This window comes from Mucilaginibacter rubeus (genome assembly GCF_003286415.2).
In the GTDB taxonomy this organism is placed as follows: domain Bacteria; phylum Bacteroidota; class Bacteroidia; order Sphingobacteriales; family Sphingobacteriaceae; genus Mucilaginibacter; species Mucilaginibacter rubeus_A.
In genome coordinates this window covers 2,768,231-2,825,901 of sequence record NZ_CP043450.1, presented here as the reverse complement: position 1 = coordinate 2,825,901, position 57,671 = coordinate 2,768,231, and the positions used below count along the sequence as shown (strand labels likewise).

Sequence of the window (57,671 nt, the reverse complement as noted above, 5' to 3'; positions counted from 1 at the left end):
CGATTAACCTCTGTCGGAACGGTATCCGGAAGCAAAAAGGTGAGAATGCCGGCATTCGGGTATATTAATTAAGCTATTGTTGAAAATAAAACATACAACTTTTAGCCCGACCTATGACACAGATACTACCTGAAGATATTTGTACTAACCTAAACGATACCTAAATATAACGCGGGGAACAGATTACATTCCTGAGTTGGGGTTTCTAAGATTAATTTACCTTATAATCATAATTTAATGGATTTAAACGGATTATCATCAATCACCAATCAGTCTGAAATGCAGGACTGGTTAGCGGAAAATCTTGTAACACCGGTTACGCCTGCTATTACTGCATCTGACCTTGGGCTTATTATGCAGCGGATGGTAGAGGTATCTGGCGGCGGGGATCAGGGCCTGTTATTATTCGATCTTAAAAATAGTAACTATTCGCTTCAGCTCAGCGATAAGGCCATTGAAATCTTAACAGCAGCTCCAAATACGGTTACTGTGCCACAAAATGCTGATGTGGCGTTCCCTATTGGTAAGCAAATTGTAATTACCCAGTCCGGCCCGGGACAAACAACGATCGTGCCGGCATCGGGCGTAACTATAAATTCGGCGGATGCGAGGTTTAGTTTAAGAACACGATTCAGCGGCGCGACACTGGTTAAGAAAAGCGCTGATTCCTGGTGGCTGTGGGGCGATTTGGGAGGGGCGGCTGATGTCATCAAAACTGCATATATTAATTTAACGAATACGGGGTCTGATGCTACGACATCGGGATGGTCAAACAATGTTTATTTTTCAGCAATCGGCTCTCAGTTGGCCTTGTCCTCCTCTCAAGGAGAAGCGTTAGGGTGGTCCATGACGGCGGCGGTTGGAACGGCTAATACACTTCATTTCGAAAAACTGCCGGAAAGAGCGCTAAGTGATGTTAATTATCCTGATGATGTACTGCAGACTTTGTGGTACCTGGATGGCGGAACAAGCTTTACCTTAAAACTCTCCGGACTTAACCCACAGAAAACTTACACGGTAAAAACCGCGGCAACAGATAACGCAGCCGGTGATGGTCCGACGAGGGTAACTGTTGGCGGCATTTCACAAGTAGGGGCGAGCCCTGATTTTGTTGTAGTTAAACTTACATTTTTGGGTGTTAGCCCGGACACAAACGGGAATTTATCGATCATAGCAGACAACACCGCCGGCGCTGCCTATCCGCTTTTAAATGCTCTCATAATTAGCGAAGATTGATCTTCGGCAGTTGTAAATTGTTTCTTTAGAAATATTAATTAAAAAAAAATGGCACAAATCCCACCAATTGAAGATGCATATATTGATGATGTTATCAACGCATCAAGTGGTTATAATCCTCTTCTTAAAAAAACTCAGGGCGTTAAATTAAGAGAATTGGTCAAGTTACTTCGGGACAGGTTGGAACAGGAAGCAGATGATCTTTCAACCGGAAAGGTAGATAAGCTTACCGGTTATCAATTAAGTCAGGAGAACTTTACATTTGAGGAAAAGAATAAACTGGCGGTTTTGCGTGAGCACTTCAGGGGATATTTTATATCCTTGGAGACTTTACAATCATCGGTACCTACGGGCGTGGCTGGAGATTACGCATTTGTGGATCAGGGGCCTACTACCGACGCACAGATGTATATCTGGAATACTGATAATAATCAATGGGCTGCCAGTGCAGGAGGGCAGAACTTATTAGATACGGTGCTTGCTGGTATAAACTTCAATGTGACTGTTCCGGTTGTTTCGACAGACAATGTATTAACGGCGTTTGGAAAATTACAGGGGCAAATCAACCATATACTTGAAAGTCAAACGGGGGGATCAAAAGGCCAACTACTGGCTAAAGCGAGTGATGAAAATTTTGATTACGAATGGATAACACCTTCAAATGATAGTACGGCTTTAAAACCGGCGATCTCCCATACCTATGCAGAATTGAAAGCTCTTGTTGATAGTGAAAACCTGGTACCAGGGCAGCTTTATGTCGTTACCGACTATGCTACACAGTACCTACAACCGGTTTCAAACGCTGTAAAAAAAGACGCCGCCATTGAACCCCTGCTGATAACCGCTATCAGTAAGACTGGGTTCGCTTCTGAGGCTATATCCCCCGAGCACCCTGATGATAAGATAGCCTATGATTTTACCAGGAATATTTTAAAGCCTGGATACGCAGGAGATTTTCATGTGCACTTTCAACAAACGGAAGATATTCCGGGTTTGGATGGTTCTGCAGGTAAAAGGATAATCGTGGATATCCAGGCCCAGTATTCAAGCCTTAACGGAGGCTACGAATTACATGCTTCTGCCGCTGATACCCAAATCTCCGAAGATGATTTTTACCGCCATGCCAATTATCCATTTGTTAATGTTGTTGTTTATTCACTAATTGAGGCGGGCGGCCAGTATGATGGCCCCGATTTTAAAATAAAGATCAACGGTACCAATTTTACAATCCAGGCCGCGCAGGTACCTGTAGTTAACTATGATGAAGTCCTGACCGGCGGCTTAGTATTGCAGCAAAATATAACAGGGAACTGCGCTGTACAGGTTTATTTGAACACAGAACCTGCTGAGCCTGTATTGACACCGGCAGGCCCCGCTACCCCGGCTATAACCCGGCCAGGCTGGATAACCAGGCGGGTTGACGACCATAACAACGATGCCCCCTATGACCATCGTAAGGTTTTAACCTGGGGCGAGGTTACTCATGGCAGCTATGGCTACAGCCAATTTAAAGTTTTTGCGGAACAGCAAAGCTCGGAAAATACCAATGATTACTCGCAGGTGAATATTGTGATCAGGTCATTCCGTGCAAACCTCTTGAAAGCCCCGATTGTCCAGCCTTATCCGACGGAGGCATGGATTTATAAAAATTTCTCAGATTTTGGCTTCGAAGTTTATGCAGTGGGTAAATGTGATGTAGAAAGCTATTGCCTCGTAAACGGTGTAAGTTATACCATTCCGCCGTTTGATAATACCGAAGCTGTTACTGCCAGCGAGCTACATAGTGGCTTCGCTTCTTTAGCACCTGGAACTGGTGGCAACGTAATTGTTCAGTTTTATCCGGACGCAGACAATGTACCTGCGCCCTACATTTTAGATCAGGATATGCAGAACCCCGTGCCTGCAATTATGGGAGAAGTTCCAACTTTTGGCCAAAACTGTTTTGAAAATTATATCGCAGGAAATACCAATGTCAATGCTGCAGACATTCCGCAAATTGCGCTGGGAGATAATTGTAGCCATAATCTTATAAATGAGAATTCCAATCTTGTGTTTCTTCCTGCTTATTCCAGCAGAAACACAATTACAAACAGCCGTGTAAGTCCGCTGACCGATAACGGGGGAGAACGAGCCTTACTTAGAAATGTCATAATCGATTCTCAGGTATCAGCCGCAACTTTGGGAAATACCACTATAATACAAAGTTCAATATTATATATTGACGGAGCAAATAATGACATTTATAACTCCCAATTATCTATAATTGTAGGGAGTTTCAATAAATTATTATCTAGTAGTGATTTCACTTATACGAATGGGGACAACAACGTTGTTGGTTCAACCCGTGGTACGGGTGGAGAATTTGGCTTTGTAATCGGCAGTGGAAATATCCGACCCGGATTTGTTGAATATTCATGTATCAGGGGTAATAACAACGTTTTTCCTACGATTTCTTCAATTTATAATTCAAGCGGGAATTTTGTAGTAGGAGATTATAATAACATTGGCGATACTAATATTAGGGTTTTTGGCAATAATAATACCATTGTTGCCCGGCCCGGGATACTCGGTGGGCTTATCGAAGCTGATAATAACGTAATTACAGGTTCTTGTTCCGGGCTCTTTAATATAGGAAAAGGCTCCGACAACAACCGGTTTGAAAATATCAACGCGCTTACTTATGGTAAGAATTGCAAGAATAATTATGAAATTTCCGGTACTAACATCGTTCGCGAAGATGGTTATTCAGATCATAAGCCGTGGAACACAACAACAACAAATACAGATTAAATGTTCTCCTTAATAATTGTTTAATAAGCAGGTGGTTGTTTCAACCTGTTTAAAACCGTCAACTGCATTGGTGATTTACGTTTGCTATTGGTGACTAAAGAGCCGGAAAGGGTATCTCCGTTGATAAGGTGAACTGTAATATGTACGATCTCGATAATTGAAAAACCTCCCCGTTTCTACCGGGAAGGTTTTTGTTTTTTTAGTGAGTTGAAAATTAGATAATTATATATCTATACTGTGTTGAAAGGAAACGTCAAAAGCTGTTGTTATTTGTCACAAGTTGCTTAAAACACCATGTTTACCGCCGTGCACTGCCTAAAGACGCTCAAACGCGAGTTTGGCATTCAAATGGAAAAGATCATTGCCGGCAACGGACCCGATTTCTTTTCTTTTAATTAAATAAAAAAAACAGACTGTTAGGATTATATAAGTGGCTTGATGAGTGGTTTTCTATCGGTTTTCCTTGCTAACCTCAAAAAGAAAGTCTAAATTTCTAAGTAGTTGATTGGGCACGTATTGTAGGTTTTAAGGGGGGGGGGGCCAGGCTCTATATAAACAATTTGAAAAATCCTATTTTGTAATTGTCTTATTTTTAATTCTTTACGCAAGCGTTTGCGCTGGTGATTTATGAGTGCCTCTTGCGTCTCTACAGGTATTTTTCCTTTCTGAATAAATCTGCTGTCAGGTAGTCATTTTTACGGCACTTGCTGACGATACTTCCTGTTATTTCTTTAAAAATCAGCTGAATTAAAGCAAACGTTTGCGCTATGTTAAAGTAAACTGATGGTAGTTTTCGATATATATTCACTACATGGAAATGAACAATTTTGTTTTTTAACATGTTGCAGAGTAGCTCAATAGATACTGATAAAATGCTTATGCATAGGATTGCTTCCGGTGATCAGAAGTCATTTACGGTTCTTTTTGAGCATTATTCTAAAATGATTTATCCATTTGCGCTTAAGCTTACACGGTCAGAAGAGCTCGCTGAAGAAATTTTACAGGAGGTTTTCCTGAAAATTTGGCTTAACCGACAAAATCTTCCGGAGATTGAAAACCTGGGGGCTTATCTCAATCGCATATGTCGCAATTACGCATACAACACATTAAGGCGCATTGCTCATGAAAACCTGCTTGCTTCAGAACTGAGCAAACAAATGACCGGGGAAGTAAATAATACAGAAGAGGATGTTATTTATCGGGACATGGAGCGGTCACTTAACCAGGCTATAAATGGTCTTACGCCCCAGCAAAAACTTATCTATACATTATGCCATCAGGAAGGATTAAAATATAGCGAAGTGGCTGGCCGTTTAAATATCTCCTCCTCAACAGTTCACACTCATATGAAACTGGCCCTGAAATTTATCAGGACCCATTTTGTCCGTATTAATAGCCTTATCCTGTTTTGTTGGCTTTTTAAATAATGAAATTTATATACTTGACTATTAGTTAGTTATTGTAAATATCATAAAAAAGTTATTTTCAACTCACCCTCGCTTTCTTACTGTGTGTCAGTGTATATAAAGGGCCACATACGCGATCTGCTTTCCCGTAACCAATCCCTTTCATTATCATGGATAATAAACAACTCGGTAATTTACTGGACAGGTATATGAACAAAGAGACATCGGAGCAAGAAACTCAGGAGCTTTTTTTATATATCAATGATCCGCAGAACGAGCAACAGGTAACAGAATTGTTTGGCGATTTTTTAAATAAAGAAAGCGAAGAACGCATATTACCTGCTTACAGGCAGCAAGAGATCCTCAACCGCATCTTTGTGCATCAATCATCATCTGGAAAAAAGTTTAAACATAGCATATTAACCTGGACTAAATTGGCGGCTGCCATACTCTTGTTCATATTATGCGGGGTGTATCTTCTTAAAAATAATAAACCGAAGCCCGCAGTGTTAACGGCTATAAATAAGCCAAAGGCTTTTGATAAAAAACCGGGGGGCAATAAGGCCATATTAACACTTGGCAATGGCTCACAAATAGTTTTAGACTCAGCCCGGAACGGACTGCTTGTGCAGCAGGGTAATACGAAAATTATAAAATCGGCAAATGGCCATATTGTCTATAACAAAACACTTGCCGGCACTACTATCCCTATATACAATACTATGACAACGCCCCGCGGCGGCAAATATGATCTGGAATTATCCGATGGTACCAGGGTATGGCTCAATGCTTCCTCATCTATCACATATCCCATCGCTTTTTCCGGAACCGAACGCAGGGTGACCGTTACAGGCGAAGCCTATTTTGAAGTGGCAAAAAATAAAAATATGCCATTTAAAATTAATGTAAATGATAAAGAAGAAGTGCAGGTTTTAGGCACACACTTTAACATTATGGCCTACAGTGATGAGCCCCTGATCAAAACAACGTTGCTGGAGGGATCGGTAAGAATTGTAAAAAACAAAATAACGGGAATGTTAAAGCCGGGCCAACAGGCGCAACTTAATACAGACGGGAAATTATCTGTTACAAATGACGCGGATATCAACGAAGTTATGGCCTGGAAAAACGGGCAAACCCTGTTTGTAAATGAAGATTTAAAAACCATTATGCGGCAGGTATCCAGGTGGTATGATGTAGATGTGGAGTACCAGGGAGATATACCTGCACGCTTATTTACAGGAGGTATATCCCGCGAATCAAACTTGTCTGTTTTGTTGAAAGTGCTGGAAATAAATAAAATACATTTTAGGGCAGCCGGAAAAAAATTAATAGTAACCCCCTAAACCTTATCAAATTAACCGAATAGTCACCTTAAACAATAACACATGGCATAAAAGATACTTACCACCCCATCATGCGGTTACAAAAAAAATCCGGCAGTGCTACGAACACCGCCGGGGTAGTATTTGGTTAACCCTTTCCTGATTTTATCAGGATAAAAAATCCAGTTTCAGATAATCTATCCAGTTAACCTAACTCCTAAAGTATGAATTTTTATACGCTTTTCAGGCCTTTGTTTTTTAAACACAGGCAACTCATTAAAACTTTCATGGTTATGAAATTTGTAGTTTTTTTTATGACATTGGCCTGTTTGCAGGCATCAGCTACAGGATATGCGCAGCAAGTAACACTTTCAGAAAAGAACATTTCCCTAAAAAAGGTTTTTACTGCCATACAAAACCAAACCAAATATATTATCTGGTACGAAGACCAGGTATTGCATGGTACCCATAACATTGATATTTCATTAAGTCATGCTACGCTGCAACAGACACTTACAGAATGCTTTAAAGATCAGCCATTAACTTATACTATTGTTGACAAAACAATCGTAGTTCAAAGAAAGAACCCGCAGGTATCGGTTGTAGAGGCTGCGAATGTAATAGTTAAGGGACAGTTAACCGACGAAAACGGAATACCCCTGCCCGGTGTAACTGTTAATTTAAAAGGATCATCTGTTTCAATGGCAACCGACAACAAAGGTAATTATGCCTTATCACTACCTCAAGCCAGCGGCGTACTCGTTTTTAGCTTTTTGGGCTATGAAACACAGGAAGTTGCTATTAATGGTAGGGTAGAAATTAATGTCCAGCTAATACCACATAAAAGTGATCTTAACGAAGTTGTGGTTGTGGGCTTCGGTACTCAGAAAAAGGTTGACCTTACGGGTGCAGTTGATCAAATAAAAGGCAAAGATTTGCAAAGCAGACCGGTAACTAACGTAGGCGACGCTTTGCAGGGCATGATGGCCAATCTGAATATCACTACCAACTATGGCGGTGGTTCTCCCGATGCAAAAAAAAGTATCAACGTGCGTGGTTTTACCGGTTACGGTGGCCAGCTTGCCAGTCCGCTGGTATTGGTTGACGGTGTAGAAACGGATATCAACTCCATCAATGTTAATGATATTGACAATATCAGTTTATTAAAGGATGCGGCTTCTTCGGCCGTTTATGGTTCAAGGGCACCAAACGGGGTTTTGCTGATCAGCACTAAACAGGGCAAAAAGAACCAGGCGCCACGTTTAAGTTATTCCAACAACTTCTCTTATTCGCAACCATTAAATGAGCCCACGATGTCTAATTCACTGACATGGGCAAATACTTATAATGAAGCTTATACTAACGCGGGTTTACCGCCGCTGGTAACGGATGACGCTATAACAAGGATAAAAGCGTATTTGGCCGATCCGAAAAACGTACCTGCTACTATTCCGGTACCGGGAAGCAACAGTTGGGCTACTTATGATCCGGTATTTGGAAACGCAAATAACGATTGGTTTAAGATCTACCTTAAAAAATGGTCGGCCAGCCAACAGCACAATATGAGCCTTGATGGAGGCAGTGATAAAATAACCTATTTTATCGGATTAGGGTCGACCAAAAAAAATGGGTTATTTAATTATGCTGATGACAACTATCTGCGTAATAATATCAGGGCAAACGTTACTGCCGATCTTAATAAGTATGTAACTTTTAGCTTAAAAACATCTTTTTCGCAGGAAAATGACCATTATCCCTACAATGGCGGGGCCAATACCGGCGGTAACTTTTTTCACCAGATAGCAAGGTTATGGCCTATTGTTGCATTAACTGATCCTAACGGCGGCTATGATTCCAATTCATACATAGCACAGCTGCAGCAAGGTGGCGCAAACAACAGCCGTACAAACAATAGCCGTATCAGTGGTGACATTACCATTAAACCAATATCTGGTTGGGATATTACCGGTCATTATAGTTATGACTATAACAGTTATAACATTACATCAACCGTTTTGCCGTATTACTATTCTACTCCAAATAATTCGCATACACTAAGTAACACCATATCTTCCATCAATGAAAATTATGGCTTAACCAGTTATTATAACTACAATGTTTTCACCAGCTATGAAAAACGCATAGGTGGTCACTTTTTTAAAGTATTGGTAGGTGAGCAAACCGAACAAAAAACCTATTCAAACCTGAGTGGATATAATCAATACTTATATAGCACTAATCAGCCATCGCTCGCGCTTACCAGCGGCACAACGCCATCTACAACAGATGCCGGCGGATATAGCTGGGCTACTAACAGTACCATTGGCCGTATTAATTATAATTATAAAGAGAAGTACCTGGTTGAGGCTAATGCAAGCTATATGGGCACTTCGCTTTTCCCACAAAGCTCAAGATATCATTTATTCAGTTCGGGATCTGTGGGATGGAACATGTCAAAAGAAGCTTTTTTTAAACCAATTGAAAAATGGGTAAGCAACCTCAAATTAAGAGCATCTTATGGCGGTTTGGGCGATATTTCATACTTCCTGAATGCCTCTCCGGCGGTTTATTATCCGGCTCTTAGTAGTTTACAAACCAACCCTGCAACTAATAGCCAATGGATTTTTAACCCGGGAAGCGGAGGGCGTTTGCCTTATGTTTCTAATCCAGGAAATTTGATTAGTCCTACCTTAACCTGGGCAAAACCATCAATGCTTGATATCGGGATTGATGTAGATTTCCTAACAGATTTCAGTATCACAGCCGATTGGTACAATAAAAAGATAACTGATCAGTTTGCTCCGTCTACCACGCCTCCGGGAACATTGGGCATTGCTGCTCCAACAGTAAACAACGCTTCTTCGAGCACCAAGGGCTGGGATCTTACTGCTTCGTGGAAGCATCAGTTTGGCGAATTTGGTGTGATAGCAAGAGCCAATATAGGCCACTATAAGGGAAAGATAACCAAATATGACGCTAATCCGCAGCAATTTATTAATCAGCCTTATGTTGGCCAGCAATTGGGCGCTATATGGGGTTTCAAAACTGTAGGCAAATTTCAAACGCAAGCGCAGGTTAGCGCCGCGCCAAACCAGGATGCCATTAACGCCAGCGGTTATAAGCCCGGAGATATACAATATGCAGACCTGAATAAGGATGGCAAAATTACCTATGGAAGCAATACAGTTGGTGATCCGGGAGACCGAACCATTATTGGTAACACTACACCGAAATATTTGTACGGCTTTTCGACGGGAGTAAATTGGCGAGGAATAGAGCTTTATGTATTTATCCAGGGACAGGGACACACAGATTACGCCCCTGGCAATAACTACTTCTGGGGACTTACTTCAGAATATCAAAGTACTATAACACCTAAATTGGACGACAGGTGGACACCTACTAACACGAATGGCTATTTCCCAAGATTGGATATCAACAACGGCAGCAGTAAAAATCAAATCACCCAATCTGGTTATTTGTTAAATGCCGCGTACATGCGTTTAAAGAATGTGCAATTGGGTTATACCTTTCCTAATAGCCTTACTCAAAAATTCCATGTTTATCAGCTAAAACTATATGGCAGTGTTGATAATGCACTCACATTTACCGGCGCTCTGAAACACCAATACGTTGATCCTGAACTGCTGCAGTCGGATGAAAAGATCTATCCGCTGCAACGCAGCTTTTCTTTCGGCCTACAAATGAATATTAAATAACATTTAACGATCTGAGTTTATGAAACCGATAAAAATCACATATCTCTATATAGCAATTGTCTTGATGGCCATTGTTTCCTGCAAAAAGGATACATTGTTAAATCAAACTCCACCTACCAAACTTACCGAATCATCGTACTGGAATACTGCTAATGATCTGCAGAACTATATGAATAACCTTTATGGCATTGACGGAATATTTCCGCATTATCGGGGTTATAGCAGCTTAGGTATATACAGCGTTGACGAAAACAGCGACAATATGGTTCCGCAGGGCGAAAATGCCAGACTGAACGGAGAATTAACTGTTGCCGGCAGCGGTGGTTATGCCGATTGGAGCAGCATCCGTAATGTGAATTATTTTTTGGCTAACTATCAGAAAGTAAACGCATCGGCAAGTGATATTGCTCCCTATGTGGGCGAGGCTTATTTTTTCAGGGCTATGCTATATTATAAGGCAGTTAAAAGTTATGGCGATATGCCTTGGGTGAATAAACCCCTGAACATTGACGATAAAGATCTGTTGAATGCCCCCAGGCTGCCGCGCAATGTAGTGATAGATTCTATAGTTAACGATTTGGATAAGGCAATTGCAAAACTCCCCGCTAAAAGCAAAGCCCAATCGCAGCGTTTATATAAGGAATATGCCCAGGGTTTTAAAGCACGGGTATGCTTGTTTGAAGGCACATGGGAAAAATATCATGCCAATGATGTGTTTGGTGTAAGCGGTCAAAATGGTAGTAAATATCTGCAATTAGCGTCTGATGCTGCCAATCAGGTTATCACCTCAGGTACATATCAACTTGATAATGCAGGCATACCTAACGGATATTTTAATTTGTTTAACCAAACAGATTATACAAGCAGCAAAGAGATCATGTTTTGGGGGGCCTATAACCAACAGGCAGGCATCACCACCTACTGGCAAAATTATTACCAGTTTGGTTCCGATGGATCTGAATCTACAGGTATTTCAAAAAGTTTGGTAGATGATTATTTATGTACAGATGGCCAACCAGCCAGTATAAGCCCGCAATATAAAGGCGATGATTCGCTTAGTCATGTTGTTAAAAACCGCGATCCGCGATTAAGGCAAAGTGTGTTTTTGTATGGCGATACGGTGATATCAAACGTGCCAGGCGGAACACCAATTAAACTGTTCACTTACCCCGCACTGATAGCAGGCGACAATTGTACAACGGGTTTCCAGATTAGAAAAGGGTTGAATACCGACTTTTTCCAGGATAGCCATAACGGACCCGGAGGTACAGATGGGGTTATTTACATGCGTTATGCCGAAATTTTATTGATTTACGCGGAAGCGCGTGCCGAATTAGGCGTACTGACCCAGGCCGATGCAGATAATACCATCAATAAATTAAGGGATAGGGTGAAAATGCCTCATTTAAATATCAGCAGTATCGGTACAGATCCTAAATGGGCTTTCCCGGAACTGTCGCCCGTTATCAATGAGGTTAGGCGGGAGCGCCGGGTTGAATTAGCCTGCGAGGGTTATCGTTTTGATGATATATGCCGCTGGGCTGCAGCATCTGCACTTGTTGTGCATAAACAACCATTAGGAACAATGGCCAAACAATTCCTGACTGTTTTGCCAACTATTGTTATTGGGAAAAACCTGTTTGTTAATGCACAGGGATATATACAGCCTTATGCACAGGTGAGCAGCATGGCCAATGGCTACAACTTTAATCCGGGCCGGGATTATCTTTTACCTATTTCCTTACAGGAAACTACCGTAAATCCTAAAATAAAACAAAATCCGGGTTGGTAAATGACTAACAGCTTTAGCCGGGGTGGTAACGGCATTGTTGTTAAAAAGAGCCCTTCTCCGGAAGGGTTCTTTATGATACACCAGGTTGCAATATAGCTGTCAACAGCCTGTGATTAACAGATTACGCAACCTATTATAGCACAAATATGAAAAGAAGAGATCTAATAAAAAGGGTAGGGTTGGCTGCCGGAACAATAGCCTTGAATAAGCCGATGGCAGCCATGTCTGCTGTTAACGCCCATAAAAAGCAGAAGGTTTTGCGGATAGCACATATTACAGATGTTCATATCCGGCCTGAATATAATGCGGTAGCGCGGTTTAAAAAATGCCTGGAGATGATCCGCAAGGATAATGTAGACCTGATCCTGAACGGTGGCGACTCGATTTACGCGGCAGACTACAACGATATAAAAAAGGAGAGGGTGCTGGAATTATGGTCATGCTGGAAAGATAGCATGGCCCTGGTAAAAGATATTCCAATGTACAGTGTATTGGGTAACCATGATATGTGGTGGCAGGGAAAAGGCGACGAGTTATTTGGTAAACCTGGTGTGCTTAAAATGCTGGGGTTGCAAAATAACTATTATAGTTTTGACAAAAACGGCTGGCATTTTATTATGCTTGACAGTAATCATCCCAAAACGCCGGGTATGCTTGATGATGAACAATGGAACTGGTTTGTGCACGATGTACAAAGCCACCAGGATAAACCAACACTCATCATGTCGCATTACCCCTTGCTGAGTTGCACAGGCATTACCGATAACAAACCCGGGGCTATAGGGCCGTTTAAGGTAGAAGGCAGCTACAATCACCTGGATATTATGAAATTTATAGAGGTGTTTAACCATAATAAAAACATCAGGATATGCCTGAGCGGGCATGTTCATTTACTGGATAAGGTTTGGTATAACGGTGTAAGTTATTTGTGTAATGGGGCCACAAGTGGTTTTTGGTGGGAACCCGGCGATGACGGTAAAAGTTCGTATAAACAAACAGAACCTGGATACTCGTTATTAAACCTCTATAATGATGGTAGCTTTGATGATGAATATATTAAATACGAAACGTTAATTAAGTAAATGAAAAATCTATTATTGGTATTAGCGATAAGCTTTTGCTCTGTAGCTCATGCGCAAAATTACACAGCCGTTGTTCCCGAGCCGGTATCTTTGGTTCAGGGTAAAGGTACATTTGTAATTGACAACCATACCTCCTTGATCATTCCGTCAGGTAGCCCCGAGCTTACCGCCCAGGGCAACCGTGCTAATGAATGGATCAACACGCTGCTGGGTTTTCCATTGCCTGTAAAAAACAAAACAACTGCTTCGGAACGCTCTATTAAGCTATTGTTGAACCCCGCATTAAACAATCCAATTAATGACGAAGGTTACGAGCTATCCATTACGGAGCATGAAGTAAAACTGCAGGCACGTAAAACAGCAGGTATATTTTATGGCTTACAAACCATGCGGCAACTGCTTTCTCTTTCAAGCGAAGCCAATAAGCAGCAACATAGCCTGCCTGCTGTAGAAATCATTGATTATCCCCGGTTAAAATGGCGCGGGTTGATGCTTGATGTAAGCCGGCACTTTTTTTCAAAAGACTTTGTGAAAAAATATATTGATGATATGGCCCGCTATAAATTCAATATATTTCACTGGCACTTAACAGACGATCAGGGATGGCGCATTGAAATAAAATCACTGCCCCGCTTAACGGAAGTGGGTGCCTGGCGCGTGCCCAGAACAGGGCAGTGGTGGTCTTATGATCCGCCTCAAAAAAACGAAAAGGCTACTTATGGCGGGTATTATACGCAGCAGGATATAAAAGAAGTTATTGCCTACGCAGCCGAAAGAAATATAACCATTGTGCCCGAAATTGATGTCCCAGGTCATTCGTTGGCAGCCATTGCAGCCTATCCTTATTTGTCTGCAACAGGCTACATTTACCCCGTAAACCCCGGAAGTAAATTTTATAATATTGACGATAATACCTTAAACCCCGCAGACGAACGCGTGTATACCTTTCTGGATAAAGTTTTTATTGAAGTAGCTGCTTTATTTCCGGGAGATTACATCCATATCGGCGGCGACGAAGCCACAAAGTACTTCTGGCAGCAGTCGGCAGTTGTGCAGGATTTTATGAAACAACAGGGGATAAAGACGGCGCATGAATTACAAAGCTATTTTATAAAAAGAGTAGAAAAAATCCTGAAGAAAAAGAAGAAAAAATTAATTGGCTGGAATGAAATTCTGGAAGGTGGGCTGGCTCCTGAAGCAACAGTGATGAGCTGGCAAGGTATGCAGGGGGGGATAGATGCCGCCAAACAAGGGCATCAGGTTATTTTTACTCCGAGCAGTAATACATACCTGGATCTTTACCAGGGAGATCCGCTGTTAGAACCTGACACATACGACATGTTGCGTTTACAAACAGCGTATCAATGGAACCCTGTTCCAACAGGAATAGACAGCACATTGGTTTTGGGAGGACAGGGCAATTTATGGTCGGAGGCTGTGCCTAACGGGCGGCATGCCGAATACATGACATGGCCGCGATCACTGGCATTATCCGAAGTTTTTTGGTCGCCACAGGCAAAACAAAATTGGATTGGTTTTCAAAAAAAATTAGAGCCTCAATTTAAAATTTTGGATGCTGCGCAAATCAATTATTCCAAAGCAGCCTTTGATGTGCTTGCAACTGCAAAACTTGATGAGCAAAAACAGTTATTGGTTTCGCTTAGTACCGATATCGACAGTCTGAATATTTACTACACCCTTGATAATACCAACCCTGATACATCTTGCGCCCGTTATAACGGCACTCCAATAGTTATTCCCAAAGGTATCTACCAAATAAGGGCACAAGCATTTAAAGGAAATGCTGCCGCAGGAAAATTGTTGATTGCCCCGCGCGAAGAATTAGAAAAAAGGGCCAGGTAATAAATTGTCCGGTTTCTAAAATGAAAACTAAGTAAATGAAAAATCTATTATCTATAATAGCTATGGGCTTTTGCTCTACAGCTTATGCACAAAATTATACAGCCATTAGCTCAAGCGATTCCAAACAGGAAATTGTAAATAAAGCCGCGCACATTACTCCTTCACCAAGGCAATTACGCTGGCAGCAGTTGGAGTTCACCGCGTTTTTCCATTTTGGCATGAACACCTTTACCAACCAGGAGTGGGGCAGTGGCAAAGAAGACACTAAACTGTTTAATCCAACTCAGCTGGATGCCGCCCAATGGGTACGTACCAGTAAACAGGCGGGGATAAAACAGGTGATCATTACGGCCAAACATCATGACGGCTTTTGTCTGTGGCCCAGTAAGTACACTGAACATTCTGTAAAAAATAGTCCCTGGAAAAACGGGCAGGGTGATGTAGTAAAAGAAGTTGCCGAGGCCTGCCATGCTCAGGGTGTTGGTTTTGGTATTTATCTTTCACCATGGGACAGGAATAATCCTGATTATGGCGATTCCGAAAAATATAACGCCTATTTCATGAACCAGCTAACCGAATTATTAAGTAATTACGGCCGGGTTGATGAGGTTTGGTTTGATGGTGCTAATGGTGAGGGCCCTAACGGCAAAAAACCAGTATATCATTTTGAAGAATGGTATAGCCTGATCCGTAAGCTGCAACCGGGCGCGGTTATAGCCATCATGGGTCCTGATGTACGCTGGGTTGGTACCGAAAGCGGTTATGGCCGTTTATCGGAGTGGAGTGTTGTTCCAATTGACAAGCAAACCAATGCCAGTACCGCTCAAAATTCGCAAAAGGATATCGCCTTTGCGCCAAAGGGAGATATGACGGGTGATGACCTCGGTAGCCGGGATAAGATTGGCAACGCGCAGGCCCTTGCCTGGTATCCCGCCGAAACAGATGTATCCATCAGGCCGGGATGGTTTTATCATGAGGCGGAGGACAATAAAGTAAAATCTCCCGAAAAGCTATTGGATATCTATTATAGTTCTGTAGGCCGTAATTCGGTTTTACTGCTCAATATCCCGCCTGATAAAAGAGGCCTGATCAATGAGCACGATCAGAAAAATCTTTTGGAATGGAAAAATATCATCGACAAAACTTTTAAAAACAACCTTATAAAAGGAGCACTGATCAGCTCAAAAAATGGCATCAATACCGCTGCCCTGGCAAAAGGCGGTCTGGACAATTACTGGACTACAAAAGGGCGGGATACATCGTCGGTAATACAGATCATCCTGAGCAAACCACAAACATTTGATGTGCTGTGCCTTCAGGAAAACATCACCGTTGGCCAGCGTATTGAAAAGTTTAGCCTTGAATATTTTAATGGAACAACCTGGGAGCAAGCTACCGAAGGCACCACCGTTGGCGCGAAACGATTGATCCGGTTTAACGCCATAACCGCGCAAAAGGTAAGATTAAAAATACTGGCGTCCAGATTAAACCCAACTTTAACAACCCTGGGCTTATTTAAACAATTTACAGGGAACTAAAACCAGTAATAAAGACTATTTAAAAGATGAAGGGCCTGCCCGGCAGATCGAAAGCATCTTATATAAAATACCATAACTCATAAAATGAAAAAAATATTAGTTTTAATCCTATTTGCATTTTTTAGTGCAGGATCTGTTTCTGCTCAAAATACTGCTAAATCCGGGAACATTATAGTTATATCTATAGATGGCCTCCGGTGGAAAGAAATTTTTCACGGGGCAGAAAAACAGCTCATTACCGGTAAAAAATTTAACTCACAGGATTCCGCTCAACGTATCAATAAATATTGGGCCGAAGATCAGCAGGACCGCCGGGCCAAACTCATGCCTTTTGTTTGGAGCACAATTGAAAAAAATGGTCAGTTATATGGTAACCGCGATCTGGGAAGCCTGGTAAATGTTAAAAATACCTATTGGTTCTCATACCCGGGCCGCAGCGAAAATTTAACAGGCTATGCCGATCCTAAAGTAAATTCAAATGATTACCCGGATAATCCTAACAAAAATGTGCTGGAATTTATTAATCAGCAAAAGGGATATACTAAAAAAGTGGTGGCTTTTGCCTCATGGGATGCCGTTGCCAGGATTATTAACCGTAACCGGAACGGTATGCTGGTAAATAATCCGTTTGAAGACCTGAAAGGAAGCGATTTGACAGAAGCCGAGAAATTGGCTAACGAAATACAGCATTATGAACCTAAAATATGGGGTAATGGCGAACGCCTGGATGCTACAACCTACGCGCTGGCAAAATCATACATCATGGCCAAACACCCCAAAGTGGTTTACCTTGACCTGGCAGATACCGACGACCAGGCGCATGAAGGTAGATATGACTTTTACCTGGATGCTATACATAGTATAGACGCCATGATAGGTAAACTGTGGACGTATGTACAAAACGATCCGTTTTATAAAAACAATACTACCATTATGATTATGCCTGATCATGGCAGGGGCGATGGAAACCAATGGACGAGCCATGGCGCCAGCATTCCGCATGCAAATGATACCTGGCTAATGGTTTTGGGCCCTAAAGTAAAACGTTTGGGGGAGGTAAAGGATAACGGACAGATATACCAGGATCAATATGCAAAAACCATCGCTGGGTTATTAGGGTTCAATTTTACTTCCGTAAATCCTATCGGCGATCCCATTCCAAGTGTTGTAAATTGAGCATTTGATCGTTAATGAATAATGATCCGGAGCAAGAAGTCATTTGATGAGATGAAAAAGGGAGGTGCTTCTAATTTAGTATCTCCCTTAGGTGCCGGAGTGACCCAGTGCGACAATTAACATCATTGTTTTTTCAATAAACTGGAGAACAAATAATTAAAATATCCATATGAACTCTTTTGATTGTATTAATAGTTGAAAGTGATATCTTGTCTTCGATGGTTAGACGATGCCGTGCCTTGATAAAGCCGTTATAGAAAAAACGTTAGCAGGTATGATGCTAATTTCACCCTCAATATTTTTAAAGAATTATTTACCTGTTTTCTAACGGTTAATGGGCTTATATCTAATATTTCGGCAATTTCGTTGTGGGACAAGTTCGAATCCCTGCTTAATTCAAATACCTGTTTCATTTTTGGAGGTAAAGAGTTTACCTCGGCCTTAACCAAGGCAATAAGCTCTTTATTCCTTAACTTTTCGTCTGTGGTGCACTTACCGGTTTCCTCAAAGTGAATCAACGAGGCGATGTAGTTAGATTTAACTTTCTCGTGCTTGAAAAAATTTAAAACTTTGTTTCGGACAGCTGTGCACAAATAAGCCTCTAAACTACCTTTAACGTCAATTGATCCCCTTTGGGCCCATATAGAGATAAATAGGTCCTGAAGGATATCTTTAACAGTATCCCTGTCTGGTAGTCTTTTATAAGCATGCTGATATAACGCTTTATAATAGCGCGAATGAATCGCCGTAAAAGCAGATATGTCATCTTGCCTTAACAGCGTTATCAAATCGTCATCACTATAGTTACCGTACAAAGCCATTAAGGTTTACATTGATTATAAATTTGCAAGCGATATTTATTGATTGCTGACCATTGAGGCCCGGGATACACTAATCGCCTGAAATCGGGCCTCGCTTATCTGTCGTATAATTGTTGTTACAAATTAATAGGACTGGAGTGATTTTAAGTGCTAAAGTTCTACGCAACCGTTTGCGTTAATTCTGGGAAATAGGCTTTAGTAAAGAGCTCTTAATTCTCAACGTAAGTATCTTATATCTTCAACCGCCTGATTTATAACGATTTTTTTAACTGATTCGTAAACAATTTCCTATCGGGATAATTAATATGGGCTTTCAATAATTATGCTGAGTAGTTATAAGGTTCAAAAAATGCAATTATGTGCCTTGTTATCAGAAACAAACGTTTGCGTTGAGCTTGTTTACGATGAAGTTTTATATGTAATTGCATTGACCTTTTAAATCTGGCAGCCCGGATTAACTAATGTAAGATCAATATGCTATAAGCATTCTCAAAGCAATAGTGTGTGTTACCATCCCTAATCTATCATCTTGAAAATTATTTTCAGTTTTTTTAAATTTTATCTACTCCCTCCCCACTACAGTAGTTGTATATCGGATAATAAGGATAACATATCCTTTAAAGATTATGCAACCACAAGACATTGAAGATTTAATAGAACGGTACAACAAGGGAATGACTACCCAGGCAGAGAATGCTTTGGTTGAAAGCTGGTATGCAAAATATAAACATGATAATCCTTATTTGTCACAGCGGCAATTGGAAGAGGATCAAAAAGAGAGCCTCGATAAGCTGTTGAATGAAATACATGGCGGCTCAAGAAGGATCCAATTATCGCGTTGGGCAGTGGCTGCTTCAATACTTTTTTTCCTGGCTGTGGGTGGATATTTTTTTAGCATTAATAATAATTCCCGCCGGCAAATAGCTACAGTTAAACCTCAGAAACAGGACGTAACTCCGGGAGGAAACAAAGCCATATTAACTTTAGGAGATGGGAGTACTATTGTATTAAATAGCGCAAAGATTGGAAAACTTGCCAGCCAGGGTAATATCATTATAAAGAAGGCTGCTGATGGGCAAATTAGCTACAATGATGTAAGCAGCAGCCACACTTCAAAAACTGATGTATACAACACCGCCGCTACTCCACAAGGGGGGCAGTATCAATTTATTTTGGCTGATGGCACCAAAGTATGGTTAAACGCTTCTTCTTCAATAAAATATCCGGTAGTTTTTAATGGCAGTGAGCGCAGGGTTGAACTTACCGGGGAGGCATATTTTGAAGTTGCACACAATGCCAGAAAGCCGTTTAAAGTAATTTCAAACGGACAAACGGTAGAAGTATTAGGTACCCATTTTAATATCAATGCATACAATGATGAGCAGGCTGTTAAAACTACCTTATTGGAAGGCAGTGTAAAAGTATCAGCCGGGAGAGTGAGTAATATCATTAAACCCGGCCAACAGGCAAGGTTTGACCACGGCTTGATCAATGTAATGACTGTAGATCCGGACGAGGTTGTTGCCTGGAAAAACGGCTTTTTCTTTTTTGAAGATAATAATATTCAGGAAGTAATGCGGCAGCTTTCGCGCTGGTATGGTGTGGAGATAAAATATGAAGGACAATTACCATCCCGCAGGTTTTCGGGCGAAATTTCCCGGAATGTCAATTTATCCCAGATACTGGATATTCTGAACTTCAAGCAGATCCATTGCAAAATAGATGGGAAAACAATTATTGTAATGAATTAACACCTGTAATTAATCAATTATTCACCTAAAACAAGGAGAACCATATGGAAAAATAAATACACATCCGGCCTTTAAAATTCAGGCCCATCTCCCATAAGGTTAGCTCAAAAAAAAAACGCATCCCGAGGGCAATCGGAATGCGGATAAATATTGAGTTAACCCTCCCCGCAAAACGGGAATATGTTTAGTGTCTCTAACTATCTGTTAACCCAACTCAACAAAAGTATGAAATTAAATGCTTTTTTAATGGCCATGCATTGTCCGTGGCCGCGCAAAATGTTATTAGTTATGAAATTGACTACCTTGATCATGTTAGTTGCCCTTCTTGAATGTAGTGCAAAAGTGTATAGTCAAAAAATTAACCTGGATGAAACAAATTCCTCACTAAAAAAAGTACTTAATCAGATAAATAAACAAACAGGATTCGTGTTTTTTTATGATTCAAAAGATGTACTGAATAAAAGTGTAACCATTCATCTGAAAGATGCCTCAATAGATGAGGCTTTAAAAGAATGCCTTAAAAATCAGCCCTTAACTTATAAAAAGGTTAATAACAACATTGTTCTTCAGCAAATTGAAAAGGCTGTTGATAATGTGGTTACCAGCTTAAATGTAAGTCCGGTTAAGATAAGCGGGCAGGTATTTGATAACAAAAATATACCCCTGGCCGGCGTTACCATTGTAGTAAAGGGAAGTCAAACCGTCGCTATATCTGACGTTAATGGTAAATTCAGCATTGAGGTTCCGGATGGGAACGCAACACTTGTTTTTTCATTCGTGGGCTATGTAAAAAAAGAATTGCAGGCTACCCCTGGTACACCTATGCTGGTAAAGATGGAAGCCGATGTAAGCGGGCTTAGTGAAATAGTTGTGGTTGCTTATGGTACGCAGAAAAAAGAAAACCTGACAGGTGCAATAGGGGTAATTAAATCATCTGCCCTTGAAAACCGCCCTACATCTTCCCCAGCCAATTTGTTGCAAGGCCTGTCACCGGGCGTTACTGTTACTACGCAAGGCAGCTACCCCGGCGCAAGCGCTAATATTAAAATCAGGGAATCCTCCACCTGGCAGGGCGGAACAGATCCATTGTACGTGATAGATGGTTTTGTAAGGGATGCAACAACATTCTCCACCATTAATCCGGCCGATATCGATAATATCAGTATTCTGAAAGATGCCGCGTCAACCGCAATTTATGGTATCAGAGGTGGTAACGGCGTTGTTTTGGTTACAACAAAACACGGCGTAGCCAATAAAACATTTATATCCTACAACGCATCATATACAATGAATAACCGTGAAATTACGCCACGGAGAATGAATGCGTTTGATGCTTATACTTTTGCCAACGAAGCTTTTGCACAAAAAGGTTTGCCGGCAAGCGATCCAAGCTATTATACGCCTGATGAGTTAGATTATTTCAAAACACATTCATACGATTGGTTAAAGGATACCTGGCGTAATCCATGGAATACTTCACATAACTTAGCCGTAAGCGGTGGTTCGCAAGCAGCCAGGTACTACATCTCGGCAGGTTATTTCCAGCAGGAAGGGGCAACCTCAAATTCCTTCCGTAAATATAATTTAACAGCAAAAGTGGATGGGCAAATTTCCGAGCGATGGAGTTATAATTTAAATATCCAAAGCGAATGGAATAATGGCAGTCGCCCGTTCTGGGCCTATGATTATGGGGATTTCAATTTGTCGAACATGTACAACAGGCTGTTGATGGTAAATCCCGGTCGCCCGTCTTTTATTAATGGTCTTCCTGTTGGCAACTTTGATAACACCAATACCGCCAACCTGGCAAATGGAAATGGTGGCTACACCAAGCCATCGGGTAACAATATTACCCCGGTTTTTCAATTGAAATATGATATCCCAGGCATCACCGGATTGTCGGCAAAAGGTACTTTCGCTTACAATACCACTAATAATTATACCAAAGCGTGGCGTAATGCACCTTACATTTATTATTTCCAAACCGGGGGCGACCACAACCACATCGTTACCGATAAATTGGATTTAACACGATCAGGAGGGTACCAGATATTAGATCAGGCCCAGATTTCGGGCGTAGGCGCACCTACTGAATTGGAAGAGTCATATTCGCAGTCATCTAATTACCAATTGGATTTGATGTTGAATTATGAGCGCTCTTTTGGCCTTCATAACATAAGCGCATTTGCCGGGTATGAACAATCGGCATACCGGGGCCATTACACAAACATCTGGGACGATAATTATAGCAACCCTAACTATCAGCAAATTAACGGTGGCTCAACCAATAGCACCGACTGGTACATTAGGGGCGATCAGAACCAGCCTACAGGCTTTGCTTCTTATTTTGGCAGGGTCGACTACAATTACGCCTCCAAATATTTGCTTGGCTTTACCATGCGGGCCGATGGCTCTTATATTTTCCCGGCAAATAAACGTTGGGGATATTTCCCTGCCGTTTCAGCGGGCTGGAATATCGCCAATGAAAATTTCTTTGCAAAATATACTAAAGTCCTTGATGTCTTGAAGCTCCGTTTCTCTTACGGTATAACCGGTACAGATAATACCGCTCCATGGCAATGGCAACAAACCTACAACTTTAACGCAAACTCAGGTATTTATATAGGAGCCGGGCTTCCGCCTTCAACAACGTTGGGATCTACTATCAACCCCAATATCACATGGGAAAAAAATCATAACTACAACCTGGGTTTAGACTTTGGCATGCCAAAAAGAATCCTTACAGGAACTGTTGATTTATGGTACAAAAAAACCACCGATATTCTTGGCGCACGTGTGGCATCAGTTCCCAGCACGGTTGGAGCAAGCTTGCCTGCAGTTAATTATGGGATAGCATCGGCACGAGGTATTGAGCTGTCTCTTAGCCATGAACGGCACATCAATGACTTTTTCTATCGTGTGTCCGGCAACTGGTCATATGCCGATAATAAATATCTGAAGGTTGACCAGGCTGCATCAGTACGTGGTTACCAGAACCTGATCGGACAGCCCATCAACGGGGTTATATGGGGTTATGTATCTGAAGGGATTATCAGAACGCAGCAGGACGTGGATAATATTTTAAAGGCAAACGGCCCTAATTTTACCATATTTGGCAGCAAGCCACAGCCCGGAATGTTGATGTATAAGGACGTCAGGGGGGCGTTGGGCACTGATTTGCCTGACGGAAAAATTGATGGAAATGACCAGCAAATCATTTCAAAAAATGGGATACCGCGTGTTAATTATGGCTTCAACTTTACATTTGGCTGGAAAGGGCTTAACCTCACCGCAGTATTTGCCGGTTTGGGTCGCTACGATATTATGCCTACCGACGTCTACTACAGACGGCCTTTGCCTGGTAATGATAATTTAACCATCTGGAAAAATGCATGGACTCCGCAAACAGCCTCTACGGCCACTATGCCAAGCCCTATTATGACTGACTGGCAAGGCACAAGCAATAGCGAGGTGTCTTCTACATTCTGGTTAAAGAATGGCGCTTTCCTACGGTTAAAGTCTTTAATTGTTGACTACAGTTTGCCGGCAAGCTTGTTGGCGAAAATAAAAGTTAAAGCTGTAAAAATTTATTTCAGCGGCGAAAACCTGTATCAATGGAACCATGTAACCGATTGGGACCCTGAACTGGGCGGCGATTTCAGAATGTACCCGGTATTAAGAGGGTTTACCTGCGGACTTAATGTAACACTTTAAACATTCAATTATTAGATCATGAAACTTAAATTCAATATACTATTCGCTTTATTGGGGATGATTGCTTTAACAATATCCTGTAAAAAGGTATTTGATGTTGATCATCCGGGAGGCCCTATCACGCCAGAGCAGGAATGGGGAAGTCCTGATTTTGTAAAAGGATATGTAACCAATTTCTATAATATTTTACCTTCCTGGAACAGGAACGAAGAACTGGCCGGCGAGGCTTATTCTGGCGGCAGTGGCGGAAACGGCCTTAATTCTTTTCTTAAAGGCACTTATACAAGCCAAAGCGGTTACCCCGACAGGGTTTGGGATTGGGCAAGTGTAAGGTCTATAAATAACTTTTTTGCAAATATTGACAAAAGCAAATCTGCTTTATCTGATGCTGATTATAAAAGCTTGAAAGGTCAGGCATACTTTTTCCGCGCATATTTATACTACAGAATGGTAAAGGTATTAGGAGGGGTGCCGATTATTACCGCGGTTCAGGATCCAACAGCCGACATAAATACCTTACTGGTAAAAAGAAATTCATCACTTGAGTGTTTTGACTTTATTGGCAAACAGTTAGATAGCGCAATCAATTTATTGCCTGCTACCTGGGGTTCAAATGATATTGGCCGGGTTACCAAAGGCGCGGCTATGGCGGTAAAAGGCGAAGCCCTATTATTAAAAGCAAGCCCGTTGTTTTGCAAAACACCTAATGCCACTTATTGGAATGACGCTTATAGTGCTTTGTTGGCCGCAAAAACCGAGTTAGATGCCGATGGTTATGGTTTATATACCGATAATACTGCAAAACCAAATGAAAACATGTGGTATGATAAGGCCGGCGCTGCTAAGGAAATGGTTTTGAGCTTACGTTACCACTATCCCGAAAAAACAAATAGCTTTCAACAGGGGCAAAGGCCATTAACTGAAACATCTGGTGCTGCAGGCTCCTGCGATCCTACCTGGGAAATGGTGCAGGCTTATCCAATGAAAAATGGTATGCCAATTTCCGATCCGGCTTCGGGATATGACCCGACGGAGTTTTGGAAGGACAGAGATCCGCGTTTCTATCAAACAATTGTATACAATGGCGCCAGGTACGATTTTGCAGACATTACACCTCGTGTGCAGTGGATTTTTAACGCGATAGCCGGAGATGATGCCTACAAAGCCACACCCAATTATAATATCACGGGTTTTTATTGCCGTAAGGGGATTGATACAACATTGGGTTCAAGCGTTTGGAACCGCCAGGCTTTTGATTGGCCTATCATCAGGTATGCTGAGGTTTTACTTAACCTTGCCGAGGCCGCTAATGAAGTACAACATCCGGCCGAAGCGAGGACTTACATTATTCAAATCCGCCAAAGGGCTCATATCACAGCAGGTGCAGGAAATTATGGATTGGCTGCATCGGTTGGTTCTGATTATCAGGCAACATTGAACGCTGTTATGACAGAGCGGGCGATAGAGTTTGCTTATGAAGGAAAGCGATTTTGGGATTTGAGGCGCAGGCGGATGTTTAATGTACTAAATAACATGGGTACGCTACATGCTTACGGGCCTTACTTTAACAGCGCGGCTGCATCCTCTCAATATGGTGTTGATATTACGCAAAGTAATAGTGGTATAGCCGCACAGCTTTCTAACCTGATAGTAAATTCACCCGCATCGTTTGATCGTAACGCTTTTCTTAAGGCTATCACCAATTACAAATATGAACCGATAGATCCTGGTGCAACCAGCCAAATCAATATACCTGATGCTTATTATTTTGGCCCTATTGATCCGCAGTATATTTTACAAAACAAAAATTTGCAGCAAAATACAGGCTGGGATGGCGGAACCTTTAATCCGGTGATACAATAGGTGCCGAAGTGTTTGATTTTTTTAAGTGTACTTCCGGTATTGAGACTACCTGAGGTTTAGTTGAAGAGGCGTCCCTGTATGGTACAGGGCGCCCTCTTTTATCATTGATCAGAAAGCGGTGCTCAGAAATTGGAAATGGTTTTTAGTTGATTACATATGAGTTTTTATAATATGATAAATAAATTGAACACAGGTTTTTTATTTCTCCTGGCGTTCAGCATGATGCTGGTAATTCACCCTCGGGCAAATGCGCAAATAATAACTTTAAACACAACGTTTGTTACGCTTAGTATCAACAACCGTGGGTTCATTACCAGTATTAAAGACAAATCATCCCATAAAGAATATTGCCCTGCCGGTAAAATTTCGGCCTTACTTAGTCTGTATAAAGGCGAAAACTATATACTGCCGGTATCTGCTGCATTTAATACGCTCAATAAGCGGATTACACTACGCTATCCCAATGGCTCGGTGGCAACGGTGCAAACTGATGAAAAAGGAGAGTATGTACGATTGAAATTGTTGTCGCTTAAGCCGCGAAACGGGGTTGACAATATCGTTTGGGGGCCCTACAAATTAAATATCTCTAAAACAATAGGAGATATCCTGGGCGTTGTAAGAGATGATGATTTCGCATTTGGGATACTTGGTTTAAATGATAATACCACCAGCGGCCCGCCGACAGGAGGCGACATGTCTTTTATGTACTATTTTATCCATTCGCCGGATCCTCTGAAATATCCTTTGCCTGCGAACCTTAAGGAAGGCCAAACTTTCACAATCGGCGGAGATGGCATAAATGACGTGGCGTTTTATTCACATCCGGAAGAATATTACCGGATGAACTACGGAAACGGAGCAAGGCTTGAACCCGCTTTTGGTTCTACAGTTTGCATGCACTCAAGAGATCGCAGAAAGGAACAAATGATACGGTTCCCGGTATTACCCGATAACTTGGATGGGAAGGTAAATTCGGCCAGGTATCAGTTGGTACCTCCGGTTAATGCCGACTATATCGGATCGTCGGTTGCTTTGCTTGCCTGTCCCGACTCTGTTGGGCTTCGCACTATCGAACAAATAGTTTTAAAGGAAGGTTTGCCGCATCCGGAAATTGATGGTCAGTGGATCAAAGATCCTAAAGCATACCGCCCTGATATTGCCTGGCATGGCGCTCATGACAGCCTGATCACGTACGCTCATCAATTAGCCATCAAAGGGGTGCAGGATGAAGGATGGGGCGAATATTATCCCAACCCACAAAATCGCTGGACTAATAGAAAAATAAATTTCAATAACGCAGCTCCCATGAACATTCCGGAGTATGGCGCATTGATGAAAAAAAATGGGATCAGGTATGGATTACATACCCTGTGCGAGTTTCTGCAGCCCGATAACAACAGTGATGTAGCCCCGGTACCGAGCGATAGCCTGGCCATTATGCAGCGCACTTCAATAACCAAAGATCTTACCGGCCAGGACACTGTTATAACGGTGGCCGACAGGGCCTATTTCAACGAGTTTGGCGGATGGGAAGGTAACCATACCAATGTGCTGAAAATAGGGAAGGAACTGATAGAATACAATGGCATTACCGAGAGCAAGCCTTACACTTTTTTACATATAAAAAGGGGGCTTTACGGAACAAAAAGAGGAGCTTATAAAAAAGGTACTACAATCGTAAAACTACAGCCTAATTGCTATCGTGGTTTTGTTCCCGATATGAATTTGCAAAAAGTATACGCGGATTATTATGGCAAGTGGCTTACGGAAGGAGGGATGGATTATATTGATTTTGATGGTCTGGAGAGCTGTATATACCAGGGACAGGGGCAATACTCCTTTAAACAGTTTTTCAGGAAATTATTTGATACCTACGCAAAAAATGGAGGTGATTACCTCCGCGTAATGGGAAGCGCGGTATATGAAGGCAACTGGCATTATATGAGCGTTTGCAATGTTGGCGGCGGCAATAATATGTTTAACCCGGTATTGAACCAGTGGGGAATAGAGGGAAAAGATATGCGATATGTTTTTGAGAGCAGTTATTTACCCGCAACATTCGGAATAGTTGATTTGCACAGTGATTGGAGTTTATACGATGCAGAAAACCTGGAAGCCAAATCAATTGGATGGAATGCAACTTACATGCTTGGTTTGAGCCAGCACGCTGTTGAAAGTTGTCCTGAAAAGAATAATATTTTCAAAGCATACCGCGCCTGGGAAAATGCCAGAGCATTGAATGTTTTCACCAAAGCAGTAAAAGAGCGTTTAAAAGATTTAAACTATAAGTTTCACCTGGTGCAAAACGGCGAAAAGTCGTTCGTTTTATATCCTGTACGCGAAACCCGCTTTCCTGACCAGCAATACACTGTCGAAAGAAATACCTGCCGGTTAAATAATGAATTTGATGCGCAGCCGCTGGATTGTGCGATACGGATATCATCTGCCGAAAAAGACGGGTATGCTGATGGCATCAGGATCTCTTTTCAGGATGGTGCAGAACTTTCAATCGACAAAAAAATCACCAATGGTGAATTTATTATCCTGAAAGATAACACCTGCTATTTAGCGGATAAGAATAGAAAGAAGATCGCTGAAATTCCTGCTCAGGGCAATTTGACTCTTCCGCACGGGACATCGTCAATCCAGGTTAGCGCCCTGCATAACAGCAATCAAAAAGTAAATATGGAACTGCTTGTTTCATCTGTAGGACCGGGTATAGCACTTTGATGATTTAACATGAACTTTAATAAAAAAAGCTGCCTTTCTGCATTCATAATTTGTACATGTTTATTGGGCATTGTCCATGCGCAGGGAGTAAAAAAGCTTATAACTCCGGATTTTTTAAAAGCGGTACGTGGAAATATGCGTGTAAGCGCTATTCAATACGAGGGTACCAAAGCATTAAATAAATTTGAGTTCGGGAACAACGGCCTTACAACAGACAGTGCACAATGGTTGCTTGACTTAACCTCAAAACAAGGTACAGGCCCCGGAATGCTGGAGATCACCGCAGATATTACATTAAAAGAAGGCCATGCCGCTGCCACCGCCTTGGAGGTATCTTTTGACTTTAGTAGCTGGAGTAATAAGAATTATGTTATGGTGCCGGCAAGTATGTATAACGGGAACAGGTATCCTGCCATTGGCAACGGGTACAACCCTCCTTATACCAGGGATATGTATTACAATCCCAATGTACCGCTAACAATTTCAAACAACCCCAGGCTATCCGCAGAACCCAATAAAGCATCGTTGGTGCAGTTACAAACCGGCAATGCGGCCACTCCGGCAATGTGTTTTTTTTCGCCGTCACTAAGGAAGGGCTTTATCCTGTTGATCACCCAGCAGACTACGTTGGGCAACAGTGGCCTTACCATTGCAGAAAATGCAAAACAAGATAGCTGCTGCTTTCGCATTTCGGCACCATCGGTGCGCAGGTTGGCGCCAGGGTTTGGGGATTTTCATGAAAGCGGTGATAAAGCACCCGACTGGAAACCCGGCGACCATGTAACCATTACAATGAGGTTGTATGTATTTGATGCCGGTAGCATTCCTGATCTGCTTACGAAATTTATGCAGGTACGTAAGGATATAACGGGGGCAAATAATCCCCGCAATATATTACCTATGAGTGAATTGCTCGCTGTAAGTTCGGCAATATGCAGCGGTAATTTTATACATGTTCCTGCAGGCAGTTATTATAAGCCCGAAAATAATGACGATTTTCAGTTGGGTTGGGTGAGCGGTATGATGAATACTTACCCTATGCTGGCGCTTAATAATCCAAAAGAACGTGAGCGGGTGGCAGAGGAGATTGATTTTGTTGTTAATAAACTACAAGGAAAAAGCGGCTTTTTTTACGGCGGAATAGAAGCAAATGGCCGTCTCCTTTTTGAAAAAATGCACCCTGATTTTCCGGAGGGCCAGGCTATGGTACGTAAAAACAGCGATGCTTTACTGTGGTTGATGAAACATCTGTTACTGCTGAAAGCGCAGGGTTTTGGAAATACAATTAAGCCCGGGTGGGAATCGGCAGCGAAAAAGCTGGCCGAAGCTTTTGCTAAAGCCTGGAAAAAATACGGCGAATTTGGGCAGTACATTGTGCCCGAAACAGGGCAGATAGCCGTGTTTAACTCCACGGCCGGGGCAATAGCGCCCGGCGGACTGGCTATTGCGGCAAATTACTTTAATCACCCGGAGTGGCTTGTAGTAGCCAGGGAGGCTGCAAATTATTATTACCAACGCGATGTGGTAAAACAGGGCCTCACCGGTGGCGACTGTGGGGATATTAGTATGGATGCTAATTCAGAATCGGCATTTGGCTTTTTAGAATCATTGATGGCCTTATACAACGTTACCGGCGATAAAAGCTGGCTGCAAAAGGCTGGGGTAGAAGCGGCGCTTTGTTCAACCTGGGTATTGTCCTATGATCCAGTTTTTCCATCCGGCAGCCAGATCGCAAAGTTGAACTGCCACATGGCCGGGGCAGTTTGGGCCAGCATTCAAAATAAACATTCGGCTCCGGGTATTTGTGAAGCCTCTGGCGATTACCTGTTTAAATTATATCGTGCAACGGGTAATAAATTATATGCAGATTTAATAGGGGATATTCAACATGCGCACGCTGAGGCAGTAAACATGCCAGGCCATTATACTACCAACAACCTTATCGGATCAAGCATGGAACGAATTCAACCCAGTGACGCCGAAGGCAGGGGCAGTGTTGGCAATTTCATAAACACCCGGAATTCGTGGACGGAAACAAACGGTATGTTAATGGCCATTGAACTGCCCGGAATTTATCTTCAGACAGATAAAGGGAAACTCCTGGTTTTTGACCATGTGGAAGCTGCTGTTTTGAAGAAGGATAAGAAATCGACCACGCTGCTGGTGAGCAACACCACCGTGTATGATGCCAATGTAGCCGTTTTTGCAGAAAGCAGTGCTCAGGCTCGGGAGCCGCTTCCGTATACCGCGTTTTTACATTGGCCCAAAGTGATGGTAAAAGCGGGACAGAAAGTACAGATGCAAATCACAACCGGCAACAAAATTTTGACCATTAAAACACTCAACTAAAAATATGATCAACAAACCGCTTTTATCCGTATTCATTCCGATTGAACACGTTATCCGGTTAGTGTTACTTTTAAAATATCGAACAAATTGAAAAGAAATAAATGAAAAGAAAGCTGTTTTTTTCGACGATTGCTTTTTGGGGCATCATCAACATCGCCAGTTCACAAGAAGCGAATAATAAATTACCTGCCTGGAAGGAAAATGAAAAATCGGCCCTTTCTCAGGATTGGCTGGTAAACCCTGTTCAGCAAAAAGCTGACGTTTATGATGATGGTAAAAACATTATTCTGAGTAATGGTTTGATAAAAAGGACCTTTCGGATTCAGCAAAATGTGGCTTGCATTGATTATAGCAATATGAGCAACGGTCAGCAATTGCTGAGGGCTGTAAAGCCCGAAGCGAAGTTAACTATCGATGGCAAGCAATATAATATCGGGGGGCTTTACGGGCAAAAGGAGAATGCCTATCTGCTGCCCGAATGGGTAAGCGGATTCAAAGGCAATGAAAATGACTTTCAGTTTCAATCCTTTTCGGTAACGGATATTCCTCCTTACATCCGCTGGAAACCGCGAGGCTGGGCGCTTAATACCGTACCTGGCTCTGGTAAAATGCTGTCATTTACCTATAAATCAAATGTCGATGGTTTAAAAGATCTGCTTGTTACTGTACATTATGAATTGTACAATAACATTCCTCTTATTGTAAAATGGCTTTCGGTGCAGAATAAGGGTAATAAAGTGATAACGTTAAACAGGGTAATAAATGAGGTACTTGCAACGGTAGAGGAGGAAAGTGCTGTAGTTGGCTCGCCGGCTCAGATGGAAAAGCAGCATGGCCTTTATTTGGAAACTAACTATGCCTTTAATAATTCTATGCGATATGACATCAGCGACCAAACCACCCATTGGAAAGCCGATAGCAATTATACATCACAGGTAAATTATGACTATCAGACCCCGTGTTTATTAGAGGTATACCCGGAAAAGGCGACTGGTATAGAATTGGGAAAGGGGCAGGTTTTTAACTCCGTTCGCACTTACGAGTTACTGATGGATAGTTATGACCGCGAAAGGCGGGGATTGGCTATCAGGAAAATGTACAGCACTATAGCTCCATGGACAACTGAAAATCCCATCTTTATGCACCTCGTAAGTCGTAATGATGAAGACGTAAAAAAGGCTATAGATCAATGCGCGGCAACCGGGTATGAAGCCCTGATCCTCAGCTTTGGTAGCCATTGTAATATGGAGGATAGTTCGGCAGCCAATATACAGCGCTGGAAAACACTATCCGATTACGCGCACAGTAAACATATCCTGATAGGTGGCTATTCTTTATTTAGTTCAAGGCGGATCAGTGATGAAGATGATGTGATCGATCCGATAACAAAAAAGCCGGATGCGGCTGCTTTCTTTGGTCATGCCCCTTGCCTGGGCAGCAAATGGGGATTGGCCTATCTGGATAAGTTAAAATACTTTATTAGTAAAACCGGCTTCGATATTTTTGAAAATGACGGCCCTTATCCTGGCGATGTTTGTGCTTCAACTACACATCCCGGCCATAAAAACCTGGATGATAGCCAATGGCAGCAAATGGAGTTACAAAAAGGTTTATATCATTGGTGCAATGAACATGGCATTTATGTAAATGCTCCCGACTGGTATTTTCTGGATGGTACTAATAAAATTGCTTTAGGCTACAGGGAAGTTAATTTTTCTTTGCCGCGTGATCAGCAAATGATCCTAAACCGTCAGAATATTTTTGACGGTACCTGGGAAAAAACTCCTGCTATGGGCTGGGGATTTGTACCGCTTACCCGGTATCAGGGCGGTGGTCCCGAAGCCGTGTTGGAACCACTTTCGGATCATTTGAAGGATTATGAACAATTAATGATGCAATACTACGGGGCGGGAGTTCAGGCCTGTTACCGCGGCCCAAGATTGTACGATACTGAGGCTACCCGCAAGATGGTGGTAGGTGTCATTGATTGGTATAAAAAATATCGCAGTATCCTTAACTCTGAGATTATCCATCTTCGCCGGGCCGATGGCAGAGACTGGGATGGTTTGCTGCATGTGAATCCGAAACTGGATACAAAGGGAATGATCATGCTTTACAACCCGCTTAAAGTTGCGATTACAAGAACCATTAAAGTCCCTCTGTACTACACAGGTTTAACAAGTTCGGCATTGCTCAGGGAAAAGGGAGGGGTAGCTAAAAAGTACCCTGTTGACAGGAAATATGAGATCATGTTAACCTTCAATATAGCGCCCGAGAGTTATACCTGGTTTACTATTGAATAAAAAGGGCCGGTAATATTGCATTATACTTTGATTTTAAAAATGAAGAATTTTCTCTTAACAGGGATAGCACATCGAAATTAATTTGAATGATCTCAACAAAAAAAATAATCGTATACATTACCTTCTTTGTTTTAATACAATCGGGCCTGTACGCACAGGTGAATAATGTTGCGCCGAACATTATCCCGGCGGTTCATCAATGGCAGGCAGGTAGCGGTAGTTTTATTATTAACTATGCTACGGTATTTAAATTTAAGCCATCTGTCTCAACACAAAAAAACGTTGCGATATTCCTTGAAGACCTGGCTGCATTGCAAAGCAAGGAACGGCAATCTGGGTTACAGGCAAAAGGAGGGAAGAATGATATCATCATAAAAATCAAACCCCGGCGTCACCTAACTCAGCTCCAAAAGGAATCTTATCACCTGGAAATCAAACCGGATAAGATCACTATAAAGGCAGTGGATGAAGCCGGTGTTTTTTATGCTACCAGGACTTTGCTACAGTTAATTGAACAGAGTACTGATAAGCAAAGTATTCCTTGTTATACTATTTCAGATATCCCTGCCTATCCTTTTAGAGGATTTATGCTGGATGTTGGGCGCAAATTTTTCCCGGTATCGCAGCTGAAAGATTACATATGCCGCATGAGTTGGTATAAAATGAATCAATTACAATTGCATTTAAATGATCAGGCTTTTCACGGGCAGCACTACGCGGCTTTCAGGATCCAAAGTAAAACATATCCTCAGCTAACGGCTACAGATGGATTTTACACACAACAGGAAATCAGGGGTTTGATACAATATGCCGCAGATCGTGGTATAAATATTATCCCTGAAATTGATGCGCCCGCCCACGCCATGAGTATTTTGGATATTGCCCCCGATCTAAAAAATGAGAAGTTGCAGGACGGGCAATTGGATGTATTAAATCCCAAAACCACCGCCATGATGGAAAAAATCTTCGATGAATTTGTGCCCTTATTTCCATCGCCCTATTTCCATATCGGGACTGACGAATACAGATTTAAAAAGACGACTACAACAGAAGATCGTAAGGTTTTTGCAGCAGGCTTTTGCAACTATATCAATCATTTCAACAGATACATAGGTGCTAAAGGGAAAAAAGTGATGATATGGTCCGGATACAACGAAATGCCAGGATTTACCCCTATTGACAGCAATATAGTGATTGATATGTGGTTGGGTAATAACGCCAAAGAAGAGATTAAAGCGGGGCACCAGGTGGTACAATCAACTGATGGATGGTTGTATATTGTTCCGGGTACAAATTACTACGGCGTGGATAACAAGTTTTTATATGAAAAATGGGCTCCTAATGATTTCGGCCCAAACCAGCAGCTAAACCCGGGCGAGCCTGATTTGTTAGGGGCGAAACTGCATGTATGGAATGATCTCGGGCCAATGGGTTTTACCTATCATGAAACGGCAGAAGAGGTTGCGGTGGCTTTACCTGTAATGGCCGAAAAGCTATGGGGCAATAAAATGTCGCCCACTTTTGATGAATTTATAAAGAGAGTTGATGGCCTGAAAAACGTACCGCAAGTAAATGATACAAGGCTACTGGATACTTCCAAAAACAGTAATCCGATAATTAATGTTGACTTTAAAGAACATAGTTTACCCGATGCTGTAAATAAACAGTTAATAAAACCTTTAGCTGGTTATGAATCAAAATCTACATTATCGCTTGATCAACATGATTTTGTTAGGCTAAACTTACCAGCCGATGAGTTAGAACAACCCTGGACATTGAGCTTTTGGGTTAAAAAAACAGATGCCCGCGATACAACTACAGTGCTGTTCGAATCGCCGTATGGAACAATTTTTCTGAACCTTAAAGATAAAAAATCGGGAAAGACCGGCTTCGGTATTGCCCGGACTGTTGGCTACAAAGAATACGCAGGTGAAGGTGAAGATTTTTACCGTCAGGTGTTTAATAGCATTGTCCCAGCAAATAGATGGACGCAGATAACTTTGACGGGTGGGCATAATACCTGTACTTTTTATATTAATGGCAAACAAGCAGAATCAGTAGAAAAGCAATTTATTTGCCCGCTAAAAACAATAGGAAGCATTAGCGGCCATCTTTCAGCTTCAGCATTTTTAACTAATATAAAAGTGTTCAGCCGGATATTGGGAAAGGACGAAATACTGGCATTATATTTAAATTCTGAGCCTTTTAATTCAAACTTAGGGGACTGATTTTTACATCTAAAGTGTTGTAAATGTTTAATAACGATTTTAGATGTGATATCAGGTTGCAGAAAATGAGAATTATATAGTGGCTTAATGGTCATGCTTCCGGAGGGAGCCCCGTCGAACGATTGATTTCGCTGTTTTTTTTAGTAGATTGGAAGACAGATAGTTGTGTATTTGTACCATGTCAAATAGAAATTATTGGATAATTTAAATGTAGGGTTTTCATTCCAGAAACTCTCAGTTTGCAGACTAAGCAAGCTGAGAGATGGTCTCATATTTAATAGTGCCCAAAATTGGTTATTGATTCGAGCCAGTTAGGGGGGCACTCTCTGTATCGCAAATCAGCGGAATACTTAATTTTTCCGATCAGTCGGTTTTCGGAAAGTTTTTCCGGGCGGCAACCGGAATGTCGCCGGTTGAATACCGGAAAAAATTCGATTGATTCTTCAGTTCTTCTTTTTGACTTTTATGCGCAATTTCGACGAACATTGAAGCTGTTTGGCCTATTTTAACCGCTGCTTTAAGGGGAAATTTGTCTTGTCAAAACTTTAGGAGGGGTTTGAATTATGACAATTTTAAGAAATTACGGCTTATTAGTTTTCGTTTTAACGTTGACTCTTTTTATCCTGAATCCGATGATTGCCGGTGCCCAGGAGTGCAATAAAAGTAGCTACACACTTAGCTTGCCGAAGCTATGCAAATGGCTAAAAGTCAGAATAAATGGGCCTTATCATTTGAAAAAGCAGGTCGTTTACCGGGGATAAATGTAACAATGTCTCCTTTTGGAAAATCTTGTGCGCCCCCTGTTTCAACCAGTTCGCCCGCAAGCTCATGGCCAGAACGCGCGGGTAGCTGAAATATGGCTGGGTTCCCTCAAACGCGTGCAGATCGGTCCCGCAAATTCCTATTCTCCTAATCCTGATTTGTGCATAGCCTTCTTTAATTTCTGGCTCTTTTGCTCTTTAAAAGCCAGCCGCCCTGGTTCCTCGCAAACTATTAACTGCATATCATATCCTCTCTATTTTAAAGCTTAAAAATCTGTTTCATAAGTACCCATTTCTCGCCATCTTTTGCCCAGGGCAGGGGCTGCTGAAATAGCCACATTAGCTGTTCCCACTCCTGTACTTTGGGGTTAAGGGCATCCATCGCTTCTTTTGTTTTTGACTCAAAATGATCGCTTGTTTCCATGATCATAAATAGCCGGTTTCCGGTACGATAGATTTGCATATCGAGGATTTCTGCATCCAGTATGCTTTTGCGTATTTCCGGCCAGCTGTTTTCGGCTTTGTGCCAATGCTCATATTCTGCTATCAATTGCGGATCATCCTTTAAATCAAGGGCCAAACAGTATCTTTTCATAGTGGTATTTAATTTTTACAGGTAGATGGAAGCGTACGACTCGTCGATTAAACCACATGCTTTCATTTCCTTCCAAAATTGTGCAGGGATCGTTAAATAGGCTAAAGCAACATTTTGGGATACCCGTTCTGCATTGGTTGTATTCATGGCAATACTTTTGACACCTGGCGCCTTTAGCCCAAAGGCAACACACGCATCGGCAGGTTTTATTTTATAATCTGCACATAAGCCATAGAACAATTCCCGCCAGTGATACAAATGCTTGTCTTTTACCGGATCAGTTAACCGGTAGTTGTAATAAGCAGATCCTGTTAAAAAGCCTCCGTTAAAAACGGCGGAATTAATGATCTGAGTTCCTTGTTTTTCAAGGTCCTGCATAAATTCAATTAATTCCCGGGGGTGGCTGTGCACCGTCATGCTATTGGCTATCATTACCCAATCAAGCTTTACATCATCGGTTATTTTCCTGATGATTCGCCAATCCTTCGAACCTACGCCGACGCCCTTTACTTTACCATCCCGTTTCAACTCGTTTAGCGCACGGTAAGCTTCCAATATATCATGGTAACGTTGCGCTTGTTCCTGCTCATCTTTTGCCGCATTAAGATATTCATCCGGGTCATGTACAGACACCAGTTCTGCATGGTAATTGCCCAACAATTCGTTTCCCTGTTCATAGCACTCCAGGATGCCTTCATAACTTATTCGTTGAACGGCATCGTATTTCAGGTCACGCCAAACCCCAGGTTCAAAAGTAGGCTCCGGACTTGTTAATGCAGTACGCAGCCAACCTAATTTATTGCTAATGAGTACATCCGAAGGCTTTACATTCAATTGTGCCAGTGCACTTCCCAGCGATTCGAGCGCAAGTCCCGCGCCGTATTTGCCAGCGGAATCAAATACGGCCGGTTTAGGGGAATACCTGATGCTTTCGGCAACAATAGCACATTTAACTTCATCAGAAAGTGCTACGTATAAATTTCCTAATCCGCTGGTTCCAAAAATTATTTTAGGTAAATTAATTTCTTGCATATCGAAAATGGATATTGTTAAAGGATAGCTGAAACAGGTATATTTTCTTGTTTCACTTTTATCCGATGGCCTTTCAATCCAAAAAATGCTACCACCGCAAAGCATACCAATGGTACCACATAGCCATATTGAATATTACCGGTTACGTCGCTGATGTAACCAACCCCCCTTGGCAAAACAGCACCGCCGACGATGGACATAATGATCAGGCTGCTGCCAAATTCGGTATCGGCTTTCAAGTCCTTTATGCCCAGGGCAAAAATGGTTGGAAACATGATCGACATAAAGAAACATATAGTTATAACCGTATAAACGGTGATTATACCATGACTTAAAATGGCTATGGTGCAAAGCAAGATATTAATACTTCCATAGGCAGCAAGTAAGCTCGCTGAACTGAAATATCTCATCAGGAAAGTGCCAATAAATCTGCCGATCAGGAATGCAAAACCGAATAACCCCAAATAATCTGCCGCTTTAACTTCAGTGATGCCGGCAGATTTTGTTGCATAAAGGATAAATAAGCTAAATACACAAACCTGCGCACCTACATAAAAGAACTGAGCAGCTACGCCCCAGGCTAAATGACGGTGTTTTAAGGCATGAAAAATGTTTTTACTGGCTGTATGCCCGTCTTGCTACTGGAGCCGGGGCAGATGCGTAAATGCAAAAAGTATAGCGATAAGCACCAGTAGGCTACCTAAAATAAAATAAGGCATTTTAACGGAAGAAGCCTCTGCGGCCAGCGCCAGTTTTCGGCCTTCTTCTGTCATAACTCTTAATTGTGCAGCGGTATATCCTTTAGTGAGGATAATACGTGCACCAATTATCGGCGCCAGGGTGGCAGCCAGCCCATTAAATGATTGGGCAAAGTTAAGCCTTTGTGTAGACGTTGCCGGATCGCCCAATGATGAAGCATAGGGATTGGCGGCGGTTTCTAAAATGGTTAAGCCGCAGGCAATGATAAATAAGGCTACCAGGAAAAAGGTATACTGTTGGGTATTGGCTGCAGGTATAAATAAGTAAGAACCGATTGCAAAAACCAACAGGCCGGTTATGATACCTGTTTTGTAACCATATTTTTTCATGATGAAACCCGCCGGCAAAGCCATCAAAAAATAGGCAATAAAAACAGCCGAATCCACCAGTGTGGCCTGGACTGTTGTGAGCGTAAACGACTTTTTTAAGTGGGGTATCAATATAGGGTCGAGGTTATGGGCGAAACCCCATAAAAAGAATAAACTGGTTATTAATATAAACGGAAAGAGTGTTTTATTCTTTGTCATGATCGGATAATTGTGTTTTACGTTTCTGTTGCCAGATGAAAAGCCATGCTTAGTTATTGGCCGTGATTTTGGCTACCCATCCGCCGGATGTATCCAAATGGATATTCATAACTGAACTTGCCGATATCTTTCTTTCGGACCGGGTTAAACTTTGAGGTGAGGATAATACATCCGCCCATGACGACAATGTGTATTTACCCGCCGGTAAAAAATCCGTTTTTAATTGAATCGTCCTTTCCGAACCGTTGGTCATTGCGCCTACGTACCAGTTTTTTCCGCTTCTTTTGGCAATGATGACATACTCGCCCGGGTAACCGCCGAGCACCCTGGTGTCGTCCCAAACGGTAGGCATATTGTTTAGGAAATCGGCTCCTGGCTTACCCAAAATGTACTCCGGTGCATCGCAGTAAACCGTAAAGGGACTTTCGTAAATCACAAATTTTGCCAGTTCGGCGCAACGGCTGTTCATTACCTGGGTGGGGCTGCCTTTCCTGAACTCTTCTTTTTTTACATTTAAAAAACCGCCGGGAGTGTAATCCATTGGCCCGGCCAGCATACGGGTGAATGGGAGGGTAGTATTATGTCCTGCTGTTATCCTGGTCGAAAACTTGGAATATTCCTCTCCTAAAACTCCTTCCCGTGTTACCATGTTCGGATAGGTACGCTCAATGCCATCGGGTTTATAAGCGCCATGAAAATCTACCATCAGGTGATACTGCGCGGCAGTTTTAATGATGCGGCGGTACCAGTTTACCATTTGCTGATCATCCCGGTCCATAAAATCAATTTTGACCCCGGCAATGCCCCATTGCTGGTAAATTGGGAAAGCCTTTTCAAAATTGTCATTCCGGTTAACATCAGAGCTGTATAACCACAGCCAGCATTTAACCTTTTTTGCTTTGGCATAAGCTAAAATTTCGGGCATGTTCAATTGCGGGGCAGGTTTGGTAATATCAGCTTCCGGCTTGTTAAATGGGCCATACCATTGCCAGTCGATAAGCATGTAAGGCCAATGCTGTGCCGATGCCAGATCGATATACTTTTTGATGGTTGGCATATCCATCTTTACCTCGCCGCTCCACCAGTTATCCCAGGCGCTCATGCCTGGCTTGATCCAGCTTGCATCTTTCAGGGCGCAGGCAGGGTTCAGGTTCAGGATCAGTTCCGATTCAATTAATTTCCCCGGCGAAGCTGCCAGCATTACTACACGCCAGGGTGTAAGCAGGTTATTAGCGAAACGAGCCTTAACCCCGTTCTCATTTTCGCCGGGCAGAGGGGATAACTTGGTAACCAGATCAACTTTATCGGTTGCTCCGGTGTCTGTTTTTAACGAGCCTATATAAAACCCGGGGTAGTTATCAATATTAGCCTCTGTAATTGCCGTATAATGGCTCTGATCCAACTCCACCAGCAGGGGTAAGCCCGCTATTGTTTTTTCTGTGATATGGTTTAGGTTTTTGGGTTGAAATTCAGTTTCTTGAGACGAGGTATAACCACCATAGTCCGCCACCCAACTCTTTGCCTTTGCCGGTAAATTAAAACTGGTCAGTTCCCTTACAATCTCCCGGTCGCCGATTTTGTCGGCTCCGAATAACTGGTAGCGAAAGGCAATCCCATCGTTATAAGCCCTGAACCAGATTTTCATCCGGCGCATAGGCCCCGATTTTTCCATCAGTGACAGTTCCAGTTCATTGTAATGGTCGGTGATGGTACTATGTTTTGCTTTTACTACCGGCACCCAGGTTTGGTTAACAGAATGTTCAACATGACTGGTTACGGTCATATTGGCGCCGATAGCCGGTTCATTTTTAAACTCGAAGCCCAGTGAAGAAGGATGGATGATAGTTAAACCATTGCTGGTTACAGTATATTGCAGGCTATTGGTATTGTTTATCTCGATAATGTTTTTTTTATCGGGCGATACCAGCTTAAAAGTTTGGGCTAAAGAAGGAACTGCCAACGAAACAGCAGCAATCATTACATAAAAAGTTTTGCGGTTCATGATATTGATTAAATAGCCCCTTCTATTTTTAATACGAATGCATCTTTGCACGGAGCGTTTTCAGGCATCTTTACCTTAAGGCCTGCTTCTGTCTGTTCAAAGCTCAGCTTGTTGTTTCCAAGCAGGCTTACGCTACTTATATTACCTGCTTCATTGCCTTTTGCTAATTTTTTAATAAGTGCTTCATTCCCGGCAGGCCAACCCAGCATAGTAGCGTAAAGGGTTTTACCTTTTGTGGTAAACCGGATATCTTCGGCACCGAATGGCTTGCCTTTACCTTCATTAAAACCCTGCGCGTTGATGGGTGCCGCCGAATCTGTTGCCGGCCCTTCTCCAAATACCCTCCATGGCCGGGTGCCGTAAATTGCCTCGCTGTTAACCTGCATCCAGGCTCCTATACCATCAACTACCGCACGTTCCTCACTATCAAGAGTGCCATCGCCACGTAACGGTATGTTTAAGAGTAGATTGCCGTTTTTGCTTACAATATCAACCAGGGTATGAATAACGGTTTTAGCGCTTTTATAATGTTTATTATCAAATATGCGGCGATCATAGTGCCAGGCACCAATACAAGTATCCGTTTGCCATGGCAAGGGCTCTATCTGGTTGCTCTGTCCGCGCTCTATATCCCATATCATACATTTACGCTGTTGCTCATTCAATACTTTGGCAAACAATGCTGCCTGCAGTTTACCATGTTTTTTAATACTGGTATTGTACATATGCGCTGCAATTTTTAAGCCGGCGTCGCTCACTGGCCAAAGCGGTAATGCGGTATCATCAAAATAGATTAGTTCGGGCCCATACTTATCAATCAGCTCGATGGTGCGGTTCAGGAATTTATCACAATAAGCTTTATTAGGTACGCTTGCGCCGTTGCCCCAATCCCAATGAGCCCCCATGCTGTTGTCATTAAGGCTATCCTTACTCAATGCATGATTTTGGGCATATAATTCCTGCGGGTCATAGCCGTTCCACCATTTGCCTGCGCCATCGGCTTTAGTGAGTTTACCGTCGTAAGGGATACCTGCATATGGTCCACTTTTATCTGCGCGCTGTGCAACCTCATACCATGTCCATGGATGGGAAGCGTGCACCGTTACACCAAACGGCAGGCCGTGTTCTTTAGCTGCTTTAGCCCAGCCGCCAATCAGGTCTTTTTTAGGGCCAAGTTTGGTTGAGTTCCAGCTTTGGTATTTGCTGTCGTAAAGGTCAAAGTTATCATGGTGATTGGCCAGTGCCATAAAATATTTGGCTCCTGCCTGTTTGTACAGGCCTACCAGTTCATCGGGGTTCCAGTTCTCGGCCTTCCATTCGTTAATAACATCTTTAAAACCAAATTTTGAAGGGTGTCCATATTTTTGAACATGGTATTTATATTGGTCGCTACCTTCCTGGTACATGCCGCGGGCATACCAGTCGCCGCGTTCGGGCTGGCATTGCGGGCCCCAGTGCGCCCAGATACCAAATTTAGCGTCGCGAAACCAATCGGGTACCTGGTATTGCGCCAATGAATCCCAATCGGGTTTAAAAGGGCCGGAGGCAATGTCAGCATTTAAATTTGCTTGCAGTAAACTACTGCTGAAAGCTCTTGACAGGTACAAGGAAGATAATCCTGTGGCTAAGCCTTTTATTAATGTTCTTCTTTTCATAATTAAGTTTGACGGTTAGAAAAGCACCTAAACCGATCAGCCATGCGGATGAACAGCCGAAGCTTTAAATAAATTTCTATACGTGTTATCTATAATTGGTTAATCAGCAATTCGTGTTATCGAATTAATAATTGATAATCATCCAAATTTCTTTGAAATAACAACCAAATAATTGACCTAATGGGACTTTTTTTTGTATAAAACCGACTTTTTACGCAATAGGAAATACGAGTTGTCGAAAAGAATCGAGGTTGCTAAATCGAGGTTTGTATTTTTGGCCTGATTGTAACTTGTTTATTTAGTGGTTGTTGATGCTGGATTAAAGGTAATAGCTTGTACAAGCTATTACACATTGATTATTTATGGCCTGGTACCTATAAATGCGTTGGCGATGGTTATTTCAGACCATGCTTTTTAATAACGCCTATATTTCATCTGCCATTATGATGCCTTATTGATCAATGATTAAAACCAACCTGATACATCTGCTTTCTATATTCACTGGGCGACATGCCGGTGAGCTTTTTGAAGGTTTTGGAAAAATAAGAAAGGTTATCAAATCCGGTTTGAGTACAAATTTCCGAATAGGACATCCGGCTTGTGGCCATCAGGTATTGTGCACGCTCAACACGTTTTTCGTTGATGTAATTTAATGGCCTGGTTCCCGTATACTGTTTAAATTGCCTTGAAAAGTAATCGACATTTTGATTTGCCCGGGATGCGAGCAGGTGAACCGAAAGATCCAGGTGTAAATTAACAAGGATGTGATTTAGCGTTTCTGCAATTTTTACCGGGATAAGTTTCTGTTTGGGGTTTTTGAACAGCTGCGGGTTCAGGAATTTGGCGGTTAGCATCATCAAGATACCCTGGGTTTCCAGGTATGTTGAAATGTTTTGCTGGGTGTTGAGCTCCTGGTATTCTTTATAATAAATATCTTTTTCATATACCTTGGGGTTGTCCGATCGGTTAATTCCCCTTCCCGGGTTAATTTGAAGCAACCGGTTAAAAAGGTTAACATCCATTTCGGTAGCTTTTGTTTTCAATACAGCCCTGTTATTAGCAAAAAGCGAGCTTCCATCTATCGAATCTTCAAAAAACTGAACAAAATATTGTCCCAGGTAATTACTGCACCCTAAGTTACATAACGTGAAACTGGGAATGATGTATAAGTAGCCTGGTTCAAGCTTTAGCGAACTGGCTGCATCTGATATTTCGCCTTCTCCATCATCTATATAATAAATACGGTAGTAAGGGCTGATCACATTTCTGTAATTCCATTTGCAGTTAAGCCTCACATAGTCAACGTTAAGCAGCGAGAAAGTGTGTTTTAAATTTCTTTTGATCATCCGGATCACAAATATGCAAATTGCTTTGATATACCAGAGTGTATATGAATGCTTTAAATATAATGAAGTCGGTTTTCTACAAAAAAGAGTCCATTTCAATCAAATTTTCGGGTATTGGTTTGCTGTAGGTTTGAATCAGTCCAGTTTCGTAAAATAAACATCAGTCTCGACGAGATGACCTATTTACGTTTCGTCAATTTGATCACGTTGACAGAGTAAGGCTCGAATGTGCGCCTGAATGACCGTCCAAGTCCTGTTATTGCTGATGTAACCGGAACAATCTTCGTTGGCTCATCAATGGTATTGGTATCTTCAGGTTTATCGCCTTTCAGTACAATCAGTGTGCCGCCTGCCATGATGTCTCCGCCTTTCAAATTGATTTCAACTTCCCGGGCCATATCATCGGTATTGATAATTTTCAGGTAAATGTTTTTCTCATCCTGAGTACAAACATAAAATAAGGCCGGTCGCTCTGCTTTTGGTCGCCGGGCATTGGTCGGCCATTTGCTCAAACCGGCTGTGTCTTTTACTGCAGGTTTTCGTAACGGTGCATTTTCGGCTGTAATAGGCACAACTTTATTGCCAAGGTAATTGCTAAACATTTTTTGTACGTAATATGATGGCGAACCATAGGCTTTGAGGGCGGTGTAACCAATCAGGTCCGAGTCCCATTGCCAGGCTTTCGGCTGGCCGTTACCCGCCTGGTTTACATTCACAAATAAAGGGGCATAACACGAGCGCTCCACAAGGTCGCTGTTGCGTTCCATTCCGGTCATCCATGCAGCATCGCCGAGGGCCGCGTTCAGGTTGGTTGTAGGCGCGCCCTCGCGGGTAGCCCATTCGCCCACAAATATTTTAGGGCTGGTTTTGCGGTTATAGCTGTCGTACTTCGCTGCATCTTCTTCCATTTCCCAGGCCGATTGGTAATAATGTTCATCAACCATTTCGGGTTTAACGCTTACCACACGGTCGGGCTTGTAATCTTCAATGGTGGAGATACAGCGCAACTGAGGATATTTGGCCTTAATTGCAGCCTGAAATTGTTTGAAACGCCCATCGTAAGTGTGCGACCTGTCGAACCAGTCTTCGTTCCCTATTTCTATATCCGTAAGTTTAAAAGGAGCAGGGTGGCCATCGGCAGCGCGTTTTGCACCCCAGTAAGTTTTTGTATCGCCAATGCAGTATTCAATTTCATCCAGAGCATCTTTAATGTAAGGCTCAAGCAACGGCCCTGCGTCAACATGATCGCCGCGTAGAGAGTACCCGGCATACACGGCCAATAGTGGTTCCATCTTTAAATCTTCGCACCATTCTAAAAATTCCAGGAGGCCCATGCCGTCACTTGCCCGGTATCCCCAGCTGCCTGTATGGCCGGGGCGTTGTTCAAGCGGCCCTAAGGTTGTTTTCCATGGGAATGCATCTCCGAGATCCGGCCCCTCTAAAAAGTTCCCACCCGGGAAGCGAAGGAAAGCGGGTTTCATATCCGCCATCATCTGCATTACGTCAATACGGTTGCCATTGGGCCTGTTTTTATAAGTAGGAGGGAATAACGAAACGAGATTGAAGTAATAGGTACCTGTGCGGTTGGATGAAATAACAAAACGCGCGTCTGCCGTTGGTTTAATGTTTGTAGTAGTTGTAATGGTTAACTCGTGCTTTTTCCAGAAAATGCTTTTTACGAGGTTGATAGAACCTTTAGCGTAAACTGTTTTTCCATCGGTACTTTCCAGGCTAACGTTGATAATGCCCGGCCCATTTTCCGTAACCGTAGTTGCCGGTGTTGCTTCAGGCCTGTTACCCCGAGAAAAGTTGGCAGTGCCGGTCTTGATATAAAAAGAGCAGCGATAAGTTGTTGACGGAGTAACGGGGATGCCCCAAAATCCGGTATTGGCAATGCCTGCCCGGCCACCATTAACCTCGTTAATAGTAAGCTTAAGACAGGTGGTCAGCGCGGAATTAATAGCATTTCGTCCCTGATCAAATGGGACATTGGCCGGATCTGCTCCAATTAGTTGAATGGAAGCCTTAGCTCCATCCTCAACAACACTCCAGCCCTCGGGTTGGCCCGGATTATCTTTAAAAACCCTGTTACGGATCAGTTCGGCATACAAGCCACCATCATAAGAGTGATTGATTTCTTCGGTCATCAAACCGTATAGTTTCGGGCTTACCTTTACACCTTTTGTAAGATCGAGGTTGAGACGAGTTTGCCCCTGCATATTGCTAAACGCACTTAAGCATAGTGCGGATAAGAATAATAGTTTTTTTGTCATTGTTTGTATCAATATTTATTTGAAATGATTATCCGTTTTGAAATACAATTGTTTTATTGTGTATTGCTGATGTGAAAGAAATCAAAATCGACATAGCCACCGGTTTCCCTGGTTGCATAGTTAAACAGGCCGAAGCGATACCCCATAAAATGAGGGATTGTATAAGCCATTTGCAGGGGCGTACCGATAGGTTCCCATTTTTTTTCGTCGAAACTATAAAAAAAGTGGGCTTTGTCGGTCTGGTTGGTAAAGTCGCAGCTGGCCTTTAGATAAATTGTTGCTTGCTTTAAAGGTATGCTGGCAGCTTCTGTGGCTACCCCGGATTGCGCGTTATACATAACAAGCCATTTGGAGCCGTGATCTGATTTAACGCCTACAAAGCCGTATCGCTGTTGCAGCAAAACCAGGCCCGCAAAGTCGCCGTCTTTCATGCCGGAAACGTCAATGGAAGTTGTTCCTGAACATTTTGGGCCGATGGTACGTTGCGTAAGGGTGTTGCGCGCTAATAACAATGTGCTGTCGGTTCGTCCGGTAACCAGCCGCAGATAGCCTTTTCGTTTAGTTAATGACCATAATTGATTATCGGGGTTATGATTCCATTGCCATACGAGAGGTAGCGCCGGTTCTCCCTTCTTACGACTAAATTCGTCAGAAGACACAATACCAGGGATCAGGCTTTTGTTTTCAGGTAGATTCAGCGTGTCGGGCGCGTGGTGATTACCCAATACCGGCCATCCATCTGTCCATGTAACCGGTACCAGGTAAGGCACCCTGCCAACGGCGCCAAAATCACGAAATAGATAGGCATACCAGGTGCCTTTAGGGGTATTAATAAGTCCGCCCTGGGCCACTCCTTTATCCTGCAGACCTACGCGGCCTTCGTAAGGCCCGGCAAGGTTATCTGCCCGGTGTATTAAAACGGTACGCATACCGCCTTTGGGCCAACTGATATTAAAAAGAAAGTATTTTCCGTTAATTTTAAATAGCTGCGATCCCTCGGCAGGTAGGCCAACGTTTGGCCCGGCAATAATGCTTGCATTTTCTATAAGGGTCTGCGGTTTTTTATCCTGGCGGATACCCGATAGGTCATCATTCAGTTGGGCCAGCATTATCCTGCCGCCTCCGTAAATTATATAAGCTTTGCCGTCATCATCAAAAAAAAGTGAGTGGTCATGCAGCGCAGGTTCAAAGGATTTAACTTTCCAAGGACCTCTCTCAATGTTTTTGGTGCTATAGATATAAGTTTTATTGGTTGTGCCTGAAAAGGTAGATACGTAAAATGTTCCGTTATGATAACGCAAGCTGCTTGCCCACGAGCCGCGGCCATAAGCATTTGCTCCGTTAACAAGGTTAAGGGCATCGCCCTCATCAAGCCTATTATAAGCGTAACTTACAATGCGCCAATTTACCAGGTCTTTTGATTTCATAATAGGCAGGCCCGGACTAAGGTGCATAGTGGTGCTGCTCGCATAATAAGTATCGCCAACCCTGATCATCGATACGTCCGGAACATCGGCGTAGAGAATAGGGTTTAGTGCCTTCTGTGCGTTTAACTGAATTATTGTCAACCAGCATATAAGGCATGTCAGCACGAGTTTACGTAATACGATGTTGTTTTTGTGATAGGGTGCCATTTTTAAAATACGTTAAAATCAACCAACGCTTAATATGTTTTTTATATTGAAGATTATCGAACAACAATGGATACCGGTGAAAGCGATTTGCAGATGTAATTTAAGTTTATTTAAAACTTATCCAATCGATATTGGCACCGGTACCGCTTTTTAATACGATCACCAGGTCGGCAATTTTTGGTGGAAGCGAGGTGAGACGGTGTTGACTAACCTGCCAGTTGCTTCCTTTTCCAATGTTCGCGGTGGCCAGTAATTGTCCGGTGGCGTTGCCAAGCCGCACTTCTATGGTTGCCGGGCCTTCCGCGTTAGCCATAACCTGTATTTCTTTAAATTTTTTGCCGTTAAAATCAACCCGATTGTAACGTATCCAGCTGCCGGTATTGTTAAAGGTAGTCTTCCATCCGTCAAATCTTTTTGCTGTATCAAGAAAGGAGATCTGCACCGTACTATCCTTATCGCTGTACCTGTCTACCTGTATTTTTTCTGATGCTTTAGTTATTCCTACGCCACGTAGGGTTGGAATTACTTTTTTGATTGTTCCATCATGATTAAAAAATAGGCTGTCGCACCTTATCGACCGGTTTTTATCAAAGTTGGGCGACAAATCGTCGTTATGATAAAACAGGTACCATTGATTTTTAAATTGAATAATAGATTGGTGATTGGTCCAGCAGCCGGAAGCCGATTCATCCATTAGCACACCTGCAAATTTAAACGGGCCCATTGGGTTATTGCTGATAGCATATTCGAGTCTTTCAATTTTATCGGCCACGTGCGGATAAGTGAGGTAGTAAACGCCTTTACGTTCAAACAGGTAGGGGCCTTCTTTCAGTGCCTTAACCGGCATCTCAGTTAAAATTACCGGTTCTGAAGCAAGTTCCAGCATGTTTTCTTTAAGTTTTGCCGCATACAGGTTTCCTTGCGCCCAGTACAGATAGGCCTGCCCGTCCTTATCTATAAAAACATTGGGGTCGATGCCGTGTACGCCCTTTATTGGCTCCTGCTGTGGGGTAAAGGGCCCGTAAGGTTTATCGGCTATGGCTACACCTATGGTAAAACCACGGCCGTTTTCGCTGCCTTTTGCGGTGGTGGGAAAGTACATATAATACTTGCCGTTACGGAATATGCAGTCGGGTGCCCACATACTGTATGATGCCGGATCGGCCCATGGTACTGTGGTTTGGCTGATGATCACACCATGATCAGTCCAATCGGTAAGGTTGGCCGATGAAAAAACGTGATAATCTTCCATACAGAACCAGCCGGGCCGTCCATGACCGGGCGTTGCCTTAATATCATGTGATGGGTATATATACACCCTGTCGCCAAAAACACGGGCCGAGGGATCGGCTGTGAACTGATCCCTGATCAATGGATTTTGTGCCGACAACTGCGTGGCCATGCCAGATACACATCCAAGTAACAACAGCCAAAACTTAATTTTTTTCATATGTAGGATTTTCCGGTTGGAATTTTTGATCGTCAATTTATTTAAACAGAATAGGGGCAAACTTGTAGAGATCATTTCGCCACACAGGCCAGGTATGGCCACCCGGATATTCGTAGTAGGTATGTTTTATCTTCATTTTATCCAGCTTCCCCAGCATGATCTGGCAGTTTTTATAGGCGATATCTTCCTTACCACCCATAGCTATCCAAAATGCTTTCAGGTTGGTGTTGATTTTAGTCGCGTTTTTCTTCATAAAATCATACTGCGTATTGGCGATGCTATCTTGTACAGGGATTATCCAACCCGAGCTGAATACGCCGAGGTAACTGAACATATCAGTATTGTATATGCCCGTATAAAGTGTATTGAGCCCACCCATGGAAAGCCCGGCCAGGGCACGTCCTTGAGCTGTGCGTTCAACCCGATAGTTTTTCTCTATAAACGGAATGATGCTCTGTTTTAATTCATTTGCAAAGACTTTAAGGTCGGCTTCGCCAAAACCCGCACCGCTGAAATTGGCATCGGGCATAATTACGAGCATCGGCTTAGCCTGTTTGGCGTCGATGAGGTTATCCATAATAATATCGGCTTTGCCCTGGGTTGCCCAGCCTGTTTCGTCCTCTCCGCCGCCGTGTAATATGTACAGTGCCGGGTATTTGGCCTTACTGTTGATATCATAACCTGGTGGGGTGTAAATAAACAACCTCCGCCATGATTTGGTGATGTTTGAAAAATAGGTTTTGCTGCGGATGTCGCCGTGCGGAACGTTTTTTATAGTATAATAGTCGCCGCCCTCAAAAGGTATTTCAATGCCGCTGGCCATACGTCCCATGCCGTAAAAGGTTTGACTGGCAGGGTCGGCTATCGGAACGCCATTTATGATTAGTGAATAATAATGAAAGCCTCCGCTAATGGAGTCGGTTGTGGCTGTCCAGAATCCGGCAGAATCTTTGGTCATGTCATATTTTTTGCTAAGATCAACCTGTACCTTTTGAGCATCCGGTGCCTTAAAACGAAATTGCACCCGATGATCCGGTAGGATAAAGGGATATTTTGAGCCCCTGATATTGGTAAATGCAGGGCCGCCGGAAATCATCATGTTAAACTTATTGATATCAACAGGCTTGAACAGGAATTGCGAGAACAGGTAAAGGTCGTTCTTCCAAACTTTAAAATCGTGGATGCCAGGCTCCACGCTGAAGATATGCGGTACGTTTTTCTGCTCCAGATAGTCGTGGGTACGTTTGCTGAACGACATTAGTCCGTCATGATCGCCGCAGGAGATCCAAAGCAATTTTAGTTTGTTTTTTGCGGCTTCGGCATCAGGAACCAATTCTTCAGGTTTTTTGATATTAGGTGCAGATGAAAATCCGCCAACCCAGGCAAATTTATCCAGGTTGCCCAACCCAAAATTGAGGGACTGCCCGCCGCCCATGGATAATCCAGCCAGTGCACGATGCTCCCGATCTGTGTACACCGGATATTTTTTCTGGATGTATGGGATGAGGTCGTTCAGCAGGTCATGCTCAAAAGTTGCGAATGCGGCAACCTTGTCTGCCGCCATGATATTGCCGGTGGCGCGGTCATCTTTCATGGCGCGGCCATTAGGCAGCACCACAATCATTGGTTCCAGTTTTTTATCGGCATAAAGGTTATCCAGTATCACCTGGGGCGTGCCTTGGTTAAGCCATTCAAATTCATCGCCGCCAATGCCATGCAGCAGGTACAAAACGGGATAAGTTTTTTTTATGGTATATCCGGGTGGGAGGTATACCACAGCGCGACGCTTAGCCTCAACTGTTTTAGAATTATAGGTAATGGTATCTAATTTTCCGTGCGCTATTCCCGTGCGGTAGGTATCAAAGCCCGCTGGCGAGTGTTTAAGCGCTGGCTGGGAAATGGCCATCATTGCAGGCAAAATGCCCATGGCGGTAAGGCAGGCTATCTTCTTCATAATTTGGGTCACCTGTTAATCTGGCAGATAATTTGCGCGGATTAACGGTATGTTAAAGCGGATTAAATGGTGTTAGTTTTCACTCGTAGCGAGGAATACCCGAAAGTAGGCGAACGCTTTTTCGGCAGTTAACACAAATTGTGATAATGATAGAACGAATGTTTAAGCCGGAAAAATAAATATCCTACCCGTACGTGCTGATAATCACTAAATATGACTGTTCATTGCCATATCTTACCAAGATAGGTTTTAATTGATTGATTTTGAGTTTGTTTGGTGGTGTCGAAAATCGTTATAAACTGCTTTTGGGCCTTGATAGTAACAATTACATAGCTTTTTGACCAGGCTGACCTGTAAATACATTCGTGGTATCAAAATATTGGTTTGTGGTAGCAATCCATTTCCTGTACGGATACTTTCGTAGGGCTGCAATCAGTATCCGATCATAAACCTCTTTAATCAATCTTATAAACCATGCAACTGAAATTTTACTCATTAAAGCCGGTAATGGCAATGATAATGGCATTTGTTTTTTGCCTGTCATCCCTCCGGGGCACAGCTCAAAAACTAAAACTAAACAAGCTCGGCTATTTTGAAACCCCCGGAGTAAATGTACTCGTATTCAGTAATCAGTATAACGGAATTTTTCAGGATGAGAAAACCGCGGGCGTAGAGTTGATTCATCATGGTGTGCGCACCATTACCGGTGGTGCAGTGCGGCTTCAAAACACACCCGAGCAGTGGGACCTTGTGCCCACAATGGTTAATCGTACAGTGGATAGCGTTAGTCATCGAATAGATGTAACCATGCGTTACGCCGACTACGATTTTGACTCCAGGATCAGCGTGATACCAAAAGGTAACGGTGTTGAGCTCAGTTTATACCTTGACAAACCTGTGCCGGAAAAATTAGCCGGAAGGGCTGGTTTTAACCTCGAGGTAATACCGTCCGCTTACTTCGAAAAAACATTCCTGGTTGATGGAAAACCAGGGGCGTTTCCGTTGTATCCCGCAGGCTCTACCAAAATACTTCCTTCAGGTCAGAAGGTTCCTCAATTTGCAGGCTTTAGCACGTTTGATGACCGTGGCCGCAACGAATTTATTGACCCGGCTCCGCTTGCCACCGGCAAAACGCTGGTAATGGATCCTGAAGATCCCGAACGCAATATCAAGATTCAATCGACTGATGCCGATCTGATGTTGTTTGACGGCCGGAACCTTGCGCAAAACGGATGGTTTATTGTGCGCAGCCTGTTACCGACGGGTAAAACCGGCAAAGTACTGACCTGGTATATTGAGCCGAATGCTGTACCTAACTGGAAGCGCGCGCCGGTAATTGAGTTTTCGCAGGTAGGCTACCGACCGGAGCAGCAGAAAACCGCGGTAATAGAGTTGGATAAAAGCGATGCGCCTTTAAAAACTGCGACCCTTTTTGAAGTAACAGCAGACGGAAAATATGTTGAGCAGCTTAAATCAGACGTACAGCACTGGGGGCATTTTACACGTTACAATTATCTAAAGTTTGATTTTAGCAGTGTAAAAAAATCCGGTTTATATTTCATTGCCTACGGTAATCAAAAAACCAACGCTTTCCCGATCAATCCCAATGTTTATGAAAATATCGGGCATCCCACTATGGATGTCTGGTTCCCTGTTCAAATGGATCATATGATGGTGAATGAGGCTTATCGCGTGTGGCACGGCGCTCCTTTTTTAGACGATGCCTTGCAGGCCCCTCCCAATCATCAGCATTTTGATACCTACAAAATGGGGCCTACAACCGATACTAAATACAAACCGCTTGAACGCATCCCCGGGCTTAATGTTGGTGGCTGGTTTGATGCCGGCGACTTTGATATTGAAACGCCTTCACACTGCAGTGTTGTATTAAGTTTTGCCGAAGCCTGGGAGAATTTTAGGATCGACCGTGACGAAACTTATGTGGATTACGCAACGAGGTACGTAGATATACACCGGCCCGATGGTAAGCCCGATGTTTTACAACAATTGGAACATGGTACGCTCGCCTTGGTAGCGCAGGTTGTGAATATAGGCCACGCAGCGCGCGGAATCATTGTACCCAATTTACACCAGTACCATCACCTCGGAGACGCGGTTAATGAAACGGATAATCTGCCATATAATCCATTGCTCAAACCGTATCAAACTGACGGCAAATCGAGCGGTACGATGGACGACCGATGGGCATTTACCACCAGGAACATTGCACTGGATTATCAGGCAGCTGCCGCTCTCGCTGCCGCCAGCAGGGCGCTGAAAGGTTACAACGATACGCTTTCTGTCAAAAGCCTGCAATGTGCCCTGAAACTGTGGCACGAAGATGACAGCTTGAAAATGCATATGGACTCGGCGGCAAAGGCACGCAATATGTTTGCTGCTGGCAATGAAATGCTCGCCGCGCTTCAATTATACATCACAACAAAAGAGCCACAATTTGCGGATCATTTCAAAAAGATGATCATGCCAATGCTTGATCGCTTTCCCGGTTTCGTAATGATAAACGCCTTGCACGCCTATCCTTACATGGACAGAGACTACCAGGATAAAATAGCCGGGTATATGCAAAAATATAAAGCCTCATGCGATGAATATGATAAACAGAACCCTTATGGTGTGCCGATTACTCCGGGTGGATGGGGTGGTAGCGGGCAGGTTATCAATTTCGCCATCACGAACTACTATGCCAATAAGTATTTCCCTAATATCATTGGCCCCGAATATGTTTATAAAGGACTGAATTATATCTTCGGATGCCATCCTTACTCCAACCTTTCATTCGTGTCGGCGGTGGGTGGCCGTTCAAAAAAAGTAACCTATGGTAATAACCGGGCCGATTTCAGGTTTATTGCGGGTGGTGTGGTACCCGGTATCCTGTTGCTCAAACCTGATTTTCCGGAGAACAAGGAAGACTGGCCGTTTTTCTGGGGAGAGAACGAAGTAACGATAGGTGGCTGCGCACAATACGTTGTTTTATCAGGCGCTGTTAATCAGTTAGCCCAGCACAATTAATTAACGCCGATTGTGTCGATGCTAAAAATCTTTTGATCAGTTATTAAAATTCTATAACCTTGTCATAAAATAAAACCCTGCCGGTAATTTGCGGCAGGGTTTTTGTTTTTGAATGAGTTTATGAAAATTAAAGTGTGGTAAGCTTGTTATTCTTTAAACAACAAGGGGGCAAGTTCATAAAGGCTTCTGCGCCAGGTCAAAAACTCGTGGGCAGTGTTTTCGGATATATACGATACGGCGTTGTATCCGGCATTTTTTAATACAACCACTGCATTTTTAACTCCTTCGGGCCTTTCTTTACTGCCGCAGCTTATAAATATCAGTTTGGGCTTTGCCTTATCCTTTAGCTCATCAGGCGTGTAAATGCCGCCACTAAGCAGGGCGTAATAAGCAAAAAGATTGGGCTTGTTCAGGGTGATCATGTGAGTTTCCATACCACCCATTGACAGGCCAGCCATAGCCCGGTGAGCTTTGTCTGCCTTCGTACGGAAGCTGGCATCAACGTATGGGATGAGTTCATCAGTTAAAACTGTTTGAAAATCATCGATCTTAAAATTTCTTAGTGCATTGGGCCCCGGTCTCAGGCCATTAGTCATGCCGTAGGTTATTACAATAATAAACGGCTGTATTTTGCCGCTTGCAATTAAATTATCCATAATCAGGTTGGCATGCCCTTGGTTGCTCCACGCGGTTTCATCCTCGCCCCAGCCATGCTGCAGGTATAATACCGGATATTTTTTTGATTTATCTTTTTCATATCCTGGAGGTGTATAAACAAAAGCCCTCCGCGATGTATTGGTACTTTTAGATGGGAAAAGGATCTGCTGCACGTTACCATGTGTTACATCTTTAAGCGCGTAAAAATCCTGATCGTGCGCGGGTATTTCAATGCCGCTCTCCGAGCGTGTGGAACCATAAAAATTCAACGTGCCCGGATCGTTAAATACCCCTCCGTCGATCGTTAAATGATAATAGTGAAATCCTTCATCCATAGGGCCCTCTGTAGTGCCTGTCCAAACACCGTCGGCTCCTTTGGTAAGCTTAGTACCACCACGTCCGCCCAGGCCAAGGCTTACTTTTATACTGTCGGCCTGCGGGGCATTGATGCGAAAGCGTGCGTAGCCCTGCGAGTTTACCTGAGGATAATCCTGTCCGGGCTGATTAAAGGTAGATGGTTTAAAATCCTCGGCTATAGGGCCCGAAGCAGTTTGCGCCCTGCACAGGCCACAAGCAAATGTGATAGCCGATAGGGCAAGTAAGCATTTTGATTTCATAATTGAATATTGAGGTTTATGTATTGTGAATTCAATAGCATTGTTCGGGTTGTTTTATTGTTTAAACGCCGTTTATCGTGGCAAATGACTACATTGCTATTAATTGTATTTATTACACATATTGAAATTACTTTTTGTGTACGGATATTCCGAATGTCGACCTTTTGTCGCAGCAAAAGTTTGATCAGGTTCGAGCGTTCTTTAAATGGTTCACAATAGTGTTTTTGGTATTTTTAAGGCTTTTTCTTAATATAAAGATATCTTTAGCTGAAAATTGATATGCGCAGTTTTTAGTATGATTTTACAACGTTTGTCGATAAGGCGTGTCACTACTTTGTTAGTGAGAAAAATTATAAATACACTTTTGTACAATAATTACTACTGATATTGAACAAGTGTGGTATTTCTTTGAACAAAAGTTTGCTTGTTTCATCATCGTAAAATGTAAATTTGGATAATGATGTTATTCAAAAACATCAATCAAACCAATTTTTAAACCATAGTTCATAAACAATTTTTTTCTGCGGCCTGCCCGTATTGGAAATTGATAACCCTGTTTGTTATGATGCATTTTGTACCCCATTTGTGTACGCGCAGAACGTTGTATGTCATGCTGGCCATCATTGCGTGCGTTGTACTTACACCGGTTGTTTTAGCTGTTTTTAGCAACCCGGTATACGCACAAAAAACTAACCTGAAATTTACCGCACTGACCACCAAACAGGGTTTAATGGGGAATGCTGTTAACACTATAATTAAAGATGTTGATGGAATGATGTGGATAGGTACCTCGGAAAGCTTGAACCGATATGACGGCAGGAGGTTTAAAGTTTATCCGCTGGGCATAAAAAGGCAGGTAGAGCCAGGGGCTACCGAGATAAGCGGTATGAGTATGGATCGTAGCGGCACACTATGGGTTGGCACCATAGGTTATGGCCTATATTATTATGACAGGGCAGCAGATGTTTTTAAAAGCTTTACTTCACCTTTACCGGGACAGCATTTAAGCCAGGGCGTGGTTACTGCCGTATGTGCAAATAGAAAAGGTTATATATGGGTAGGTACTGTAAATGGCCTCGATGTGATTGACCCCGACCGCAGGCATATCAGCCATTTTGAGACCGGAACCGACAAACCCGGCCAAATACCTGTTAAAACGGTAAATTACATTTTTGAAGATAGCTATGGCAGGATGTGGGCTTGCACAGGTTCTGGGTTGTATCTGTACGACCAAGCGCGTAAGCGTTTTAAAGCTTTTCGGCATCAAAAAGATGATTCGGGCAGTTTACCATCAGATGTTGTAATGACCGTTTCGCAGGATAAGGCAGGCAACGTGTGGGTTGGCACATCTAATGGTTTAAGCCGGTTGTCGAAAGATGATGAACACTTCGTCAATTATTGTTACAATAATAAAGATGAGCATTCATTGTGCGGAGATATTGTTTACAGCATTGCTGCCGATGATAAAGATCATATCTGGGTGGGAACGGAAGGCGGCCTTAATGTAATGGATATTAATACAGGGCAATCTGTTCGTTACCGCCACGACCCGCGCGATCCGTATAGTCTCAACAGCAAATCAATCCGCAGCATTTATATCGATCCGAAAGGCATTTATTGGGTGGGTACCTATATGGGGGGTATAAACAAGTACGACAAAAATCTTACCCTGTTTAACTATGTGCAACCTACC

The 57,671-nt window shown here is 42.8% G+C and carries 33 protein-coding genes (1 of these 33 cut by a window edge); 20 read left to right on the top strand and 13 right to left on the bottom strand.

The window, feature by feature from the left end; genetic code table 11:
• Positions 1-237: 237 nt before the first annotated feature.
• The 10 genes from DEO27_RS11385 to DEO27_RS11340 all read left to right on the top strand — a co-directional run bounded on the left by DEO27_RS11385 (position 238) and on the right by DEO27_RS11340 (position 17,927).
• Positions 238-1,236: a hypothetical protein gene (locus DEO27_RS11385; protein ID WP_112566243.1), complete on the top strand. Its 999-nt coding sequence runs from the start codon at positions 238-240 to the stop codon at positions 1,234-1,236.
• A 48-nt stretch (positions 1,237-1,284) separates the two neighbouring features.
• Complete coding sequence (locus DEO27_RS11380; protein ID WP_112566246.1) at positions 1,285-4,026, top strand: hypothetical protein; 2,742 nt, start codon at positions 1,285-1,287, stop codon at positions 4,024-4,026.
• Positions 4,027-4,904: 878 nt separating this feature from the next.
• Complete coding sequence (locus tag DEO27_RS11375; RefSeq protein ID WP_223818222.1) at positions 4,905-5,453, top strand: RNA polymerase sigma factor; 549 nt, start codon at positions 4,905-4,907, stop codon at positions 5,451-5,453.
• Positions 5,454-5,602: 149 nt separating this feature from the next.
• The gene (locus DEO27_RS11370) at positions 5,603-6,778 is read left to right on the top strand and encodes a FecR family protein (RefSeq protein ID WP_112566255.1); all 1,176 of its coding nucleotides are present in this window, start codon (positions 5,603-5,605) and stop codon (positions 6,776-6,778) included.
• Positions 6,779-7,050: 272 nt separating this feature from the next.
• Complete coding sequence (locus DEO27_RS11365) at positions 7,051-10,476, top strand: TonB-dependent receptor (RefSeq protein ID WP_190295385.1); 3,426 nt, start codon at positions 7,051-7,053, stop codon at positions 10,474-10,476.
• Between the two features lie 19 nt (positions 10,477-10,495).
• The gene (locus tag DEO27_RS11360; protein ID WP_112566261.1) at positions 10,496-12,268 is read left to right on the top strand and encodes a RagB/SusD family nutrient uptake outer membrane protein; all 1,773 of its coding nucleotides are present in this window, start codon (positions 10,496-10,498) and stop codon (positions 12,266-12,268) included.
• 146 nt (positions 12,269-12,414) lie between these two features.
• Positions 12,415-13,350 carry a metallophosphoesterase family protein gene (locus DEO27_RS11355; protein ID WP_112566263.1) on the top strand — a complete coding sequence of 312 codons (936 nt, stop codon included), beginning with the start codon at positions 12,415-12,417 and terminating at the stop codon, positions 13,348-13,350.
• On the top strand, positions 13,351-15,213 hold the full coding sequence (locus tag DEO27_RS11350; protein ID WP_112566266.1) for a beta-N-acetylhexosaminidase: 1,863 nt from the start codon (positions 13,351-13,353) through the stop codon (positions 15,211-15,213).
• 35 nt (positions 15,214-15,248) lie between these two features.
• A complete protein-coding gene (locus DEO27_RS11345) occupies positions 15,249-16,751 on the top strand; it encodes an alpha-L-fucosidase (RefSeq protein ID WP_112566269.1) in 1,503 nt (500 codons plus the stop codon).
• An 84-nt stretch (positions 16,752-16,835) separates the two neighbouring features.
• A complete protein-coding gene (locus tag DEO27_RS11340; RefSeq protein ID WP_112566272.1) occupies positions 16,836-17,927 on the top strand; it encodes an alkaline phosphatase family protein in 1,092 nt (363 codons plus the stop codon).
• A 251-nt stretch (positions 17,928-18,178) separates the two neighbouring features.
• Here the strand turns inward: DEO27_RS11340 and DEO27_RS11335 are convergent, their stop codons facing one another.
• Positions 18,179-18,748 carry an RNA polymerase sigma factor gene (locus DEO27_RS11335; RefSeq protein ID WP_112566275.1) on the bottom strand — a complete coding sequence of 190 codons (570 nt, stop codon included), beginning with the start codon at positions 18,746-18,748 and terminating at the stop codon, positions 18,179-18,181.
• A 626-nt stretch (positions 18,749-19,374) separates the two neighbouring features.
• Here DEO27_RS11335 and DEO27_RS11330 point away from each other — a divergent pair.
• From DEO27_RS11330 to DEO27_RS31965, 8 genes are all read left to right on the top strand, one after another.
• A complete protein-coding gene (locus DEO27_RS11330) occupies positions 19,375-20,499 on the top strand; it encodes a FecR family protein (protein WP_112566277.1) in 1,125 nt (374 codons plus the stop codon).
• A gap of 288 nt (positions 20,500-20,787) precedes the next feature.
• Positions 20,788-24,213, top strand: coding sequence for a TonB-dependent receptor (locus tag DEO27_RS11325; protein ID WP_190295384.1), 3,426 nt, complete (start codon positions 20,788-20,790; stop codon positions 24,211-24,213).
• Positions 24,214-24,231: 18 nt separating this feature from the next.
• On the top strand, positions 24,232-26,076 hold the full coding sequence (locus DEO27_RS11320; RefSeq protein ID WP_112566281.1) for a RagB/SusD family nutrient uptake outer membrane protein: 1,845 nt from the start codon (positions 24,232-24,234) through the stop codon (positions 26,074-26,076).
• A gap of 171 nt (positions 26,077-26,247) precedes the next feature.
• Positions 26,248-28,806 (top strand): hypothetical protein, encoded by a 2,559-nt coding sequence (locus DEO27_RS11315; RefSeq protein ID WP_112566283.1) that lies wholly within the window; start codon positions 26,248-26,250, stop codon positions 28,804-28,806.
• 9 nt (positions 28,807-28,815) lie between these two features.
• Positions 28,816-31,155: a hypothetical protein gene (locus DEO27_RS11310; RefSeq protein WP_112566285.1), complete on the top strand. Its 2,340-nt coding sequence runs from the start codon at positions 28,816-28,818 to the stop codon at positions 31,153-31,155.
• A gap of 101 nt (positions 31,156-31,256) precedes the next feature.
• Positions 31,257-33,458, top strand: a complete 2,202-nt coding sequence (locus DEO27_RS11305) for an alpha-galactosidase (RefSeq protein WP_223818221.1) — start codon at positions 31,257-31,259, stop codon at positions 33,456-33,458.
• 86 nt (positions 33,459-33,544) lie between these two features.
• Positions 33,545-35,686 carry a family 20 glycosylhydrolase gene (locus DEO27_RS11300; protein ID WP_112566287.1) on the top strand — a complete coding sequence of 714 codons (2,142 nt, stop codon included), beginning with the start codon at positions 33,545-33,547 and terminating at the stop codon, positions 35,684-35,686.
• Positions 35,687-36,023: 337 nt separating this feature from the next.
• Complete coding sequence (locus DEO27_RS31965; protein WP_112566951.1) at positions 36,024-36,125, top strand: hypothetical protein; 102 nt, start codon at positions 36,024-36,026, stop codon at positions 36,123-36,125.
• Positions 36,126-36,706: 581 nt separating this feature from the next.
• Here the strand turns inward: DEO27_RS31965 and DEO27_RS11285 are convergent.
• The 11 genes from DEO27_RS11285 to DEO27_RS11240 all read right to left on the bottom strand — a co-directional run bounded on the left by DEO27_RS11285 (position 36,707) and on the right by DEO27_RS11240 (position 51,674).
• Positions 36,707-37,042: an L-rhamnose mutarotase gene (locus DEO27_RS11285; protein ID WP_112566289.1), complete on the bottom strand. Its 336-nt coding sequence runs from the start codon at positions 37,040-37,042 to the stop codon at positions 36,707-36,709.
• A 15-nt stretch (positions 37,043-37,057) separates the two neighbouring features.
• A complete protein-coding gene (locus tag DEO27_RS11280) occupies positions 37,058-38,074 on the bottom strand; it encodes an aldo/keto reductase (protein ID WP_112566291.1) in 1,017 nt (338 codons plus the stop codon).
• A 17-nt stretch (positions 38,075-38,091) separates the two neighbouring features.
• Positions 38,092-38,484: a hypothetical protein gene (locus DEO27_RS31940; protein ID WP_317132984.1), complete on the bottom strand. Its 393-nt coding sequence runs from the start codon at positions 38,482-38,484 to the stop codon at positions 38,092-38,094.
• 228 nt (positions 38,485-38,712) lie between these two features.
• Positions 38,713-39,360 carry an MFS transporter gene (locus DEO27_RS31935; protein ID WP_317132983.1) on the bottom strand — a complete coding sequence of 216 codons (648 nt, stop codon included), beginning with the start codon at positions 39,358-39,360 and terminating at the stop codon, positions 38,713-38,715.
• Between the two features lie 49 nt (positions 39,361-39,409).
• On the bottom strand, positions 39,410-41,362 hold the full coding sequence (locus DEO27_RS31720; RefSeq protein ID WP_149301872.1) for a glycoside hydrolase family 97 protein: 1,953 nt from the start codon (positions 41,360-41,362) through the stop codon (positions 39,410-39,412).
• An 8-nt stretch (positions 41,363-41,370) separates the two neighbouring features.
• Positions 41,371-43,017, bottom strand: a complete 1,647-nt coding sequence (locus DEO27_RS11265; protein WP_112566293.1) for an alpha-L-fucosidase — start codon at positions 43,015-43,017, stop codon at positions 41,371-41,373.
• Between the two features lie 458 nt (positions 43,018-43,475).
• Positions 43,476-44,363 carry a helix-turn-helix domain-containing protein gene (locus DEO27_RS11260; protein ID WP_112566295.1) on the bottom strand — a complete coding sequence of 296 codons (888 nt, stop codon included), beginning with the start codon at positions 44,361-44,363 and terminating at the stop codon, positions 43,476-43,478.
• A gap of 179 nt (positions 44,364-44,542) precedes the next feature.
• Positions 44,543-46,636, bottom strand: coding sequence for an alpha-L-arabinofuranosidase C-terminal domain-containing protein (locus DEO27_RS11255; RefSeq protein WP_112566297.1), 2,094 nt, complete (start codon positions 46,634-46,636; stop codon positions 44,543-44,545).
• A gap of 53 nt (positions 46,637-46,689) precedes the next feature.
• The gene (locus DEO27_RS11250) at positions 46,690-48,270 is read right to left on the bottom strand and encodes a glycoside hydrolase 43 family protein (RefSeq protein ID WP_112566300.1); all 1,581 of its coding nucleotides are present in this window, start codon (positions 48,268-48,270) and stop codon (positions 46,690-46,692) included.
• A gap of 106 nt (positions 48,271-48,376) precedes the next feature.
• Positions 48,377-49,720 carry a family 43 glycosylhydrolase gene (locus DEO27_RS11245; RefSeq protein WP_112566304.1) on the bottom strand — a complete coding sequence of 448 codons (1,344 nt, stop codon included), beginning with the start codon at positions 49,718-49,720 and terminating at the stop codon, positions 48,377-48,379.
• A gap of 37 nt (positions 49,721-49,757) precedes the next feature.
• On the bottom strand, positions 49,758-51,674 hold the full coding sequence (locus DEO27_RS11240) for an alpha/beta hydrolase-fold protein (RefSeq protein WP_112566307.1): 1,917 nt from the start codon (positions 51,672-51,674) through the stop codon (positions 49,758-49,760).
• A gap of 474 nt (positions 51,675-52,148) precedes the next feature.
• On the opposite strand from DEO27_RS11240, the gene DEO27_RS11235 reads away from it, so the two are divergent.
• Positions 52,149-54,704 (top strand): glycoside hydrolase family 9 protein, encoded by a 2,556-nt coding sequence (locus tag DEO27_RS11235; RefSeq protein ID WP_223818220.1) that lies wholly within the window; start codon positions 52,149-52,151, stop codon positions 54,702-54,704.
• 146 nt (positions 54,705-54,850) lie between these two features.
• Here the strand turns inward: DEO27_RS11235 and DEO27_RS11230 are convergent, their stop codons facing one another.
• A complete protein-coding gene (locus tag DEO27_RS11230; protein WP_112566312.1) occupies positions 54,851-55,978 on the bottom strand; it encodes an alpha/beta hydrolase-fold protein in 1,128 nt (375 codons plus the stop codon).
• A 562-nt stretch (positions 55,979-56,540) separates the two neighbouring features.
• On the opposite strand from DEO27_RS11230, the gene DEO27_RS11225 reads away from it, so the two are divergent.
• Positions 56,541-57,671: the beginning of a two-component regulator propeller domain-containing protein gene (locus DEO27_RS11225; RefSeq protein ID WP_112566317.1), read on the top strand. The gene runs 3,054 nt beyond the window's last position; only the first 1,131 of its 4,185 coding nucleotides appear in the window; it begins with the start codon at positions 56,541-56,543; its stop codon lies off the right edge, out of view.

Coding starts and splice junctions, on each gene's coding strand:
- DEO27_RS11365 (WP_190295385.1), top strand. CDS start 7,051: ATGAAATTTGTAGTTTTTTTTATGACATTGGCCTGTTTGCAGGCATCA.
- DEO27_RS11285 (WP_112566289.1), bottom strand. CDS start 37,042: ATGAAAAGATACTGTTTGGCCCTTGATTTAAAGGATGATCCGCAATTG.
- DEO27_RS11340 (WP_112566272.1), top strand. CDS start 16,836: ATGAAAAAAATATTAGTTTTAATCCTATTTGCATTTTTTAGTGCAGGA.
- DEO27_RS11305 (WP_223818221.1), top strand. CDS start 31,257: ATGAAAAGAAAGCTGTTTTTTTCGACGATTGCTTTTTGGGGCATCATC.
- DEO27_RS11330 (WP_112566277.1), top strand. CDS start 19,375: ATGCAACCACAAGACATTGAAGATTTAATAGAACGGTACAACAAGGGA.
- DEO27_RS11355 (WP_112566263.1), top strand. CDS start 12,415: ATGAAAAGAAGAGATCTAATAAAAAGGGTAGGGTTGGCTGCCGGAACA.
- DEO27_RS11385 (WP_112566243.1), top strand. CDS start 238: ATGGATTTAAACGGATTATCATCAATCACCAATCAGTCTGAAATGCAG.
- DEO27_RS11235 (WP_223818220.1), top strand. CDS start 52,149: ATGCAACTGAAATTTTACTCATTAAAGCCGGTAATGGCAATGATAATG.
- DEO27_RS11350 (WP_112566266.1), top strand. CDS start 13,351: ATGAAAAATCTATTATTGGTATTAGCGATAAGCTTTTGCTCTGTAGCT.
- DEO27_RS11260 (WP_112566295.1), bottom strand. CDS start 44,363: ATGATCAAAAGAAATTTAAAACACACTTTCTCGCTGCTTAACGTTGAC.
- DEO27_RS11335 (WP_112566275.1), bottom strand. CDS start 18,748: ATGGCTTTGTACGGTAACTATAGTGATGACGATTTGATAACGCTGTTA.
- DEO27_RS11320 (WP_112566281.1), top strand. CDS start 24,232: ATGAAACTTAAATTCAATATACTATTCGCTTTATTGGGGATGATTGCT.
- DEO27_RS11245 (WP_112566304.1), bottom strand. CDS start 49,720: ATGAAAAAAATTAAGTTTTGGCTGTTGTTACTTGGATGTGTATCTGGC.
- DEO27_RS11315 (WP_112566283.1), top strand. CDS start 26,248: ATGATAAATAAATTGAACACAGGTTTTTTATTTCTCCTGGCGTTCAGC.
- DEO27_RS11325 (WP_190295384.1), top strand. CDS start 20,788: ATGAAATTGACTACCTTGATCATGTTAGTTGCCCTTCTTGAATGTAGT.
- DEO27_RS11255 (WP_112566297.1), bottom strand. CDS start 46,636: ATGACAAAAAAACTATTATTCTTATCCGCACTATGCTTAAGTGCGTTT.
- DEO27_RS31935 (WP_317132983.1), bottom strand. CDS start 39,360: ATGACAAAGAATAAAACACTCTTTCCGTTTATATTAATAACCAGTTTA.
- DEO27_RS11300 (WP_112566287.1), top strand. CDS start 33,545: ATGATCTCAACAAAAAAAATAATCGTATACATTACCTTCTTTGTTTTA.
- DEO27_RS31940 (WP_317132984.1), bottom strand. CDS start 38,484: ATGAGATATTTCAGTTCAGCGAGCTTACTTGCTGCCTATGGAAGTATT.
- DEO27_RS11310 (WP_112566285.1), top strand. CDS start 28,816: ATGAACTTTAATAAAAAAAGCTGCCTTTCTGCATTCATAATTTGTACA.
- DEO27_RS31720 (WP_149301872.1), bottom strand. CDS start 41,362: ATGAACCGCAAAACTTTTTATGTAATGATTGCTGCTGTTTCGTTGGCA.
- DEO27_RS11370 (WP_112566255.1), top strand. CDS start 5,603: ATGGATAATAAACAACTCGGTAATTTACTGGACAGGTATATGAACAAA.
- DEO27_RS11230 (WP_112566312.1), bottom strand. CDS start 55,978: ATGAAATCAAAATGCTTACTTGCCCTATCGGCTATCACATTTGCTTGT.
- DEO27_RS11345 (WP_112566269.1), top strand. CDS start 15,249: ATGAAAAATCTATTATCTATAATAGCTATGGGCTTTTGCTCTACAGCT.
- DEO27_RS11380 (WP_112566246.1), top strand. CDS start 1,285: ATGGCACAAATCCCACCAATTGAAGATGCATATATTGATGATGTTATC.
- DEO27_RS11265 (WP_112566293.1), bottom strand. CDS start 43,017: ATGAAAAGAAGAACATTAATAAAAGGCTTAGCCACAGGATTATCTTCC.
- DEO27_RS11250 (WP_112566300.1), bottom strand. CDS start 48,270: ATGGCACCCTATCACAAAAACAACATCGTATTACGTAAACTCGTGCTG.
- DEO27_RS11280 (WP_112566291.1), bottom strand. CDS start 38,074: ATGCAAGAAATTAATTTACCTAAAATAATTTTTGGAACCAGCGGATTA.
- DEO27_RS11240 (WP_112566307.1), bottom strand. CDS start 51,674: ATGAAGAAGATAGCCTGCCTTACCGCCATGGGCATTTTGCCTGCAATG.
- DEO27_RS11375 (WP_223818222.1), top strand. CDS start 4,905: ATGCATAGGATTGCTTCCGGTGATCAGAAGTCATTTACGGTTCTTTTT.
- DEO27_RS11360 (WP_112566261.1), top strand. CDS start 10,496: ATGAAACCGATAAAAATCACATATCTCTATATAGCAATTGTCTTGATG.